General features: G+C 72.1%; 49 protein-coding genes and 2 tRNA genes (2 of these 51 cut by a window edge). 24 read left to right on the top strand and 27 right to left on the bottom strand.

Annotated features, from left to right (window positions below; genetic code table 11):
- Positions 1–21: the 3' portion of a TraR/DksA family transcriptional regulator gene (locus tag WMF26_RS22565; RefSeq protein WP_020736477.1), read on the top strand. 342 nt of this gene lie to the left of the window's left edge; the window shows 21 of its 363 coding nt (coding positions 343–363); the start codon falls outside the window, past its left edge; its stop codon occupies positions 19–21.
- Positions 22–137: 116 nt separating this feature from the next.
- Here the strand turns inward: WMF26_RS22565 and uvrA are convergent, their stop codons facing one another.
- Complete coding sequence (gene uvrA / locus WMF26_RS22560; protein ID WP_438001994.1) at positions 138–3107, bottom strand: excinuclease ABC subunit UvrA; 2970 nt, start codon at positions 3105–3107, stop codon at positions 138–140.
- Positions 3108–3402: 295 nt separating this feature from the next.
- Here uvrA and WMF26_RS22555 point away from each other — a divergent pair, with 295 nt between their 5' ends.
- The 10 genes from WMF26_RS22555 (at position 3403) to WMF26_RS22510 (ending at position 13419) form a co-directional block, all read left to right on the top strand.
- Complete coding sequence (locus WMF26_RS22555; protein ID WP_438001993.1) at positions 3403–4464, top strand: formylglycine-generating enzyme family protein; 1062 nt, start codon at positions 3403–3405, stop codon at positions 4462–4464.
- 1 nt (position 4465) lies between these two features.
- Positions 4466–5455, top strand: a complete 990-nt coding sequence (locus WMF26_RS22550; protein ID WP_438001992.1) for a formylglycine-generating enzyme family protein — start codon at positions 4466–4468, stop codon at positions 5453–5455.
- 187 nt (positions 5456–5642) lie between these two features.
- Positions 5643–5716, top strand: a tRNA-Ile gene (locus WMF26_RS22545).
- 35 nt (positions 5717–5751) lie between these two features.
- Positions 5752–6507, top strand: a complete 756-nt coding sequence (locus tag WMF26_RS22540) for a zinc ribbon domain-containing protein (protein ID WP_438001991.1) — start codon at positions 5752–5754, stop codon at positions 6505–6507.
- Between the two features lie 13 nt (positions 6508–6520).
- A complete protein-coding gene (locus WMF26_RS22535) occupies positions 6521–7816 on the top strand; it encodes a serine/threonine-protein kinase (protein WP_438001990.1) in 1296 nt (431 codons plus the stop codon).
- Between the two features lie 215 nt (positions 7817–8031).
- Positions 8032–8508: a hypothetical protein gene (locus WMF26_RS22530; protein WP_020736473.1), complete on the top strand. Its 477-nt coding sequence runs from the start codon at positions 8032–8034 to the stop codon at positions 8506–8508.
- A 24-nt stretch (positions 8509–8532) separates the two neighbouring features.
- Positions 8533–10935, top strand: a complete 2403-nt coding sequence (locus tag WMF26_RS22525; protein WP_438001989.1) for a PrkA family serine protein kinase — start codon at positions 8533–8535, stop codon at positions 10933–10935.
- Between the two features lie 8 nt (positions 10936–10943).
- Complete coding sequence (locus WMF26_RS22520) at positions 10944–11747, top strand: TatD family hydrolase (protein ID WP_438001988.1); 804 nt, start codon at positions 10944–10946, stop codon at positions 11745–11747.
- A gap of 94 nt (positions 11748–11841) precedes the next feature.
- The gene (locus WMF26_RS22515) at positions 11842–13239 is read left to right on the top strand and encodes an energy transducer TonB family protein (protein WP_438001987.1); all 1398 of its coding nucleotides are present in this window, start codon (positions 11842–11844) and stop codon (positions 13237–13239) included.
- Positions 13240–13342: 103 nt separating this feature from the next.
- A tRNA-Met gene (locus tag WMF26_RS22510) sits at positions 13343–13419 on the top strand.
- A 62-nt stretch (positions 13420–13481) separates the two neighbouring features.
- Here the strand turns inward: WMF26_RS22510 and WMF26_RS22505 are convergent.
- On the bottom strand, positions 13482–15173 hold the full coding sequence (locus tag WMF26_RS22505; RefSeq protein ID WP_438001986.1) for a L,D-transpeptidase: 1692 nt from the start codon (positions 15171–15173) through the stop codon (positions 13482–13484).
- A 126-nt stretch (positions 15174–15299) separates the two neighbouring features.
- On the opposite strand from WMF26_RS22505, the gene WMF26_RS22500 reads away from it, so the two are divergent.
- Positions 15300–15896 (top strand): protein-tyrosine phosphatase family protein, encoded by a 597-nt coding sequence (locus WMF26_RS22500; RefSeq protein ID WP_438001985.1) that lies wholly within the window; start codon positions 15300–15302, stop codon positions 15894–15896.
- Here WMF26_RS22500 and murJ read toward each other — a convergent pair.
- Both murJ and WMF26_RS22490 read right to left on the bottom strand, forming a co-directional pair.
- Positions 15865–17514 (bottom strand): murein biosynthesis integral membrane protein MurJ, encoded by a 1650-nt coding sequence (murJ, locus tag WMF26_RS22495; RefSeq protein WP_438001984.1) that lies wholly within the window; start codon positions 17512–17514, stop codon positions 15865–15867. The genes WMF26_RS22500 and murJ overlap by 32 nt on opposite strands.
- Positions 17515–17574: 60 nt before the next feature.
- On the bottom strand, positions 17575–19131 hold the full coding sequence (locus WMF26_RS22490; protein ID WP_438001983.1) for an alkaline phosphatase family protein: 1557 nt from the start codon (positions 19129–19131) through the stop codon (positions 17575–17577).
- A 320-nt stretch (positions 19132–19451) separates the two neighbouring features.
- Here WMF26_RS22490 and WMF26_RS22485 point away from each other — a divergent pair, with 320 nt between their 5' ends.
- Positions 19452–20387: a hypothetical protein gene (locus WMF26_RS22485; RefSeq protein WP_438001982.1), complete on the top strand. Its 936-nt coding sequence runs from the start codon at positions 19452–19454 to the stop codon at positions 20385–20387.
- A gap of 255 nt (positions 20388–20642) precedes the next feature.
- Positions 20643–22343, top strand: a complete 1701-nt coding sequence (locus WMF26_RS22480) for a sigma 54-interacting transcriptional regulator (RefSeq protein ID WP_438001981.1) — start codon at positions 20643–20645, stop codon at positions 22341–22343.
- A gap of 27 nt (positions 22344–22370) precedes the next feature.
- Here the strand turns inward: WMF26_RS22480 and WMF26_RS22475 are convergent, their stop codons facing one another.
- Together WMF26_RS22475 and WMF26_RS22470 are read right to left on the bottom strand one after the other, a co-directional pair.
- Entirely contained in the window at positions 22371–23885 is a 1515-nt protein-coding gene (locus WMF26_RS22475; RefSeq protein ID WP_438001980.1) for a phytoene desaturase family protein, read from the bottom strand.
- A gap of 16 nt (positions 23886–23901) precedes the next feature.
- Complete coding sequence (locus WMF26_RS22470; protein WP_061622125.1) at positions 23902–24798, bottom strand: isoaspartyl peptidase/L-asparaginase; 897 nt, start codon at positions 24796–24798, stop codon at positions 23902–23904.
- A gap of 272 nt (positions 24799–25070) precedes the next feature.
- On the opposite strand from WMF26_RS22470, the gene proS reads away from it, so the two are divergent.
- On the top strand, positions 25071–26627 hold the full coding sequence (gene proS / locus WMF26_RS22465) for a proline--tRNA ligase (protein WP_438001979.1): 1557 nt from the start codon (positions 25071–25073) through the stop codon (positions 26625–26627).
- Between the two features lie 97 nt (positions 26628–26724).
- On the opposite strand, the gene WMF26_RS22460 is transcribed toward proS, so the two are convergent.
- The 10 genes from WMF26_RS22460 to WMF26_RS22415 form a co-directional block, all read right to left on the bottom strand.
- Positions 26725–27759 carry a hypothetical protein gene (locus WMF26_RS22460; protein WP_438001978.1) on the bottom strand — a complete coding sequence of 345 codons (1035 nt, stop codon included), beginning with the start codon at positions 27757–27759 and terminating at the stop codon, positions 26725–26727.
- Positions 27756–29432, bottom strand: coding sequence for a serine/threonine protein kinase (locus WMF26_RS22455; RefSeq protein ID WP_438001977.1), 1677 nt, complete (start codon positions 29430–29432; stop codon positions 27756–27758). Before WMF26_RS22455 ends, WMF26_RS22460 begins: the two co-directional genes overlap by 4 nt.
- A 141-nt stretch (positions 29433–29573) precedes the next feature.
- Positions 29574–30236 (bottom strand): hypothetical protein, encoded by a 663-nt coding sequence (locus WMF26_RS22450; protein ID WP_437948193.1) that lies wholly within the window; start codon positions 30234–30236, stop codon positions 29574–29576.
- A gap of 79 nt (positions 30237–30315) precedes the next feature.
- Positions 30316–31242 (bottom strand): PfkB family carbohydrate kinase, encoded by a 927-nt coding sequence (locus WMF26_RS22445; RefSeq protein ID WP_061623735.1) that lies wholly within the window; start codon positions 31240–31242, stop codon positions 30316–30318.
- A gap of 148 nt (positions 31243–31390) precedes the next feature.
- Positions 31391–32278, bottom strand: coding sequence for an S-methyl-5'-thioadenosine phosphorylase (mtnP, locus tag WMF26_RS22440; protein WP_061623736.1), 888 nt, complete (start codon positions 32276–32278; stop codon positions 31391–31393).
- Positions 32275–32913: a guanylate kinase gene (gene gmk, locus WMF26_RS22435; RefSeq protein WP_020736457.1), complete on the bottom strand. Its 639-nt coding sequence runs from the start codon at positions 32911–32913 to the stop codon at positions 32275–32277. The genes mtnP and gmk overlap by 4 nt, the downstream gene beginning before the upstream one ends.
- Before the next feature lie 9 nt (positions 32914–32922).
- Positions 32923–33792 carry a YicC/YloC family endoribonuclease gene (locus WMF26_RS22430; RefSeq protein WP_236644790.1) on the bottom strand — a complete coding sequence of 290 codons (870 nt, stop codon included), beginning with the start codon at positions 33790–33792 and terminating at the stop codon, positions 32923–32925.
- 26 nt (positions 33793–33818) lie between these two features.
- Entirely contained in the window at positions 33819–34865 is a 1047-nt protein-coding gene (locus WMF26_RS22425) for an SDR family oxidoreductase (RefSeq protein WP_437948192.1), read from the bottom strand.
- A 23-nt stretch (positions 34866–34888) separates the two neighbouring features.
- Complete coding sequence (locus WMF26_RS22420; RefSeq protein WP_044988583.1) at positions 34889–35206, bottom strand: hypothetical protein; 318 nt, start codon at positions 35204–35206, stop codon at positions 34889–34891.
- A 202-nt stretch (positions 35207–35408) separates the two neighbouring features.
- Positions 35409–35921 (bottom strand): DUF507 family protein, encoded by a 513-nt coding sequence (locus WMF26_RS22415; RefSeq protein WP_061623739.1) that lies wholly within the window; start codon positions 35919–35921, stop codon positions 35409–35411.
- Between the two features lie 233 nt (positions 35922–36154).
- Between WMF26_RS22415 and WMF26_RS22410 the strand changes: the two genes are divergently transcribed.
- Positions 36155–36895 carry a Crp/Fnr family transcriptional regulator gene (locus tag WMF26_RS22410; protein WP_236644713.1) on the top strand — a complete coding sequence of 247 codons (741 nt, stop codon included), beginning with the start codon at positions 36155–36157 and terminating at the stop codon, positions 36893–36895.
- Between the two features lie 382 nt (positions 36896–37277).
- Here the strand turns inward: WMF26_RS22410 and WMF26_RS22405 are convergent, their stop codons facing one another.
- The 6 genes from WMF26_RS22405 to WMF26_RS22380 all read right to left on the bottom strand — a co-directional run bounded on the left by WMF26_RS22405 (position 37278) and on the right by WMF26_RS22380 (position 42558).
- Positions 37278–38369, bottom strand: a complete 1092-nt coding sequence (locus tag WMF26_RS22405) for a TIGR04552 family protein (protein WP_020736451.1) — start codon at positions 38367–38369, stop codon at positions 37278–37280.
- Positions 38370–38462: 93 nt separating this feature from the next.
- Entirely contained in the window at positions 38463–38642 is a 180-nt protein-coding gene (locus WMF26_RS22400; RefSeq protein WP_020736450.1) for a hypothetical protein, read from the bottom strand.
- A 614-nt stretch (positions 38643–39256) separates the two neighbouring features.
- Positions 39257–39700, bottom strand: coding sequence for a hypothetical protein (locus WMF26_RS22395; RefSeq protein ID WP_061623741.1), 444 nt, complete (start codon positions 39698–39700; stop codon positions 39257–39259).
- Positions 39697–40188: a c-type cytochrome gene (locus WMF26_RS22390; protein WP_437339057.1), complete on the bottom strand. Its 492-nt coding sequence runs from the start codon at positions 40186–40188 to the stop codon at positions 39697–39699. Before WMF26_RS22390 ends, WMF26_RS22395 begins: the two co-directional genes overlap by 4 nt.
- A gap of 206 nt (positions 40189–40394) precedes the next feature.
- Positions 40395–41021 (bottom strand): OmpA family protein, encoded by a 627-nt coding sequence (locus WMF26_RS22385; protein WP_061623743.1) that lies wholly within the window; start codon positions 41019–41021, stop codon positions 40395–40397.
- A gap of 457 nt (positions 41022–41478) precedes the next feature.
- Positions 41479–42558: a hypothetical protein gene (locus WMF26_RS22380; RefSeq protein ID WP_438001976.1), complete on the bottom strand. Its 1080-nt coding sequence runs from the start codon at positions 42556–42558 to the stop codon at positions 41479–41481.
- A 233-nt stretch (positions 42559–42791) separates the two neighbouring features.
- On the opposite strand from WMF26_RS22380, the gene dnaE reads away from it, so the two are divergent.
- Positions 42792–46430 (top strand): DNA polymerase III subunit alpha, encoded by a 3639-nt coding sequence (gene dnaE / locus WMF26_RS22375; RefSeq protein ID WP_438001975.1) that lies wholly within the window; start codon positions 42792–42794, stop codon positions 46428–46430.
- Here the strand turns inward: dnaE and WMF26_RS22370 are convergent.
- Positions 46423–47424 (bottom strand): AAA family ATPase, encoded by a 1002-nt coding sequence (locus WMF26_RS22370; RefSeq protein ID WP_438001974.1) that lies wholly within the window; start codon positions 47422–47424, stop codon positions 46423–46425. The genes dnaE and WMF26_RS22370 overlap by 8 nt on opposite strands.
- A gap of 125 nt (positions 47425–47549) precedes the next feature.
- On the opposite strand from WMF26_RS22370, the gene WMF26_RS22365 reads away from it, so the two are divergent.
- Complete coding sequence (locus WMF26_RS22365) at positions 47550–48836, top strand: DUF4388 domain-containing protein (RefSeq protein WP_438001973.1); 1287 nt, start codon at positions 47550–47552, stop codon at positions 48834–48836.
- Between the two features lie 11 nt (positions 48837–48847).
- On the opposite strand, the gene WMF26_RS22360 is transcribed toward WMF26_RS22365, so the two are convergent.
- The 4 genes from WMF26_RS22360 to WMF26_RS22345 form a co-directional block, all read right to left on the bottom strand.
- Entirely contained in the window at positions 48848–49459 is a 612-nt protein-coding gene (locus WMF26_RS22360; protein ID WP_020736442.1) for a D-glycero-alpha-D-manno-heptose-1,7-bisphosphate 7-phosphatase, read from the bottom strand.
- Positions 49460–49466: 7 nt separating this feature from the next.
- Positions 49467–50087, bottom strand: coding sequence for a D-sedoheptulose-7-phosphate isomerase (locus WMF26_RS22355; protein WP_061621903.1), 621 nt, complete (start codon positions 50085–50087; stop codon positions 49467–49469).
- Between the two features lie 61 nt (positions 50088–50148).
- Entirely contained in the window at positions 50149–51144 is a 996-nt protein-coding gene (locus WMF26_RS22350) for a GHMP family kinase ATP-binding protein (protein WP_061621902.1), read from the bottom strand.
- Positions 51141–51857: a nucleotidyltransferase family protein gene (locus tag WMF26_RS22345; RefSeq protein ID WP_438002435.1), complete on the bottom strand. Its 717-nt coding sequence runs from the start codon at positions 51855–51857 to the stop codon at positions 51141–51143. The genes WMF26_RS22350 and WMF26_RS22345 overlap by 4 nt, the downstream gene beginning before the upstream one ends.
- 152 nt (positions 51858–52009) lie before the next feature.
- Between WMF26_RS22345 and WMF26_RS22340 the strand changes: the two genes are divergently transcribed.
- The 6 genes from WMF26_RS22340 to WMF26_RS22315 all read left to right on the top strand — a co-directional run.
- Positions 52010–52282 carry a hypothetical protein gene (locus tag WMF26_RS22340; protein ID WP_437339050.1) on the top strand — a complete coding sequence of 91 codons (273 nt, stop codon included), beginning with the start codon at positions 52010–52012 and terminating at the stop codon, positions 52280–52282.
- A 302-nt stretch (positions 52283–52584) separates the two neighbouring features.
- Complete coding sequence (locus WMF26_RS22335) at positions 52585–53235, top strand: hypothetical protein (RefSeq protein WP_437948184.1); 651 nt, start codon at positions 52585–52587, stop codon at positions 53233–53235.
- A gap of 239 nt (positions 53236–53474) precedes the next feature.
- Complete coding sequence (locus WMF26_RS22330; protein WP_020736437.1) at positions 53475–54104, top strand: ATP-binding protein; 630 nt, start codon at positions 53475–53477, stop codon at positions 54102–54104.
- The gene (locus WMF26_RS22325; RefSeq protein WP_020736436.1) at positions 54101–54667 is read left to right on the top strand and encodes a SpoIIE family protein phosphatase; all 567 of its coding nucleotides are present in this window, start codon (positions 54101–54103) and stop codon (positions 54665–54667) included. The genes WMF26_RS22330 and WMF26_RS22325 overlap by 4 nt, the downstream gene beginning before the upstream one ends.
- Positions 54668–54674: 7 nt before the next feature.
- Complete coding sequence (locus WMF26_RS22320; protein ID WP_437321358.1) at positions 54675–55238, top strand: STAS domain-containing protein; 564 nt, start codon at positions 54675–54677, stop codon at positions 55236–55238.
- A 164-nt stretch (positions 55239–55402) separates the two neighbouring features.
- Positions 55403–56806: the 5' portion of an HAD-IG family 5'-nucleotidase gene (locus tag WMF26_RS22315; RefSeq protein ID WP_437563852.1), read on the top strand. The gene runs 102 nt beyond the window's last position; 1404 of the gene's 1506 nt are visible here — the first part of the coding sequence; its start codon is at positions 55403–55405; its stop codon lies off the right edge, out of view.

The raw sequence follows: 56806 nt of genomic DNA, 5'->3' as shown, positions 1-56806 counted from the left end.
GTCGAGAAGGACTACGGCTGAACGCCGCGCGCGGAGGTCCGCCTCGGCGGCCTCCGCGGTGGTGCCGCCGCGCCGTCGGGCGTGCGCTCCGCCTCCGGTCCACCTCGCGAGGACCGGGCGGGGCCACGCCCGCTCTTTTATTTGCGGGCCGCCGCCTTGCCGCGCGGCGCCTGCGGGCCGCGGCGCTTGGACGCCGCGAGCACCTCGCGCAGGTACGCGCCGGTGAACGACGCCTCCTCCTGGGCGACGTCCTCCGGGGTGCCCGCCGCGACGATCGTCCCGCCGCGCTCGCCGCCCTCGGGGCCGAGATCGATCACCCAGTCGCTGCACGCGATGACGTCGAGGTTGTGCTCGATGACGAGGACGGTGTTCCCGGCGTCGCGCAGGCTCATGAGGCTCGCGGTGAGCACCTCGATGTCCGAGAAGTGCAGGCCCGTGGTCGGCTCGTCGAGCACGTAGAGCGTGCGGCCGGTGGCCTTGCGCGCGAGCTCGCGCGCGAGCTTCACGCGCTGCGCCTCGCCGCCCGAGAGCGTCGTCGCGGGCTGGCCCAGCGTGATGTAGCCGAGGCCGACCCGCGCGAGCGCGGCGAGCCGCTCGCGGACGCGGGGGAGCGCCTCGAACTGCTCGATCGCCTGCTCGACCGTGAGGTCGAGCGCGTCCGCGATCGACATCCCGCGGTAGAGCACCTCGAGCGTCTCGCGGTTGTACCGGCGGCCCCCGCACGTCTCGCACGTGACGAAGATGTCGGGCAAGAAGTGCATCTCGATCCGGAGCACGCCGTCGCCCTGGCACGCCTCGCAGCGGCCGCCCTTCACGTTGAACGAGAAGCGTCCCGCCTTGTACCCGCGCGTCCTCGCCTCCGGGAGGCCCGCGTACAGCTCGCGGAGCAGCCCGAAGACCCCCGTGTACGTCGCCGGGTTGGAGCGCGGCGTGCGGCCGATGGGCGCCTGATCGATCGAGATCACCTTGTCGATGTGCGAGAGGCCCTCGATGCCGTCGCACGCGCCGATCGGGGCGGAGCTCCGGTACAGCTCGTTCTTCGCGGCCGGCAGGAGCGTGTCGACGATGAGGCTCGACTTGCCGGAGCCGGACACGCCCGTGACCGTGCAGAACAGGCCGACCGGGATCTCGGCCGTCACGTTGCGGAGGTTGTGCGCCCGCGCGCCGGCCACGCGGATGAAGCGCCCGTCGGGGCGCCGGCGCTTCGTGGGGATCGCCAGCTGCTTCTTGCCGCTGAGGTAGGGGCCCGTGATCGACGCGGGATCGGCGCTCAGCTCCTCGGGCGTGCCCTGCGCCACGACGTTGCCGCCGTGCACGCCCGCGCCCGGGCCCATGTCCACGACGTGGTCGGCCGCGAGGATGGCGTCGCGGTCGTGCTCGACGACGACGACGGTGTTGCCGAGATCCACGAGCCGCCGGAGCGCCTCGAGCAGGCGCGTGTTGTCGCGCGCGTGCAGGCCCACCGAGGGCTCGTCGAGCACGTAGAGCACGCCGACGAGCGCGGCCCCGATCTGCGTCGCCAGGCGGATGCGCTGCCCCTCGCCGCCGGAGAGGGTCTGCGCGGAGCGATCCAGCGTGAGGTAGTCGAGCCCGACGTCGATGAGGAAGCCGAGGCGGGCGATCACCGCGCGGAGCAGCGGCTCGGCGATCGCGCGCTCGCGCGGCGCGAGCCCGCCGTCGACCGACGGCTCGCCCGCGGCGTCGCCGCCGCCGGTGGGCCGCGGCGCCCCGTCCTTGGGCGGCATGAGCCCCTCGAGGAAGGTGCGCAGCGTGCGCAGCGGCAGGGTGCCGACGTCCGCGATGTTGCGATCGCCGAGGCGGACGGCGAGCGCCTCGGGGCGCAGGCGCCTGCCGTCGCAGGCGTCGCACACCCGCGTGATGACGAAGCGGCCGATCTCGTCGGAGAGCGCGGCGCTGTCCTCGTCGGGATCGGCGTCCTCCTCGTCGGCGAGGGCGGGCTCGCCGCTGCTCAGGAGCCGCTCGAGCCGCGGGATGATCCCCTCGTAGGCCGCCTTCTTCTTCCCCCGGCCGCCGGCGCCCGAGGCGTCGCTCCCCTCGAGGATGGCCTGCCGCACGGCCGCCGGCAGCTTCGCCCACGGCACGTCCGGATCGCAGCCGAGCGCGCTCACGGCCCGCTCCGTCTCGGTGGCGAGCGAGAGCGAGCCGCGGCGCCCCCACGCCACCACGGCGCCCTCGCGGAGCGTGCGCCGCGGATCGGGCACCACGCGGTCCGGATCGATGCGCGTCCTCGCGCCGATGCCGTCGCACGCGGGGCAGGCGCCGTGCGGGCCGTTGAAGGAGAACATCCGCGGCTCGATCGGCGGCAGGGAGATGCCGCAGTCGATGCACGCGAAGCGCTCGCTCATCCAGAGCGGCTCGATCTTCATGCCGTCGCTGGAGATGTCGACGAGCAGCCGGCCTTCGCCCAGCTTGAGGGCGAGCTCGACCGAGTCGGTGAGCCGGCCCTTGATGCCCTCCTTGACCACGATCCGGTCCACGACCACGTCGAGGTCGTGGGCGCGCGTGCGGTCGAGGACGATCTCGTCGCCGAGGTCGACGATCTCGCCGTCGATGCGCGCGCGCACGAACCCCTCGCGCCGCAGCCGCTCGATGTCGAGCTTCAGCTCGCCGCGGCGGCCCCGGGCGATCGGCGCCATGATCGTGACCCGCGTCTTGTCCCCGAAATCGAGGATGCGGTCGACGATCTGCTGCACGGTCTGGGCCTCGATCCGCTTGCCGCACGCGGGACAGTGGGGGGTGCCGACCCGCGCGAAGAGCAGGCGGAGGTAGTCCGAGATCTCGGTCACCGTGCCGACGGTCGAGCGCGGGCTCTTGGCCAGCGCGCGCTGCTCGATCGCGATCGCGGGCGAGAGGCCCTCGATCGACTCCACGTCGGGCTTGGACAGCTGCTCGAGGAACTGCCGCGCGTACGCGGAGAGCGACTCGACGTAGCGGCGCTGCCCCTCCGCGTAGATGGTGTCGAACGCCAGGGACGATTTGCCCGAGCCGCTCGGGCCGGTGATCACCACCAGGCGGTCGCGCGGAAGCGACACGCTGACGTTCTTGAGGTTGTGCTGCCGAGCGCCTCGAACGACCAGTCGATCCATAGGGGGAACCGGAGAGCTATCACACACGGCAGCGGGCGGGGCGCGCTCCTGCGCGCGCGCCGCTCTCCCGCTGCCTTCTCCGCCGTGCATGCCCGCATTCCCGGTGGGCGCGGCGCGTTTCCCGCTTGCTCGATGCGCGGCGCGTCTTCCCGTTCTTCCGGCGCGCAGCGCGTCGAGACGCGCCGCGCCGGACATGGTGTTCCGGAGGTCCTGCAATTCTTCTCACGTCGCTGCGCCGCGAGCTGGACTATGAGGGGGCGCGCGGGGTGACGTGGAAGCGCAACCTAGGAGCATCATGATGGCGGTCGGCGCCGGCGCTGCGCTCGGAGCGGTCGCGCTCCTCGCGCGGTACGCCCCCGAGCTCGAAGCGCTGCTGCTCATGCCGCCCCCTCCGCCCGGGCGCTCCGCGGTCCTGCCCGCCGCGCCGCGCTCCGCGGACGCCGCCGCGCCGGCCTCCCCGCCGCTAGCGTCAGGCACGCCCGGCGCGCCCGTTCGCTCGGTGGAGCCGGCGGCGTCGGCAGAAGGCTCGCCGCCCGCGCCGGCGCCGGTCCCGCGGGGCGCGCCGGCCTCCGCGGCCCCGCCGGTCGACCGCTTCGCGGACGATCCGGCGGCGCGCGCCGCGTGTCCGGCCGACATGACCCTCGTGGAGGGCGATTTCTGCCCGTCCCTCCCGTATGTCTGCGCCCGCGCCGGCGACGGGATCGGCCACGGCTGCGCCGAGTACGCGCGCGGCGCGCGCTGCCGGGCGGCCGTGGACCCCCGGCGCTTCTGCATCGACCGCCACGAGTGGCCGAACCGGGTCGGCGAGCTGCCGCGCGTCTACGTCGACTGGCACGAGGCGCGGTCGCTCTGCGCCTCGATCGGCAAGCGGCTCTGCCGGCGCTCCGAGTGGATCCTCGCTTGCGAAGGACCGAAGCGCCTGCCTTATCCTTGGGGATTCGTGCGCACGCCGAGCCCCTGCAACATCGATCGCGCCGCGATCGCGTTCGACATCGACGCGATGGTCGACGAGGAGACCCGCGAGGGCGAGATCGCCCGGCTGTGGCAGGCCGATCCGATCGGATCGCACCCGAACTGCATCAGCGCCTACGGGGCGTACGATCTCGCCGGCAACGTCGACGAGTGGACCGACAACCTGGCCGACGATCCGGGCACGTCGCGCCCGGCCACGCTCAACGGCGGCTACTGGGGTCCGGTGCGGAACACCTGCCGCCTCACGACGGGGGGGCACGGGCCGACCTTCAGGTTCTACCAGGCCGGCTTCCGCTGCTGCGCGGACACGGTCGACGGCGTCGTCACGCCGCCGCCGCGGCCGTTCATCGAGCGCGACCGCGAGAAGGACGGCGTGTACGACTGACATGCGCGAGCGCCTCGCCTTCATCGCCGCCCTCGCCGTCGCCGCCTTGGTGAGCGCGCTCCTCTTCGCCCCGCGCTTCCAGCGGCGGCCGGAGCCGCTCGACCTGTCGAGCGCGGCGCCGCCGGCGAGCGTCCCGCCGCCGGAGCCCGCGCCGCCCGCGCCGGCGTTCGCGCCCCCTCCGCCCCCGCCGCTGCCCGCGTACGTGCGCGTCAACCCGGCGAGCGCCACGGCGTGCCTCGGCGGGATGGTGCTCGTGGACGGCATCTACTGCCCCTACGTCGGCCACCACTGCGCCTCCTACATCGACGAGAAAAAGGACATCTGCGCGCGGTTCGAGCCCGAGGTCCTCTGCGAGGGGCGCCTCCAGCACCGGCGCTTCTGCATCGACGTCTTCGAGTACCCGAACATCGAGGGCGTCCGCCCTGCCGTGATGGTCAACTGGCTCGAGGCGAAGCGCGCCTGCGAGACCGAGGGCAAGCGGCTCTGCTCTGGCGAGGAGTGGGAGTTCGCGTGCGAGGGCCCGCAGATGTGGCCCTATCCCTATGGAATCGCTCGCGATCCCGAGGCCTGCAACATCGACAGGAAGATCGCGATGCCCGTGCTCGAGGTGTTCGGCGACCCCTGGAAGATCTCGGCGGAGGTCGAGCGGCTCGACCGCCGCGTCGCGTCCGGGGAGATGCACCGGTGCGTGAGCCCCTTCGGCGTGCGCGACATGACCGGCAACGTCGACGAGTGGGTCAACAACGAGCTCGGCCACCTGGACGAGCAGCCGTTTCGATCGACGCTGAAGGGCGGGTACTGGGGGCCGATCCGCTCGCGATGCCGCCCGGTGACCTCGACGCACAACCGGTGGTTCCGCTTCTATCAGGTCGGGTTCCGCTGCTGCGCCGACGCGCTCGACGGGGGCAAGGCCGTGTCCCCCGCCGCGAAGACGGCCCGCATCCCGCACCGCAGCCCGATGGCCGATCCGGCCGGGCGGCAGGGTCCGTGAGCGATCGCTGCCCGAGCGGACCCTCGTCGGCGGCGCGGCGCCGCCCGCGAAGGCCCGCCGGCGCCGCGGAGCCGCCGCCGCGAACCTGGGCGGCCGAAGCGCTCCCCTTCCAACTGCGCGCCGCTTGGACTACGTTGTCGGCCGGTGCGAAAGTGGGCGGACCCGAAGGGGCTTCGCTCATGCGCCAGGGCCTATAGCTCAATCGGTCAGAGCCCCCGGCTCATAACCGGGCTGTTCCTGGTTCGAGTCCAGGTGGGCCCACGAAAGCCACGAAACAGAAGGAGACAAGGAAGCACGTGAGCATCCGCGAGCAGATCGCATTCCTCGAAGAGCTGTCGGCCATCGACAGCGACATCCGCCGCATCGATGAGCAGCTCGACAAGCAGCGCGGCAGCCTGGAAGGGATGCGGTCCGAGCTGAAGCGGCTAGAGGAGCGGCTGAAGGCCGATCGGGAGACCCTGGCGGCCATGGAGAAGACGCGCTCCGAGCTCGTCGTCGAGCTCCGTCAGATGTCGACCCAGATCGAGCGATCGCGGGAGAAGCTGCAGCGCTCCCGCAACGAGCGCGAGTCGAACGCGGCGCAGCGCGAGATCGAGGAGCTGCGCAAGCTGCACCGCGATCGCGAGGAAGAGATCGAGCGCCTGAACGCCGCCTCCGAGGGCGCGCGCGGGGCGATCGATCAGGCCGAGGCGAAGCGCGTCGACCTCGCGGGGGCGATCGACGGCAGCGCGCCGGGGACGCAGGCGTCGCTGGCGGCGCTCGAGGCCGAGCGCGCCCAGCGGGCCGAGGCGCGCCAGCAGGTGGTCGGCAAGCTGCCGGTCGTGCTGTACCGTCGCTACGAGTCGATCCGCACGCGCAGGCCCGTCGCGATCGCCCGCACCTACGACGGCACGTGCCTCGGCTGCCACCTGTCCGTGCCGCCGATGATGTTCCAGAAGATGCGCCGCCAGGAGGAGTTCGAGCGGTGCCCGAACTGCAACCGGATCCTCTACTACATGCCGCCAGAGCCCGCGCCGGGCAGCTCGCCTGCCGCGGACCCCTCCCGCGCCTGACCCCGGGGGCGGCTTGAAGACCTGCTCCGCCTGCTTCAGGCTCTTCTCTCAGGACAGCGGCTTCTGCCCGATCGACGGGCAGCGCCTCATCCCGGTCGCGCAGGCCTCGCCGCCGCGGCACCCGGACGACCGGCGCGTCGGCGCGACGCTCTGCGGCGGGCGCTATCAGGTCTGGCGCATCGTCGCGGACGGGGGCATGGGGCGCGTCTACCAGGCGCTCGATCTCCGGGCTGGCCGCAGCGTCGCCCTGAAGATCCTCCACCCCGAGGTCGCGCTCGACGAGGTGAGCGTCGAGCGCTTCCACCGCGAGTTCGAGGTCAGCGCGTCGCTGCCCCACGAGCACATCGTCGAGGTGCTCGCCTTCGAGAAGACCGAGGACGACAGCTTCGCGCTCGTGATGGAGTACCTCGAGGGCGAGGAGCTGCGGACGGTCCTGAAGCGCGACAAGGTGCTGCCCCCCGAGCGCCTCGTGCGGATGCTGTCGCAGGTGGCGCTGGGCCTCGTGGAGGCCCACGAGCGCAAGGTCGTGCACCGCGATCTCAAGCCGGACAACATCTTCCTCGTCGGCACGCACGACGGCGACCGGGTGAAGATCCTCGACTTCGGCAGCGTGCGCGACAACAGCGAGGGCGCGAAGAAGCTGACCGTCGTCGGCACGACGATCGGCTCGCCCTTCTACATGTCGCCCGAGCAGGCGCAGGGGCTGCTCGCGCTCGACCACCGCGCCGACGTCTGGTCGGTCGCGGCGATCGTGTTCGAGTGCGTCACGGGGCGGGTCCCGTTCCACGCGCCGACCGGCCCGATGATCCTCGTCGCCATCATGGGCAGCAACCCGGTGCCCCCGAGCGAGGCGGGCAAGGCGTACGGGGTGCCCGCGTCGCTCGATCCGGTGATGGAGGCGGCGTTCATGAAGAGCCCGGAGGCGCGCCTCCCGTCGGTCGGCCTGCTGGCCGATCGCGTCGGTCAGGCGTACGGCCTCGCGGGGTCTCACCGCGACTGGGCGTACATGCCGCAGAAGGAGCTCGCGGCCCGGATCCGCGCCGCGATGCCGGCCGTGCTGGCCCGCCACCAGCAAGGCGCCGCGGGCGGCGGCGGCGACGGGCGATCGCGCGTCGGCGCGGCCGCCGCCGGCGCCGAGCGAGCGCCCGGCGCCGCCGCGGTCGCCGCGCCGTCGACGGGCGCCGCCGACGCGTTCGCCGAGGATATCGTCATGGGGGTGCCCCAGCGCATGCCGCGGTGGGTCGTCCCCGCGGTGGCCAGCGCGGCCGTGCTGCTCTGTGCGCTCGTCGCCCTGCTGATCTCGCGCTGAAACGCGGCTGGAGACGCGCCCGACCGCGCGCCCGTCAGGCGCCGCGGCGCGTGAGGCCGTCGCGGCGCCGCGGCGCGTGAGGCCGTCGCCGCGCCTGCGCCCGTCCTCACGGGCGCCGGGGGCCCCCTGTTCGCGCGGAAGCCGCCGCTGTGTTATTTGTGTTGACCATGAGCACTCATCCTTCAACTCGGACCCGCAAGCCTCTCCCCGCCGCGATGTGCCTGATCGCTCTCTCCGGGCTCACCGTCGTCGGCTCGGGGTGTAGCCAGAGCGAAGCGGCGACCTCCCGCAGCGTCGCGGATGTGCCTGCGGCGTCACCCCAGGGCGGAAAATCGAAGGTCGAGGATGCGGTCTACACCCTCGAGATGAAGCCGACGGGGACGTACAAGGCCGGCCAGGAGGGGGCCGTCGAGGTCTCGCTCCTGTCGAAGGGCGACTACCACATCAACGACAAATACCCCATCAAGTTCAAGGTCACTGAGCCGGCCGCCGAGGGCGTCACCTACCCGAAGCCCTTGCTCAAGCGAGAAGACGGCGCGTTCGAGGAGAAAAAGGGCGTCCTCAAGATCCCGTTCGTCGCGGCCAAGAAGGGCAAGGCCAAGGTGGCGGGCGTGCTCTCCTTCAGCATCTGTAGCGCCGCGAACTGCCTGATGCAGAAGCAGGAGCTCGAGGCGGTCATCGACGTGCAGTAGGCACAACGGTAAACTCGGCCTCACGTGAATAACGACACCTCCGGTAGCCGGGGGGGCCAGCCCAGCGCGGTCGGCCCCAGCCAGACAGTTCAAGGCAGCGCGGCGGAGCGGGCTCGAAAGGCCCTCTCCGAGCTCGACGCCATCGCCACATCGATGGCGCGGCGCTTCAACGAAGAGCAGCGGGTCCTCTCCTTCCAGCAGTACCTGGAGCTGTTCGCCTCGAACCCGGTCCGCTTCGGTCGCGACGCGGCTCGCTACGTCCGCGACATGTTCGACCATTTCGGCACGCGGACGATCAAGAAGCCCTGGGGGGAGCTGACCCGCTTCCAGCTGTTCGATCTTCCGTGGGAGCTCCCTGCGGCCGAGGCGGCGCAGCAGGGCGTGACGCCGTCGGCCGCGTATCACGGGCGGGATTTCGCGCTGATCGGCCACGAGGAGCTCCAGGCCGAGGTCTACCGGGTGCTCTGCAACTTCGTGCGCGAGGGCAGGGCCAACCGGCTCGTCCTGATGCACGGGCCGAACGGCTCGGCGAAGAGCACGCTCGCCGCCTGCATCCTGCGGGCGCTGGAGCACTACTCGACCCTCGACGAGGGCGCGCTGTACCGCTTCCACTGGGTCTTCCCGAGCCGCAAGACGACGCGCGGCTCGATCGGCTTCGGCGGCGACGTGAAGGCGAGCGCCGCGGACGGCGCGAGCTACGCCCACCTCGAGGACGATCAGATCGACGCGCGGCTCGTGATCGAGCTCCGGGACCACCCGCTGTTCCTGCTCCCGGTGCGCGAGCGGCGCGCGCTCATCCTGAAGCTCTACGAGGACGCCGGCGCGACGGAGCCGCCGCCCGAGTGGCTGATGAGCGGCAAGCTGTCCCACAAGAACCAGCAGGTCTTCGAGGCGCTCCTCGTGGCGAGCAACGGCTCGCTCGCCGAGACGCTGCGGCACGTCCAGGTCGAGCGGTACTTCATCTCGCGCCGCTACCGCGTCGGCGCCGTCACGATCGGCCCGGAGCTCTCGGTCGACGCCGGCGAGCGGCAGATCACGGCGGATCGCTCGCTCGCCTCGCTGCCGACCTCCCTCCAGGCGACGACGCTCTTCGAGGCGCACGGCGAGCTCATCGAGGCGGCCGGCGGCGTGCTCGAGTTCAGCGATCTGCTGAAGCGCCCGCTCGACGCGTTCCGCTACCTCCAGCTCACGCTGGAGACCGGCGAGGTCAGCCTGCCGCAGCAGACGGTGCAGACGAACGTCGTCATGATCGGCAGCGCCAACGACGTGCACCTCAACGCGTTCCGGGAGCACCCGGAGTTCCCGAGCTTCCGCGGGCGCTTCGAGCTCCTGCGCGCGCCCTACCTCCGGAGCTACCTCGACGAGCAGACGATCTACGACGCGCAGATCGTCCCGTTCGTGACCCGCCACGTCGCCCCGCACGCGACGCGCGTCGCCGCGCAGTTCGCCGTGCTCACCCGCATGCGCCAGCCGGAGGCGAAGCGGTACCCCGACGCGCTCGCGCCGCTCGTATCGAGCCTCACCGCGGTCGAGAAGATGGAGCTGTTCGCGACGGGCACGGCGCCGGAGCGGTTCGACGCCGAGGCGCAGAAGGTGCTGCGCGCGGGCATCGAGGCCATCTATCACGAGAGCGACGCGTCGGTGGACTTCGAGGGGCGGCTCGGCGTCTCGCCGCGCGAGGTGCGGACGCTCCTGCTCGACGCGGCGCAGAGCCCGGACCACGCGTGCCTCTCGCCGTTCGCCGTGCTCTTGGAGCTCGACGCGCTCTGCAAGCGGCAGGCGGAGTACGACTGGCTCAAGGAGAAGCAGCTCGCGGGCGGCTACCACGACCACCGGCTCTTCCGCGAGGTCGTGCGCACGCGCCTGCTCGACACGATCGAGGAGGAGATGCGATCGGCCAGCGGCCTCGTCGACGAGACCCGCTACGCCGAGCTGTTCGATCGGTACATCTCCCACGTCGGCGTCTGGGTGAAGGGCGAGAAGATCCGCAACCCGCACACGGGCGACTTCGAGAACCCGGACGAGCGCATGATGCGCGAGGTGGAGGCGCTGCTCGGCGTCCGCACGAAGCACGACGACCACCGGCGCGGCCTGATCTCGGCGATCGCCGCGTGGGCCATCGACCACCCGGGCCAGAAGATCGTGAACGCGGTCGTGTTCCCGCAGCAGATCCGCAAGCTGCGGGAGGCGGTGTTCACGGAGCGGCGCAAGGGCGTGGCGCTGCTCGTGCGCGACCTCGTCGCGCTCCTCCGAGACGCGCAGGGCGACGGCAAGTCCGAGAAGGGATGGGGCGAGCTGCGCGAGGAGGAGCGCAGGAACGCGACGCGCGCGCTGGAGCGGCTGCACGGGATGGGCTACTGCGATCGCTGCGCGCTCGACGCCGCGAGCGCGCTGCTCCGCGCGCGCTTCGCGGAGCTCGTCACCTGAGCCGAAGCATGCTCATCGACTCGCACTGCCACGTCGACCCGCACCATTTCCGCGAGGGCGCGGACGCTGTCCTCGACCGCGCGCGCGCCGCCGGCGTCGACGCGTTCGTGGTCGTCGGCGTCGACGCGGATCTGTCCGCGGCGCGCTTCGCCGCGGAGCTGGCGGCGCGGCGCGCCGACGTGCACGCCGCGGTCGGCGTCCACCCGCACGACGCCTCCGCCCTGGATGACAGGATGCTCGCGGAGCTCGAGGCGCTGGCGCGCCGCCCCGAGGTCGTGGCCGTCGGCGAGATCGGCCTCGACTACCACTACATGCACTCGCCGAAGGACACACAGCAGCGCGTCTTCGCTGACCTCGTCGCCCTCGCGCGGCGGGTGCGGAAGCCGATCGTCATCCACACGCGCGAGGCGCCGGAGGACACGCTCGCCATCCTGGAGCGCGCAGGCGCGAGCGACGTGGGCGGCATCATCCACTGCTTCTCCGAGGATCGCGCGTTCGCCGAGAGGGCGCTCGCGCTCGACTTCGATCTCTCGTTCTCGGGCATCGTCACCTTCAAGAGCGCGCGCGCGATCCAGGAGGTCGCCGCGTGGGCGCCCGGGGACCGGATCCTGGTCGAGACCGACAGCCCCTACCTCGCGCCCGTGCCGTTCCGCGGGAAGCGGTGCGAGCCGGGGCACGTGCTGCACACGGCCCGCTTCGTCGCGGAGCTCCGGGGCGAGCCGTTCGAGGCGCTCGCCGCGCGCACCGCGGAGAACACCCGCCGGCGGCTGCGGCTGGCGAAGGGCGACGCGCCCGCCGCGCCCGCCGTCTGACACGCGCACGACGTCGGACACGAGCGCCACGCTCCTCCGGCGGTGCCGCCTGCGGGCTCGCCTCGTGTTCGTTTCGAGGCATAGTGACAGGACGATGCAGAGATCACGCGACGGCCGCCGGATCGCGTCCGCGTGGGCGCTCTCCGTCGCTGCCCACGCCGGGCTCGTCGGGGCAGGCGCGGCGATCGTCGCGGGCTCGCTCTCGACGCAGGAGGTGACGCTCGCGCGCACCGCCGGCGCGCCGGCCGCGCCGAGCGCGCCGATCGAGATCGAGCTTCCGGTGGTCTCGGACGGCACGCTCGACAGCGCGCCGGCGATCGCGCCCGAGCTGCCGGCGAGCCTCCCGCGCGGCGGAGGCGAAGCCGCGGCGCGGCCGGACACGGGCACGCGCGGCCGCGGCGGCACGGACGCGACCGCGCTGCCCGCGCTGAACCTCGCGGACAGGGACGACGCGACCTTCCTGTCGCCCGAGGTCCGCTCGCGGCTCGACAGGAGCCAGATCCAGCGCATCCGCTCGTCGTCGCGCCGCGCGTCGCGCGAGGACTGGCGCGCCAGCCGGGAGCCCACGGAGCTCACGTTCCTCGCGGGCGGCCGCGTCGGCAGCCGGCCCGAGCGACGGTCCGCGGCCGAGCGCGATCCGTCGGTCGGGGCGCGCGACAGCGGCGCGCCCGAGCGTCGGGGCGGCCCGCTCGGCGCCGCGGCGCGGCCCGCGGGCGCCGAGGGCGCGGCCGACGCGTCAGGCGCGCCCGGCGCGACGCTGTCGCTCGGAGCGACGCCGCGCGCGGTCGGCGGGGCCGTGGAGGGGGGCGAGCGCTCGTCCGCGGGGCTCGGCGTGCGCGACGGGCGGCCCGGCGCGGATCATCGCGACAGCGCGGCGGTCCCGCTGGCGCGGCCGATGGTCGCCGCGGGCACGCCCTCGGTCCCCGCGAACGTCGCGGGGCGCCCGAACGACACGGTCGACAGCGAGCAGGAGGTGGCGACGGCGATCCAGTCGCTCGTTCATGCGAGCTCGGCGGGCGGCGCGCGCGGGCTCGGTCCGGGCGGAGCGGCGGGGCCGGGCGCGACCGGCTCGGGCGGCGTGGCGGGCAGCGGCGCGCGCTCCAGCGCGCTCGGCTCCGGGCGCGGCCGGCTGCTCGACAACGATCCGCTCGATCGCCGCCGCAGCCTCTACATGCGGCAGGTCATGGCCAAGCTGCACCCGCTCTGGGCCGACGCGTTCCCCAAGTGGGCCGCGGGCGAGGGGCTCCAGGGGACCGTGATCGTGACCTTTGTGATCCGGGCGGACGGGACCGTGAGCAGCGCAGCGGTGACGCGGCCGAGCGGCATCCCGGAGTTCGACGAGAATTGCCGGCGCGCGGTGCTGCGCGGCGCGCCGTACCCACCGGTGCCCCCCGAGCTCGGCGAGAGCTTCCGGTGGTCGATGCCCTTCGAGGCGAGGAACCCGGCCGTCCTGCCGAAGCTCCCCGCGCGAACGATGAACGATGAACGATGAACGCCGCCTGAGCGCGCCACCCGAGCGCGTGGACAGCGTCGCAGCGCGCAAGACATCGCTTGACAGGGTCGGGACAGGGCGGTACTAGTCCGCCCTCGCTTCTGCCGAAGTAGCTCAGCTGGCTAGAGCAGGCGTTTCATACGCGCCGGGTCGGGGGTTCGATTCCCTCCTTCGGCACCAGAAATGGTGACAGTCGGCCGCTGGTCTCCCTGAATCGGGGGCCAGCGCTCGCGACTTGTTCCTCAGGGTCGGACGTGGACGAGGGTTCCTTCCTCGCCGCCGCTGTGCACCGCGTGCCAGCCGTCGGGGAGCTCAGGCTCGGTCCACAGGAAGATGCGCCGCGCGTCGACCGGCGTCAGCGCGATGTCGTGGAAGCCTTGCGCTTCGCCGACCCCGGCGCCCCAGTACATGCCGGTGATCGCGTGGCCCGGCGCGAAGTCCATCACCCACGGGGCGTCGGCGACGTCGAAGCTGTCGGCGACCTCGCGCGGATCGATGTTGCGCGTCACGTGCTTGCTCCGCACGCGGAAGGTGCCGCGCGCCGTCGACGCGCTCGACTCCGGATCGCGGAGCTGATCGCGGCCAGAGGAGATCAGCGTGGCGTAGATCGGCTTCTGCCCCTCGTAGGCCGTCAGCGTCTGGTTGGCCAGGCTGACGTCGAGCCAGCGCTGTGAGCCTTTCGCGAAGTCGGGGAACTTCGAGCGCCGCACGATGACGACGAGGTCCTGCGCGCGCAGCCAGAAGCCGTCGCGCGCCTCCTCGAAGCGCGTGCCGTCCACCGTCCTGAACTTGCCCGTGAGCGGCACGCCCGTGCGCCGCTCGAGCTCCTCGTCGTTGGGCGTCGCCTTGCCGCGACCGATCGACCACGTGGTGACGTCGTGGCGATGCACGAACGCCACGGGCAGCCCGACCTTCTCGACGTCGAGGCCGTGCCACGGCGAGCCGAGCGCGGCCTGCAGCCGATCGGTCGGGACGAGGCGGCCGTCCGGCGTCATGCCGAGCCTGCGGCCGTCGGCCTCGCCCGCGGTGAAGGTGCGGGTGATCGCGACCCCGCTGCCCTTGCGCAGCGCCGCCGTCTTCATCGCGGCGCGCAGGTCGACGGGCGCGCCGTCCTTCGCGCCCAGCTCGATCCCGAGCGCGGCGAGGGGCGGGAGCGGCGCGACCGCGTCGGCGAGCGGAAACACGAAGTAGCCCGACTCGGTCCTCCGCCCGTCCTCGCCGACGCCGTGCTGCTGCGGCAGCAGCACCGGCGGCCCGGTGGCGACGCCGCGCTCGTCGAGCGGGACGTCGTTGGCCGACGCGCCGAGCTGCGCGTCGCTGCGCTGCACGCGCTCGAGGTGGCGCTCGAGATCCGGCTCGGCGTGCCGCAGCTCCTCGCGGCTCGGCACCCCGGAGTACGCCGGGGTGCCCTGCGTCCTCGCGCGCCCATAGCGGTAGGGCAGGGGCCGCGACAGGTCGGGGGGCGCCGGCAGCACCGCGACCGCGTCGGTGTGCAGCGTCGCGCCTTCGCCCACGCAGACGAAGCCGCGGGGGCGGATCGCGTACCACCCTCCGCTGCACCCGGCGCGCCCGTACGGCTCCGACGACCGCACCACGGCGGCGCCAGGATAGAGCTCGCCGATCGTGCGCGCGCCGGCCTGCGGGCGCGCGAGCACGGGCGTCCCCGCGCGCAGGGCGACCAGCTTGGGCCCGTCCGCGGGCAGCGCGACGACCTCGGGCTCGCCGCCGCCTGCTTCGTCCTTCGATAGCTCCACCGACGCGGCCTTCGCCGTGCAGCCGGACAGGGCCAGCACGACGACCACGCCCGCGAGGCCGTCGAGGCGACGCGGCCGTGGGCCGCACGCGGAGCGTCGCGGCGCGCAGGGCGGCGGCGCCCCGAGGTCCGGAGGCGGCACCGGCCGGGAGGGCTCCGTCGGCATGGAAGCGAGCGGCATCGGCCGACGCATGCCCGACCTGCGCGCCCCGGGCCAAGTTCCAGGGCGCGGCGCGCCGCCCGGCCGCTGGCGCGGCGCGCCGCCCGGCCGCTGGCGCCGCGCCCGCGTCGACGCCATGAGTTGCGCGTGCGCCTCCGCCCCGCGCTGGTGTTCCTCCTGCTCGCGCCCTATGCCCTGGTTTTCTATGCATTCCTGGCGCTGCGCCGCGCCGCCGCGTCGTTCCGACCGCGGCACCCGTGGCGCACGTGGGTGAGCCCGAACCTCCTGATCGGCGGGTTCCTCCTCCCCGGCGACGTCGCCGAGCTCCGGCGCCTCGACGTTCGCGCCGTGATCAACGTGTCGCGCGAGCTCTACGACCCGGTGCTCGCGCTGCGCGCGGCGGGCGTCGAGTACCTCCGCGTCCCGTGCTGGGACATGTGCGCCCCCACGCTCGAGCAGGCCGCGCGCGGCGTGGCGTTCCTCGAGCGCCACCTCGGCGCTGGCCACCGCGTCCACGTCCACTGCGCGAGCGGCGTCGGGCGGAGCGTCACGATCGCGCTCTGCTACCTCACCACCCGCGGCGGCCTCGAGGTCGGCGAGGCGATCGCCCTGCTCGAGCGGCAGCGGCCGCGCGTCGCGCTGAGCCGCGCGCAGCGCGCGTTCGTCGAGCGCTACGTCGCCTGGCACCGCGAGCGCGCGGCGCCGCGCGCGCTCACCTCCTGCGCAGGAGCGATCTCAGGCTGAAGAGCCCGAGCGCGGGGGCCGCGACCGCGAAGGCCCCGCCGCACCCCGCGAGGATGAGCGCGGCGCCCCAGGGCGTGGCGGCCATCGCCGCCGGCAGCGCCGCCCGGAGCGCCGCGCCGCAGCCGACCGAGACCGCCGTGAGCGCGGCGACGCGGCCGATCCGGATTTGATCCAGCCCGAGCCCGCCGATCTCGCGCCGCACGCGGAGGGCGAGGGCGATCGCCTCGACCCACCCGGCGATCACGGCGCCGAGCACCACGCCGAGCACGTCGAGCTGCCGCATCAGGAGGAGCGCGACGGCGGTGCTGACGAGCACGCGGTAGAGCGCGTAGCGCGCCGGCGTCCTCGTGTCCCCCAGCGCGAACGAGGCGGTGATCAGCACGCGCCCCGCGGCGTTCCCGAGCAGCGCGAGCCCGTAGGCGCCCACGAGCGGCTCGACCCGCGCCGTCGACGCCCGATCGAACGTCCCGGTCTGCAGCAGCAGCGTGATGAGCTCCCGCCCGAGCACCAGGAACACGGCCGTCGCCGGCACGGTCAGCACCGTGATCCGCGCGAGCGAGGCGCCGAGGCGGCGCGACAGCGCCTCGTTGCGCCGCGCGACGTCCGCCTCGGCCGTGTCGCGCGCCATCTCGGGCAGGGCCACCGCGGCCTCCCCCGTGCCGAGGATGCTCATCGGCAGGAGGTAGATCGTCTGCGCGTAGTTGAAGGCCGCGTTCGCGCCGGCGCCGAGGAAGCTCACGAGGAGCGTGTCGACGAGCCCGGAGACCTGGATGATCCCGCGGCCGAGCAGCGCGGCGGGCAGCTTCCCGGCCGCCTCACGGACGCTCGGGTCGCGCGCGTCGAGGCGCGGCGCGAGCCCGCCGAGCAGCGCGCGCGCCGCGGGGAGCAGCAGCGCGAGCTGCAGCGCGGCGCCGGCGAACGCGCTCCACGCGAGCGCCTCGGCGAGCGGCTCCCCGCGCATGCCGAGCCACGCCCCGCAGGCGAGCAGCCCCGCGATCTGGGCGGCGCTCCACGCGACGGGCGCGGCGTAGGGGAGGAAGAACCGCCGGTGCGCGTTCAGGACGCCGAGCCCCCACGCCGAGAGCACGAGGAGGCCGGTCATCGGGAAGATGATCCGGACGACGCGCGTCGTGCTCGCGAGCTTGTCCTCGTCGAAGCCCGCGGCGACCAGGAAGGACAGCCACGGCGCCGCGAGCACGCCGAGGAGCGACGCCGCCGCGGCGGCGACGAGCAGGAGCCCGAGGGCGGACAGCGCGAAGTGCGCCGCGCGCCGCGCGTCGCCCGCCGCGCGGAGGCGCGCGTAGACGGGGATGAAGGTCGCGGAGAGCGTCCCCTCGCCGAGGAGGTTCTGGGTGATGTTCCCCGCGCGGAACGCCGCCGCGATCACGTCGGCGAGCTCGGAGGTGCCGAAGAAGTGCGCCGTCACCCGCTGGCGGATCAGCCCGACGAGCCGCGAGAGGATGATCCCCGCGGTGACCATCGCCGACGATCGCGCCGCGCTGGGGGCCGCCTCGCGTCCGGCGGCCGGCCGGCTCGCGCCGGCCGGCGCGGCGGCGGCGGCGCTCGCCGGCGTGGTCCCTGCCTGCGTGGCGGCGGGCGGATCGGGGTCGGGCGGCACGGCGCCGCTTCTATCAGACCTCCCGCCCCCGGGCGACCTCGGCGCCGGCCGGCCGGCGGCTCAGTCCCGGAGCCTCGCGGCGCCGAGCCGCTCCGCGTGCGCCAGCACCCGCCGCGCGACGTCCGGCCCCTCGCGCCGGCGGTCCAGGTGCCGCGGGATGACCCCGCGCTCCGCGGCGTCCCACAGCTCCGGCTGGGAGATCCCGGTCTCGGTCCGCGCGCGCAGCTGCGAGAGGGAGACCTCGACCGTGGGGAGGGCGATCGGCGCCTGGGGATCGCGGAGGAGCGCCGGATCGATGCAGCACGACAGGTCGTTCGCCCCGCCGGAGCGCGCGTTCAGCCTGGGGATCTCGAAGCGCGCCTCGAGCGTGCGGATGACCGACGCGTGGTCGAGCACGGTGCTCACCGCGCAGCCCCTCCGGACGAACGGGCCCGCGACGATCGACGGCACCCGGAACCCGAGCTGCGAGAACAGCGGATCGTCGTCGGTGGTCGTGGGCGGCGGCACGTGGTCGAAGAAGCCTCCGTGCTCGTCGTAGGTGATCACGAGCAGGCACCGGCCCCACTGCGGGCTCTTCGCGAGCGCGTTGTAGACGCTGGCCATGAGCACCTGCCCGAGCTGCACGTCGTGGTCGGGGTGATCGTCGTTCGCGGTGGCGCCGAAGAACTGGGGATCGATGACGGAGAACGCGGGGAGGAGCCCCGCGGCCGCGTCGTCGAAGAAGCGCTCGATGCCGGAGACGCCCTTGAACTTGAAGTACGCCCCCGAGCACCACGGCACGTCGTGGTAGTAGTTCCTGCTCGAGATCCCCGCGTCGCTCAGCAGCTCGAAGACGCTCGTGAAGCCGGTGACCGGCACGTTCCTGGAGACGCCCCTCGACGTGGCGCCGTGCAGGAAGAACCGGTTGGGCCAGGTCGGGCCGAGCACCGAGCTGAACCAGCGCTCGCAGATCGCCGACGCGTCGGCGAGCGCGTAGAGGATCGGCAGGTGCTCGCGCACGTGATAGCCCATCACGTCGCGCTGATCCGGCCCCGCGTGAGCGGCGACGAACCCGTCGTTCCTCCCTTGATTCCACTGCGCGTGGGCCGCGTCCCAGCTGTGCGGCGGGTCGACGGGCGTGAAGTTGTCGAGCTGGAAGGGGGAGACCAGCGCGCCGTCCGGCGCCCGGTTCGACTCGTTGCCTGTCAGGCCGTCGATCTGCCTGCCCTCCTTCAGCCGCAGCGAGCCGAGGTAGTGGTCGAACGACCGGTTCTCCATACACAGGACGACGATGGTGCTGATCGGCGCGAGCAGCTCTGCAGGGCTCAGGCCTCCCGTGTCGATGCAGCCATCCGCAGGCGCGCCGCCGGCGCCGTCAGCTCCCGCCTGTCCCGAGCCGCCCGCTCCCGCAGCGCCGCCCGCACCTCCAGCGCTGCCCGCACCTCCAGCGCCGCCGCCCGCTCCGCCGGCTCCGTCGTTCCCACCCGAGCTGCCCGAGCTCGAGCCGGCGTCCTCGAGCAGCGTCGCGCCCTCCGTGGCGCTGCATCCGAAGGTCGCGGCGCCGAGCGCCGCGCCGAGCCCCGTCAGCACATGCCGCCGGGTCAGGGGATCACGCGGCGGTCCATTCCGTTTTTTCATCACACACAGGATCCTCAGGAACGCGGGGCCGAGAAAGGACTTTTGATGTCCCCTCGACTCGACGTAACCGCCGAGTAACCCACGTGACCCTCTGCGAACACCGGCGCGACTTCCGGCGTGCGACCGGCGTAACCGAGAAAACCTTTCTTTTCGCGAGGTCTGCCGGGTGATATGGGTAGAAATCGCGGGGGCCTACGTTTGCACTCTGCCACCTTCCGATGAGCTCGAATCCGCTCCCACCTACGCCAGCAGGGATAGATACCGTCGAGAACGGCCGGTCGATCGGGCCGCTGAGGCCGCTACGGCTGTGCATCGTGGACATGAACAATGGCCACGTGAATCAGGCGATGCGCTGCCTGCGCGGGCTCACCGCAGCTTTCTTCGAACGTGTCCAGAAGCACAATCCGGGCGTATCTTGCGAGGTCGCCGAGGTGTCCCCCCGGGACACCAACGCACCGATCCCCGCGGACTGTGATCTGTACCTCTCGTCGGGCGGCCCCGGCTCTCCGTTCGACGGCGAGGGCGAGCCGTGGACGGTCGACTACGCGCGCCTCCTCGACGGCGTGGTCGAGTCGGCGATCCAGGGGGGCGCGGACCGGCGGGCGCTCTTCGCGATCTGCTACTCGTTCGAGCTCGTCGTCCACCATTACCGGCTGGCCGATGTGGTCCCGCGCGCCGACCGCAAGTTCGGCGTCATGCCCATCTACACGACCCCGGTCGGCCAGCAGCACCCGCTGCTGTCTCCGTTCGGCGACCGCCTCTTCGCCTTCGAGCACCGCAACTGGGAGGCGGTGAACCTCGACGAGCGCCGCCTCCACGGCCTCGGGGGCCAGCTCCTCGCCCGCGAGAGCCGCGACGGCATCTCCAAGGGCCGGGCGATCCTCGGGCTGCAGGTCGCGCCGGGGGTCGAGGCGGTCCAGTTCCATCCGGAGGCGGATCGCGCCGGCGTCATGAGCTGGCTCGCGCGGCCCGAGCAGGCGGCCGCCTTCAAGGCGACCTACGGCGAGGTCACCTACCACGCGATGCTGCGCACCCTGGACGATCCCAGGCGGCTCGCGCGCACCTACGCGCTCGTGATTCCAGGTTGGCTCGGCCGCTGCTTCAACGAGATCGCCGGCCCCCGCGGCTACGCGGAGCTCCCGCCGATCGAGGACGCCCCGTGCCCGCGCTTCGCCGCCCACTGCCGCGCCGAGGATCCGCCCACGCCCTCCGCGCGCACGCCCATCCCCGGCGAGCAGGTCGCGCGCGGCGCCTGAGCCGCGCGCGGCGCGGCACCTGAGCCGCGCGTGCTCCGAGGGGCCGCGCCGTCGAGGGACCCGCGGAGAGCTGCTCGGGGAGCTGCGCGGGGAACTGCGCGGGGAACGGCAACCAGCGCCGACGATCGGCTGCTCGCGCCTTGCGCGCCGGCCTACCTGCGGCTTATGGTCATGGGATAAAGGATGATCGCGAGCAGGGCTCGCGGGCCAGCATCCGGCGCCGGGGGTTGCTCTGGCACCCATGAGAGAGAACGCATGAATCACTCGCGTCCGGCCGCTCCGAGGAGTCTACCGTCGCCGGACGTCCGCGAGCCGGGCGCGTCCGAGGAGGGGTACCGCGGCGACGCGTCGCCGGCCGAGGCCTCGGCCGTCCAGCCCTCGACGCCGGCCGAAGACCTCGACGCGCAGGAGGCTCAGCTCGATTCGCAGCTGGGCGTGACGGATCCGATCGCCATGTCGCAGGTCCGTGACGCGTTGAACCAGCTGAGCCGCGAGCGCGGGACGCAGCCGCACGTGCTGCTCATCATCTATCACCGGCACGGCGCCGAGACGGTGCGGCTGAACGAGGGGGTCGGGGTCGTCGTGGGCCGCGATCCGAGCGCGGACGTCGCGATCCCCGAGCGCAGCCTGTCGCGGCGCCACGCGCGCTTCACGTTCCAGCGCGGCGACGTGCTCATCGAGGACCTCGGCTCGACGAACGGCACCTTCCTGAGCGGCCACCGCGTGGAGCAGGGCATCCTGAAGCCCGGCGACGAGGTGGTGCTCGGGGAGATCACGGCCTCGCTGCGCGTCATCGCGAGCGCGGAGCTGCCGGTGCTCCACCTCGACGCGCTGGACGCGCGCCGCGCCGCCCTGGACCCGCGGCGCCTGCCGAGCGCCGACAACCTGATGGGCGGGCCGACGCCCGTGGGCGGCGTGCGCGCGGTCAGCGACGAGGGGCTCGTGATGCGCAGCCCCGCGATGCGGCCGGTGCTCGAGACGGCCATGCGCCTCGCGCGCTCGTCGGCGCCCGTGCTGCTCCAGGGCGAGACGGGGACCGGCAAGGACGTGCTCGCGCGGCTCATCCACGAGGCCGGCCCGCGCCACAAGAAGCAGATGGTCCACGTCGGGTGCAGCGGCGTACCCGCGCAGCTCCTGGAGAGCACGCTCTTCGGCCACGAGGCCGACGCGCTCCCGGGCGCCGCAGAGGCGCAGGAGGGCGTCTTCGAGGCGTGCGCGGGCGGCACCGTGGTGCTCGACGAGGTGGGCGATCTCCCGCCTTCCTCCCAGGCCGCGCTGCTGCGCCTCCTCGACACCGGCCGCATCGCCCGGCTCGGGTCGACCCGGGAGATCGAGGTCGACGTGCGGATCGTCGCGACCACGTACCGCGATCTCGAGGCGATGTGCGAGGCGGGCGCGTTCCGCTCGGACCTGCTCTACCGGCTCAACGCGGTGCCGCTGCGCATCCCGCCGCTCTGCGAGCGGCGCGAGGATATCGGGCCGCTGGCCCAGCGCTTCCTCCGGCAGGCGAACGAGGCGCATCGCCGCAACGTGCGCTCGATCGATCCCGAGACGCTCGCGCTCCTGGAGCAATACCCCTGGCCCGGCAACGTGCGCGAGCTGCGCAGCGCCATCGAGCGGGCCGTCGTCATCGCGCGGGGCAGCGTCATCACCCCGCTCGACCTGCCGGAGAGCATCAACGCCCTCGCGGCGCGCCGGCGCTCCACGCCGCCGCCGCCGGACCGGCCGCTCGTGGAGATCGCGCCGACCAGCACGGGGCCGATGATCGGGCTCAAGGCGCAGATGGACCGCCTGGAGACCGAGATCATCCTCGAGGCCCTCCGCGCGACGAACGGCAACCTGGCGATGGCGGCGCGGCGGCTCAGGATGCCGCTGCGCACGCTCCAGGAGAAGATCACCAGCCACGGGCTGAAGCGCTCCGATTACCGGGACGGCCCACCGTCGCGATCGAAGTAGCGCGCGGGCGCGCGGGGCCCCGGCGGCTCAGCCTTCGTCCTCCAGCACCGCCAGCGCCGCGTTGTGCCCGCACGCGCCGTGGACCCCGGCGCCGGGGTGCGCGTACGACGAGCCCAGGTAGAGGCCGCGGACTGGCGTCCGGTAGCGGAAGTAGGGGAACACCGGCCGGAAGATGAGCTGGTTCCGGATGTCGGCCGAGCCTCCGCCGAGATCGCCGCCGATGAGGTTCGCGTCCATCGCCTCGAGGTCGTCGGGCGCCCAGATCTTCCGCGCGAGGATCCGCTGCCGGAAGCCGGGGGCGAGCTCCTCGATCCGCGCCTCGACGCGGTCGGCGAAGCGCTCGCGCGAGGCCGTCCAGCCCCCGCCGATGGAGGAGGGGACGCGCGAGTACGCATACAGGGTGTGGCGACCGGCCGGCGCGCGGGTCGGATCGACCAGCGATTGCTGCCCGATGACGAGGTAGGGGTGCTCGGGGAGCGCGCCGGCGCGCACTTGGCGCGTGAACTCGGCGAGATCCTCGAGGCTGTCGCCCGCGTGCACGACCGCGGCGCGCGCGGCGTCCTCGTGGGACCACGGCGCCGGGCCGTCGAGCGCCCAGTCCATCTTGAAGGTGCCGAACCCCTGGCGGAACCGGCGCATGGCGCGCTGGATCCGGCCGGGGACGAGCTCGGGCGCGAGCAGGCGGAGGTAGAGCGTCGGCGCCGCGACGTCGGCGACGATGGCGCGGCGGGCGCTGATCTCCTCGCCGTCCGCGAGCCGCACCGCGGCCGCCCGGCCCTGCCTGGCGATGATCTGCTCGACCCGGGCGCCGCAGCGGAGGCTGCCGCCGCGCTCCTCGATGCGCCGGAGCAAGGCGCGCGTGACGGAGCCGGCGCCGCCCTCGGGCACCGCGAAGCCGCCGCTCGAGGCGAGCAGGGTGAGCATGAAGCCGACGATGGCGCCGCAGGGGTCCTCGGGGCCCACGTCGGTGTGGAGGGCGAGGCCGGGGACGACGCGCCGGGCCGCCTCGGTCCGGAAGGTGCGCGTCGAGAAGCCGCGGCCGCTCGAGAGGGCCACCTGCGCGAGGCGGAGCAGGTTGAGGGGCCCGAAGCGGAGCAGCGCCCCGAGGGCGGGCGGCGTGGACAGGAGCGCCTTGAGCAGCCGCTCGACCGTGGCGGCGTGCCAGCCCGCGATCCGGCGCCACGTGGGGCCGTCCTCGCCGAGCGACCTCGCCGTCGCCTCGACGTCCCGCGCGATCGCGGCGCAGGTCCCGTCGGGCGCCGGGTGGGCGCTGTCGACCGGCGCGTGCCGCCAGACGAGGCCGGCCCCCGGCAGGTCGAGCGGCAGCAGCGCGGGGCTCGTCTGCCCGAAGGGGAAGAACGCCGCGCCGAGGTCGTGGCGGAACCCCGGGAGCGTCACCTCGCGCGTGCGCACGGCGCCGCCCGGCTCCTGCTCGGCCTCGAGCACGAGCACCGACAGGCCCGCGCGGGCGAGGTACGCCGCCGCGGTGAGGCCGTTCGGTCCCGAGCCCACCACGATCACATCAGGGTCTCCGCTCTGCATCGTCGTCTGCGGCTCCTCAGCCCACGAGCTGCGCGCTCGGCATGGTGCGGTTCGAGGCGATCGCCTGGCCGCTCCGCCCCACCACGAGCAGGCCGACGGCGATCACGTCCGGGAACATCGCGACGCCGCGCTGCGCGGCGCGGGCGGGCGCGACGCCGTCGGCGAGCCAGTCGTAGACCGTCCGCGCGAGGAGGCGGCGCGCGATCTCCTCGCCGACCCCGGTCGCCGCCACCGCCCCGTGCGGGCCGGCGTAGATCCCCGCGCCCATCAGCGGCACGTCCCCGACGCGGCCGCGGAGCGAGAAGGTCGACCCGCCCGTCGACGCCGCGGCGGCGAAGCGGCCGTGCGCGTCGCGGACGACGGCCCCGACCGTGTCGCACTCGATCGGCTCGGCGTCGAAGTTCCAGAACCGCTTCGCCGTGAGCGCGTGGAACCGCGCCGCGTCGTTCGTGGAGTCGCCGTCGCCCCCCTCGCCGCGCAGCGCCGCGAGGGCGCGGCCGTGCCGCTCGCGCGCCGCCTCGGTGGCCGGATCGTGGTCGGCGAACCCGAGCCGGCGCGCGAACGCGGTCGCGCCCGCGCCGGCGAGGATCAGGTGGGGCGTCTCCATCACCTTCGCCGCGACGAGGACGGGGTTCTTCACCCGCTCGACGCACGCGACGGCGCCGAACCGCCCGTCGCTGGCCATCGCGGCCGCGTCCATCTCGATTGTGCGCCCGTCGAGGCGGAGGTTCGAGCCCGTCCCGGCGTTGAAGCGCGGGTCGTCCTCCAGGCGCGCGGTCGCCGCGATGGCCGCCGCGAGCGCCTCTCCGCCCGCGTCGAGCGCGCCGAGCGCCTCGTCGGCGGCCCTGGCGCAGCTGTCCGCGCCGTCTTGCGGCGCGGACACCCCGCCGTGCGTGAGGATGGCGTATCTCACGTCGTCCTCACGCGCGTACCACGGCAGCGCGCCGCCGCGAAGCCGGCCGGGCCCGCGGCCGCCGGGGGGGCGGGCGCGGGGCCGCCGACCGGGGAGGCCGCTCGGCTCCGGGGCAGGACCGCTGCGCTCGACACCCTGCCGCGCTCCTGATACGTCGCGCGCTCAGCCCGGAGCGCGGCAGGCGCCAGCCGACCGCCAGCTGCGGGACGAGCGCGGCCAGGTCCAAGGCCGCCGCGAAGCCGCCCATCGAGGAATCGAGGAGAGCAGAGACCGTGGCTAAGAACGAAGCGCCGAAGACCGCCATCACGCCCACGCGCAACGAGGATTACCCCGAGTGGTACCAGCAGGTCGTGCGCGCGGCCGACCTCGCGGAGAGCTCCCCGGTCCGCGGCTGCATGGTCATCAAGCCGTGGGGCTACGCGATCTGGGAGAACATCCAGCGCGAGCTCGACAGCATGTTCAAGGCGACCGGGCACAAGAACGCCTACTTCCCGCTGTTCATCCCGAAGTCGTTCCTCGAGAAGGAGGCGGAGCACGTCGAGGGGTTCGCGAAGGAGTGCGCGGTGGTCACCCACCACCGGCTCGTGCCCGGCCCCGGCGGCGGGCTCATCCCCGACCCCCAGGCCCGGCTGGAGGAGCCGCTCATCGTGCGCCCCACGTCCGAGACGATCATCGGCGCGGCGTTCGCGAGCTGGGTCCAGAGCTACCGGGATCTGCCGCTGCTGATCAACCAATGGGCGAACGTCGTGCGGTGGGAGCTGCGGACGCGCCTGTTCCTGCGGACGGCGGAGTTCCTGTGGCAGGAGGGGCACACCGCGCACGCGAGCGAGGCCGAGGCGCGCGAGGAGACGCTGCGCATGCTCGGCGTCTACGCCACGTTCGCGCGCGACTTCATGGCCATGCCCGTCCTCGAGGGCCCGAAGACGGCGAGCGAGCGCTTCCCCGGCGCGGTCGACACCTACGCCATCGAGGCGATGATGCAGGATCGCAAGGCCCTGCAGGCCGGGACGAGCCACTTCCTGGGCCAGAACTTCGCCAAGGCGAGCGGCATCAAGTTCCAGACCAAGGAGGAGACCGAGGAGTACGCCTGGACCACGTCTTGGGGCGTGTCGACGCGCCTCGTCGGCGGCCTGATCATGACCCACAGCGACGACGACGGCCTGGTGCTCCCGCCGCGGCTCGCGCCTGCGCACGTCGTGATCCTGCCGGTGTACCGGGGCGACGACACGCGCGCCAAGATCGACGAGTACATCGACGGGCTCGCGAACGAGCTCAGGGCGCAGCGCTTCGGCGAGCGGCGCGTCGAGGTCGAGATCGATCGGCGCGACATCCGCGGCGGCGAGAAGCAGTGGGAGTGGGTGAAGAAGGGCGTCCCGCTGCGGATCGAGATCGGGCCGCGCGACGTCGACGGCGGCGTGGCCATGGTCATGCGCAGGGACCGCTCGCCGAAGGACAAGGCGAGCATGGCGCGCGCGGAGCTCACGGGGCGCATCACGGAGATCCTCGCCGACATCCAGGCGACGCTCTACGCGCGCGCGCTCGCGATGCGCGACGCGAACACGCACGTGATCGACAGCCGCGCTGATTTCGACGCGTTCTTCGGGTCGAAGGGGGGCAAGGAGGCGCCGGGCGGCTTCGCGCTGGCGCACTGGTCCGGCGATCCGGAGGTCGAGGCGGCGGTGAAGGACGCGCACAAGGTGACCATCCGCTGCATCCCGACCGGCGGGTTCGAAGGGGCGCCGTGGGCCGACGCGGTGACCGGCGAGGGGACGTGCATCTTCACGGGCAAGCCCAGCCCGCGGCGCGTGGTGTTCGCGAGGTCGTACTGAGCGGCGGCAGCCGCCGGCTCACCGGGCGCGCGCGGCGTCGTCGGCGCGCCCGCCGCCGCGGGGAGGGCCCCGCGCGCGTCGCCGGAGCGGCGGCGCCTCAACGGCCGAGCGCGGGCAGCACGTGCTCCGCCAGGATCGCGGGGAGCAGCCGCAGCTGCGCGCAGTGTTCGCCGGGGCCCGAGCCGGCGTAGCCGCGCACGTAGAGGCTGCCCCCGTCGTACATCCGGGTGAGCCGCAGCGCCTCTCCCGCGCCCTCGGCGCCGAGGCCGGGCGCTCCAGGCGGCGCGCCGTCGCCGGTGGACGTCACCGCGATCGGGCTCGCGCCGAGCTCGCTCAGCAGGAAGGTGGCCACCTCTTTCGTCGACGCGTAGCCGCTCGTCGGGATCTCGGTGTGCGTCAGGTAGAAGACCGGCGCGCCGCGCGCGGCGGCGTTCGCGAGGGCGACGTACGGCGCGAGCTGACCCTGCACGAGCGACGTCTGGCCCGGCATGTAAGAGGCATAGAGCGAGTCGAGCAGGATCAAGGCGTCCACGTGGCTGCTCCCGCGCTCGACGATCCTCCCGATCGCGCCCGATCCGGCGCTCCAGGACGACAGCATGAGGCGGCGCGCGCGCGCGCCCGCGATCCCGGTCGCGGCGCCGACCTCGCGGTCGATCGCCTGGAGCAGCGCGTCCCAGCCGCCGACCTCGAGGGCGCGCGCGTAGTCGCTGGAGCGGGTCCCCAGGTCGATCCCGGCGATGACCAGCTCCAGGTCCCTGGGAGCCAGCACCTTTCGGATGGCCTCTGCGCCGTGGAAGTGGACGAGCAGATCGTAGCCGCCGTCCGCCGAGATCGCGCGCGCCGGCGGGACGAGGAGCCTGCCCAGCGGCAGGGGGCGCCAGCGCTCGTAGCCGCCGAAGCCGTGGTCGGCGAAGTCGCAGCCCGCCTGCGCTTCGCGCTCCTCGAGCGCGATCCGCTCGGGCTCGCCGCCCCTGGGCAGCGGCGACGGCGCTGCGGGCGCGCTCGCCGGAGCCGGGACCGGCGACGCGCTGGGCTCCCGGCTCCGGCGAAGCAGCAGCACGCCGCCCATGACGCAAACGCTCGCCGCCAGGACGAGCGCGTCGCGGAGCTGACGCGTCCTTCGGCCGCTCAAAACCCGGGATCGGTGACGGTCGGCACCCACCGCGTCGAAGGAGGCTTGGTCGGGATGGCTTTGCGCGCGCTCGCGGCGCTCGATGCTGCGGCCGCCGCGCTCGGCGCCGGGGGGCCAGCGGCCGCCGCGCTCGGCGTCGCCGCGCTCGGCGCCGCGGCGCCCGGCGCGCCTTTGGCCGCCTGGCTCGGAGCACCGGTCCCGCGCTCCTCGGGACCGGCGGCGGCGATCGGGTCGCGGGCCGGCACGGCGCCGGTCTCGTTGCCGTCGGCCTGGATCACGGCGGCGCTGGCCGACGCCGGAGCGGCTGCCGCCGTGGCGGCCGCGCTGCGGTCGACCTCCGCGGCGTGCTCGGGCGCGATCGGCTGCGGTGCGGACCGCTGCCGGAGCCACACCACGCCAGCGCCGAGCGCCGTGACGAGCGCGAGCGCCGCGGCTGCCGCGAGTGTTCCCGAGCGACTCCGCGCCGCGGGGACCTCGATCGGGCTGAGCGGCGTCTCCTGGCCTGGCGAGCTCTGCGGCAGCGCCTCGGGCAGCAGCGCCGGCTGCGAGAGCGAGGGAGCGCTCGCGCGGATCGTGGGGAGCTGTGCGTTCGGATGGCCAGGGGGGAGCTGCGTGAAGAAGAACTCGCTGATGCTGTCGCGAACGAGCATCACCTCGGGTGGGTGCGACGCGCGCTCGTCGAGCGTGCGGACCGTGTCGCGCAGCGCGGCGCGCCGGCGCTGATTGCGCTCCCCGAGGAGCCCGCGCACGAACGCCCCGACGTCGTGGTCCGTCACCGTCGGCTCCTTCGCCAGCACGGCCTCGAGCGCGCCCTCCAGCTCGAGCATCGTCTGGTAGCGCTTGTCCGGGTCCTTCTGGAGGCACGTCATCAGCACGTGCTCCAGGTCGGCGGGGAAATCCGGGTTCTTCAGGCGGGGCGACAGCGCAGGCCGCGAGGTGATGTGCTGCAGCGTGAGGAGATCGTTCTCCGCGGTGAACGGATGATCCCCGGTCGTGAGCTTGTAGAGCACGATGCCCATCGCGAAGATGTCGGTGCGCCGATCGATCCGCTCGCCCCGCGCCTGCTCCGGGGACATGTACGGGACCTTGCCCTTGATCTGGCCCGCGGTCGTGTCGTTGCCGGAGCGGTTGGTCGCCTTGGCGACGCCGAAGTCCACGAGCTTCACGTGGCCGTCGTACGTCACGAGGATGTTCTGGGGCGACACGTCGCGGTGCACGAGCCCGAGCAGCTGATCGTCGTTCTGCGGGTCGCGGAGCTCGTGCGCGGCGTGCAGGCCGAGGCAAGCGCGGCTCAGGACGCGGAGCGCGATGCGCAGCGGGATCGCCGCCCCGCTCTTGTTGGCCGCCCGCGCGATGACCGACAGCGCCTCACCGTCGACCCACTCCATCACGATGTAGAGGACGTCGCCCTGCTCCCCGAGGTCGAGGATCTCGGCGACGTTCGGGTGGTGGATCCCCGAGGCGAGCCTCGCCTCCTCGAGGAACATCGACTCGAACTGGGCGTCCTCCGAGAGCGACGGCAGCATCGTCTTGATGGCGACCGTTTTCTGGAACCCGCGATGCCCCTTGCGGCGCGCGGCCCACACCGTGGCCATCCCCCCCTGCGCGATCGGCAGGAGGAGCTCGTAATGCCCGAGCTCCTTTCCCGGCAACAGCTGGGGTTGGGGGATCATGACGTCGTGCGGCGCGCTCCGGACCGAAATGCAGGGAGCCCGGAAAGCTTGAGCAAGTCTAGCATCCGGGCCCGGCAGGCACGTTATGTGATGTTGGTCACAGAAACGCGGCACGGAGGAGCGCTCCGCCGCGTCGGGAGATCACGCGCCGGGCGGGACCGCCTGTCCCCACAGCTGCTGGTAGATCTCGCTGAGCTTCTGGTGGGTCTCCTGCGAGAAGCCGTTGACCGCGTAGGGCCAGCGGAAGCCGTCTCCCATCGCCTGGTTGCACGAGAACGAGACGAGCAGATCGACCGGCGTGGGGTTGTTCGGCCGGATGATGGAGATGCCCAGGCCCGGGTAGAAGCAGTTGCCGCGGTCCGCCGTGAAGCTGTCCTCGTCGCCGAAGACGTCGAGGATCTGATCCTTGAGCTCCTCGTCGGCGTCGCTGGTCGTGAGCTGGCGCTGCTGGAGGATGACGAAGTTCTTGAAGCGGGGCTGGGCCGGCAGCGCCGGCGCGGCCGCGGTCTGCCCCGGGATGAGGTTGGGCGGGATGAGGCCGGGGAGCGCCTGCTGCAGCCCCTGGAGAGCGGCCTGCCCCATCTGCTGGAGCTCGGGCGGGATCCCCGGGATGAGGGTGGGGGCCGTGGTCGCCGTCGGCGTCGGGGCCAGCTCCTGCCCCTGGAGGCGGAGCACGGTGATCTGCGCCTTGTCCATCTCGTCGAACGGCGCCGTGCGTGCCGCGCAGCCGGTGACAAGGGGTGCCAGCAAGGCGATGCCTGCGAGTGTACGGGTGGTGAGGTTCATGTTCACTTTGACGGTCATCTAGCACGGCTATGCGCCGGAAGGTGAACAGCGACCGCACACGGCAGGCCCTCGACCCCGGCCCGCCCCGGGGCGGGCTTCACATCGTGCTCGCGCCGAACTCGTAGAGCGCCCGGATCTCGGTGAGGCGCGCCGTGATGTCGGCGCGCGTGACCTTCGCGATCCGCTGCGTGCCCACCGCCTCGACGCAGAACGAGGCCGTCGCCGTCGCGTGGAGCATGCCGCGCCGGAGCGCGAGCGGCGTGACCTCCGGCTGGCCCGCGAGGTAACCGATGAGCCCGCCGGCGAAGGCGTCGCCGGCGCCCGTCGGATCGACGACGTCCTCGAGCGGGAAGCCGGGCGCCGCGAACACGCCCTCCTCGTCGAAGAGCAGCGCGCCGTGCTCGCCGCGCTTGATGATCAGCCGGCGCGGCCCGCGGGACAGGATCTCCTTCGCGGCGCGGCGGATGTTGTACTTGCCCGAGAGCTGGCGCGCCTCCTCGTCGTTGACGACGAGCGTGTCGATGCGGCGCAGCATCGCCGCGACCGCCTTCGGCTCCCCCTCGATCCAGAAGTTCATCGTGTCCGCGAGGACGAAGCGCGGCGAGCGGACCTGCTCGAGCACGTCGAGCTGGAGCGCGGGGTGGATGTTGCCGAGCAGGAGGAAGGGCGTGTCGCGGTACGCCTCCGGCAGCTTCGGCGCGAACGACGCGAACACGTTGAGCTGCGTGTCGAGCGTCGTGCGGTGGATGAGATCGACGTCGTAGCGACCGGCCCAGCGGAACGTCTTGCCCGGCGCGCGCTCGATGCCCTCGACGGCGATGCCGCGGGCGCGCATCGCCGCGAGCGTCTCCTCGGGGAAGTCGTCGCCGACCACGGCCACCGTGCGCACCGGAGCGAAGCACGAGGCAGCGAACGCCGAGTACGTGGCCGAGCCACCCACGACGTTCTTGGCGCTGCCGGAGGGGAGCTCGAGGTCGTCGAAGGCCATCGAGCCGATGATGAGGATCGCGGAGGAGGTCGTCACAGAAGCCTCTTATTCGGGTTTGCGCGCAGCCGCTAGCCGCGCGTTTCGTTTCAGCGGCGCCGTCGCCGCGCCCGCGTGGCCGGGCGAGACGGCGCCCGCCCGCGGCTCGCGGCCGCAGCGCGGCGACAGCCCTCGCCGGGGGGCACGCTCAGCCCGCCTTCTGCCGGGGGCCGATGAGCCACTCGAGCCGCGCCTGCGCGTCGGGCGAGGTCGCGCTGGCCGAGGTCATGATGGAGCTCCGCAGCGCGTGGCGCGCCGGGCTCTGCGACACGTCCGGGAGGCCGTGGGCGAGGGCCTTCGCGACGTTCCGCGCGTGCACGATGTTGCGGTTCAGCACGGCGATGACCGCCTCGACGCTCACCGCCTCCTCGGTCACGTGCCAGCAGTCGAAGTCGGTCGTGAGCGCGAGCGTGGCGTAGGGGAGCTCCGCCTCGCGCGCGAGCTTGGCCTCGGGCAGGTTGGTCATCCCGATGACATCCGCGCCGAGGGACCGGAACATGTGGCTCTCGGCCCGCGTCGAGAACTGCGGGCCCTCGATGCAGACGTACGTGCCGCCGCGGTGGACGCGCGCGGCGGTGGCGCGCGCGGCCTCGTAGACGGCGCTCGCCATGAACGGGCACACCGGATCGGCGAACGGCACGTGGGCGACCACGCCGTCGTCGAAGAACGTGGAGATCCGGCGCTTCGTGAAATCGAGGAACTGGTCGACGACGACGAGGTCGCCGGGCTCGATCTGCTCGCGCAGGGAGCCCACGGCGCTCACGCTGAGCACGTGCGTCGCGCCGAGCATCTTCAGCGCGCAGATGTTCGCGCGGTAGTTGATCGCCGACGGGGAGAAGCGGTGCCCGCGGCCGTGGCGCGGCAGGAAGAGCACGGTCGCGTCGCCGCCCTTGACCTGCCCGCGGAGCACCACGTCGCTCGGCAGCCCGAAGGGCGTGGACACCGAGACCTCCTCGACGTCCTCCAGCCACCCCATCTCGTAGAGCCCGCTGCCGCCGATGATGGCGAGCACGTCGCGCGTCGCGCCTTCGCTCATCGCTCGAACCTCCGCTCGGAGAGCAGCCGCTCGCAGAGCGCCGCGCGCCGCTGCCGGCGGCACCGCTCGGCGAAGACGAGCGACCTCAGCTGCTCGTACGCGCGGTTGATCTCGTCGTTCACGATCACGTAGTCGAAGAAGCCGTAGTGCTCGATCTCCCCCTTCGCGTTGCGGAGGCGCCGGAGCGTCGTCGGCTCGTCCTCGGTGCCGCGGCCGCGCAGGCGCCGCTCGAGCTCGGCGAGCGACGGGGGCAGGATGAACACGGCGACCGCCTCGGGCAGGCTCGCCTTGATCTGCCTCGCGCCCTGGTGATCGATGTCGAAGAGGACGCCGCGCGCCGTGGCCCGGGCGATCTCGATCTCCTTCAGGCTCGTGCCGTAGAGGTGATCGTGCACGCGGGCCCACTCGGCGAACGCGCCGATGCGGATCATCTGCTCGAACGTGCTCGGATCGACGAAGTGGTACTCGCGCCCGTCGACCTCGTTCGGGCGCGGGCGCCGCGTCGTGTGAGAGACCGAGAAGCGCAGGTCGGGGAACTCGCTGCGCAGCCTCCCGCAGAGCGTCGTCTTCCCCGCGCCGGACGGGGACGACACGATGAGGAGGAGGAAGTCGTCACTGAGTGCTTCGGTCGACATGCTCTCCTGTCACTCGATGTTCTGGACCTGCTCCCGCAGGCGTTCGAGCTCCACCTTCATCGCCACGACGTGTTGGGAGATGGCGGCGTCCTGCGCCTTGGAGCCCAGCGTGTTCGCCTCGCGTACCATCTCCTGGAGCAGGAAGTCGAGCCTCCTTCCGCAGGGGTCGCCGCCCGGCGCCGCGAGCGCGCCGCCGAACTGGTCGAGGTGGCTCCGGAGGCGGGTGACCTCCTCGGTGATGTCGCTGCGTTCGGCCAGCAGCATCACCTCCGCCTCGATCCGCGCCGCCTCGAAGCCGCTCTCGATCCCCTGGAGCAGGCGCTCGACGCGCTCGCGCAGGCGGCGCCGGAGCGCCTCGCGCGCGTCGTCGGCGCGCGCCACCACCTCGGAGGCGAGCGCGCGGAGCGTCGCCACGCGGCCGCGCATGTCGCTGGCGAGCGCCTCGCCCTCGCGGTGGCACATGCCCTCCATCGCGTCGATCGCGCGCTCGATCGCGAGCTTGAGCGCGGCGCGGACGGCGGCGATCTCGTGGCCGCCCGCGGGGGCGAAGAGATCCGGCACCGCGCAGAGCAGCGAGAGCGGCACGTCGGCGCCCGGCGCGAGCTCGTCGCGGAGCTCGGCGAGCGCGCGGAACGCCGCGCGCGCCTTCGCCTTGTCGAGCGTGCTCGGGGCCAGCACCGCCCCCTCGGTGCGCACGATGATCTCGATGCGCCCCCGGCGCAGGCGCTCGCGCGCCACCTGCTCGGCGAACATCGTCAGATCGACGAGCTCGCGCGGGAGCCGCGCGCGCACGTCGAGGAAGCGCTGGTTCACCGAGCGGATCTCGGCGACGACGCGCCCTTCGGTGAGCGAAGCGTCACCGAGCCCGAAGCCGGTCATGCTCCGCACGAGCCGCTCCGCTCTACCTAGCTCGCCTGGTGCCCGGTGTCCGTGGCCGCTTGGGCCTTGGGCAGCGGAACCTTGCCACAGGTGACCGTGGCCGACGCGGCCGCGGGGCCCTTCTCGCGGAGCGTCCGCAGGTACGTGACCGTGGGGGCGATGCCGTCCTCCCATCGCACGCGGGGCTCGTACCCGATGAGCTCGGCCGCGCGCGAGATGTCGGCGAGCGAGTGGCGGATGTCCCCCGCGCGGGGCGGGAGGTGCTCGATCGCGACGTCGCGCCCGAGGACCCGCGAGATCTCCCTGCAGAGCTCGTTCAGCCCGATCCTGCGGCCGCCGGCGATGTTGATGATCTCGCCCTTGAACTTCTTCGGCGACGTGGCGCCGAGCAGGTTCGCGAGGACGGTGTTCTCGATGAAGCAGAAGTCGCGCGTCTGCTCCCCGTCGCCGTAGATCGGGATCGGCCGGTTCTGCAGGGCGGCGTCGATGAACCGCGGGATCGCCGCGGCGTAGGCGCCGTCCGGCGTCTGGTTCGGCCCGAAGACGTTGAAGTAGCGCAGGCTCAGGGTCTCGATGCCGTAGATGCCCGCGAAGACCTTCATGTAATGCTCGCAGGCGAGCTTCGTGACGGCGTAGGGCGAGAGCGGCATCGGCTCCATGGCCTCGTGCTTCGGGAGGACGGGCGTCTCGCCGTACGCGCTGGAGGACGCGGCGAAGATCACGCGGCGTACGCCCTGCCGGCGCGCCACGTCGAGCACCGTGACGGTGCCGCCGACGTTGACGGCGTTCGACTCGACCGGCGTCTCGACGCTGCGCGGGACCGAGCCGAGCGCGGCCTGGTGGAGGATGACCTCGACCCCCTTCGCCGCCGCCGCGACCGCCGCCGCGTCCCGGATGTCCCCGGTGATGCGCTCGATCAACGACTGGTGCGGGAGCCCGTCGAGGTTCTCCCACCGGCCCGTCGCGAGGTTATCGAGGACGCGGACCCGCTCCCCGGCCGCGGTCAGCGCCGCGACGAGGTTGCTTCCGATGAATCCGGCACCGCCGGTGACCAAGTAGCGAGGCGTGGACATGTGCGTGCTCCCCCAGCGGGCGCCTACTTCTTCTTGAAAAGGTTGTCGAGCTTGGAGCGCGAATCCGCGATGCGCTTCGAGTTATCTTCCGGTACGCCGTTCTTGAACGTGAAGAAAGTACAATAGTTCGCCCTTTCCCGGTCCGGGATGTACTCGGCAATGTGCTCTTTGCACTGGTTGTGCGCGGCCGGGTCCCAGTTCTCGCAGTTCTTGCAGCAGTGGAGGTCGACACCGCAGTGGGGGCAGGTGTCCGCGCGCTGGAGCTTCACCTCGAAGATGAGCTCGTTCTTGCATTTATGACAGAAGTGCCGCTTCGCCTCGACCTTGGGAATCCAGCTCATGATGTCCTCCGGTACCACGACGGAGACCGCTCTGGCAGGCGGAACGTTCCACGAGGGGAATGGTCGTAGATAGTGTGCCATTCTCCCACATGGTGCCCCCGTGCCGAGGCGCGGTGCGGTTCGGGTGAGGTCTCGCTGAACGGGCGGACGTCACGGGCGGCCCGCTCGCTTTGCGACGAGCTCGCCCGCATGGCACCGCCGGCTACAGCAGGCCCTTGCGGCGCTGGATCTCGCCCATGACCCGCTGGTACTCGATCTCCCAGGTGCGGGAGCCTTCCTGGACGTGGCGGAGCTTGCCGCGGACCTCGTTCTCGAGGGCCTCGTCCATTTCCAGGTATTTCCGGAGGATCGGCCTTACCCGGCGCCGCAGGTCGTGGTCCTCGACGAACACCTCCTCGACGTTGTTCGAGTGCATCAGCATCTCGAGCAGCTGGTCGAGGAGATAATCCATCGTTTCGTCGCCGATCTTGATCCCCTTCTGCTCCGCGGCCAGGCGCTTGACCCGGTTGAACTCGCCCTGGGGCAGCCCGCGAGCCTGGAGGATCTCTTTCGCCCGCTCGGTCGCTTCCCGGTCGGCTTGCAGGTAGCTCGTGAACACCGACTCGATGTCGAGCCCGACCTCCTTTTTCGACGTGCACTCGATATCGCGATTGTCCACGAGCGCGCGGACGATTTCTTCTGTGAGAGGAGTAATTTTGCCGCTAAAGAGGCGCATCCAACGTCCGTAGCTGGAGGAGCGGTCGAACTGGCTCCCCCGTGCAGGGGTTCATTCACGGGGCGTGCCCGGCTCAAACCGAAAGGTACGGGCCGCGTCTCCGAGATGTCAACGCAAGTGGGAGGTCCCGGCACAAGTCGGAGCCCCCCGGCCGGCGGGGCCCTCCCGGAAACAGCAGGACCGCGACACCGCAAACCGCAGGAGCAGCCGCGATGATGATGGGTAAGGATGCGATGGCACGGAGCGTCAGGGTTCAGCCTGGCGCGCTCGGGAACGACGGTGGACTCGACCTAGACTCGCGCAAACGACGGGTCGTCCGGCGCGGGGCGATCGGCAATGCGGCATCCCCGGCCACGCAGGCGGCGCTGGCCGACGGGGGCACGATCCAACGCGTCGCGAAAGGGCGTCACCTCGTGACGCAGGGCGACGCGGCGACCGCCCTCGCGATGCTCAGCCTCGGCCGGGTCCGCCTGGTGCGGGGGATGAGCGACGGGCGCAGCCTGTCGCTCGGTTACAGGGGGGCCGGCGACGTGCTCGGCGAGGCCGCGCTCGGCGGCGTCACGGCCCACCGGGAGAGCGCGATCGCCACCGAGGACGTCGAGGCGCTCATCGTCCCGCTGGCGACGGTGCGCAACCTGATGGCGAGCGACGCCAACTTCGCCGCCGCGATCGTGACCACGCTGGTCGAGCGCCACACGGACACCGAGGAGCGCCTGGCCTCGATGCTCTTCCGCAACGTGGAGGCCCGCCTCTGTGAGTTCCTGCTCAAGGCCGCGACGCGCTGGGGCATCCCCGATCCGCGCGGGGTGCTCATCTCCGCGCCGTTCACCCATCAGGAGATGGCGAGCATGATCGGCTCCACGCGCGAGACCGTCACGCTCACGCTCGGCGATCTCCGCCGCAAGGGGGTGATCGAGATCGATCGCCGCCGGATCGTGGTGCTCGATCGCGACGCGCTGAAGAGCCGCATCTGAGCTCGCTCGTCCGGCGGCGTCGCTGAGGAGACCGCGGTCTCTTCCGAGCGCCGCCCGTCGCCGCCCAGGCTGCTCGCTCGGCGGCCTCCGCTCCGACAGCCCGACTGCTCCCGGCCTCGCAGCGGCGTCCGCCTCCCTGCTCCAAGCGCTGCTTCCTCCAAGCGACCCCGGGTCCAGAGATCCTGCGGACCTCTCTGCCTGCTCCCCGCTGGGCTGCTCCATCCCACGCCGCGTACCACGGCCACGCACGCGTGGAGGGGCCGCGCGCTCGGCGCCTCGCGCGAACGGCGCGCCGCCGCGCACAGCTCACCGCGCACGGCGCACAGCGCGGCGATGACCCCATCGCTCCGGAGCGCGATCCACGCTGCGGCGCGCGCCGTCCCTAGCGATCGCGCTTGGGGCCGCCGCTCACCGGGTCGCGGGTGGAGCGAACGCCGAGCTTGAGCCTGCGCATGACCGCCTGCTTCTGCCGCTCCTTGTACCTGGCGTGGCTCGCCTCGCCGACCTCGTTCGCCGCCTCGGTCTCGCGGTCGATCAGCTGGAACTCGCAGAGGACGAAGATGATCGGCCCGAGCGCCCACGCCGCGGGCGGCGCCATGTCGAGGATCTCCGCGGGGAGGCGCACCGGCAGATCGACGACGAAGTGGATCACGCGGTAGCTCCGATCGCTGAAGCTGTTGTCGCCCGCCGTCAGGCCGTCGTCGACGTCCGTCTGCAGCGCCTCGAGCATCGGCTGGAGGAACGGCCGCGTCTCGCAGTAGCTCCGGAACCGCAGGATCGTGTTCGTGCTCTCGCCGGGCACGACGTAGTTGAACGGGAACAGGCGCTCCGAGAGGTAGAGGAGGACGGGCAGCAGGTCGTCCACCGTGCGGCAGACGATGCGGAAGCGGAGCTTGTCGTAGATGGCCGCCGCGGTCGTGTCCGTCTTCGACAGGAGCTTCGTGTAGAGCGAGTCCTTGTTCTTCCGCCCGCCGATGAACTCGGTGATGGGGAAGCCCGCCGCGAGCATGCCGCCGATCACCCGGTACACCTTCTCCTCGACGAGGTGGAAGACGTCCTGGTCCGACATCGGGATCGAGAAGAGCAGCTCGCGCCCGGCCAGGTGATGGATGATGTGCATCGCCTTGAGGATCGTGCAGGCGCAGAGCTGGCGATGGCCCTTGCCGGAGGCGAGCATCAGGATCTCCTCGACCGACGCGCGCGCGACAGGGCTCGGGATCGGGAACTCGAAGTGGCGACGCAGGTACGCGATCGCCTCGTTCTTGACGCTCTCGAGGTGGGCGCGATCCCCAGGCTCGTCGGGGCGGAACTCCTGCGCGAGCAGGAGATCGCGCGCGTCCTGCTCGCTCTGGAGGTTGAGCCGTCGCCAGTCGATGACCGATTCGCCGCGCAGGATGAGGTGCACGGACTCCAGGTCCATGAGCGAGAACTCTTCGAGCCGCTTGAGCCGGCCGACGGAGGCGTCGTGCGTCATGACCTCACGCCCCCCGAGCGTAGGCGCCGGCGCTGTCGAGCGCTCGGGAAAGCGTCGCGGCGGCGTGCAGCGGGCGGCAGCTGGGCGAGAAAATCAGGAGACAGGGGCGTTCGGCGGGGCAGGGCGAGAGCTCGGAGTACGGCCGAGCGACAGGGTCCCGAGGAAGATGCCGATCGTCAACGCCACGACCGCGGCGTGGCCGAGGTACGCTCCACTGCAACCAATGGCGGCGAACGGGGCAAGCGCAGCCAGATACCACGGGGTGATCCTCATCGGTTCTCCTTACTCCGCCTCCAGCGACACTGTACAGGTCGCATGGTCGCTCCCTCCGGGGGGGCACCACGATGCTTCACGGTTGTCCCGGTCAGAGCGTGTAAGTTGTTGTAGGATAAGGTGCCACGCCCTGCTGCTGCGGGCCAAGAAGTAGCGGTTCCGGGGTGAACGCATCAAGGGAATTCGTTCTCATATTCCATTCCCATCCGAACCGCGGCCCCTGCTTATACGAAACACTGAACAAAAACAACGGTTTGTCGCCGAAGTTGAAACTCTTGCATCACGGGCCGCGCGCGGCTCGCCGGACGCGAGGTGGTGCCTCAAGGACACGCTTCCAACTCACGGCACTGCCTCGCTTGTCGGTTTCCGGGAGTCAACGGTCTCGTGCGCCGACCGACCGCGAGGAGGGAAGGGCGCGTATCGGCGCGTATCGCCGGTCCGGGACGCCGGTCACCCATCTCGGCGAGGCCGTCGCGCAGGCCTGCGCGACGGCGCATCCGGGGCGCTGCGATGCGCCGTCCCGACGAGCGGAAGCGGAGGCGAGCGATCCGGCGACGCATCGCGTGCGTCCGGGAAGGAATCCTTCGAGATCGCGCGGCAATCGCGCGCGCCGTTCAGCGCACGAACAGCGTGATCCGGGAGGAGTCTCCCAGCGTGACGGTCCGGCTCATGACGTCGTGCCCGCGCTTCCGGTCGACCGCGATCTCGACATGGTAGAGGCCGTCCGGGAGCGACACCTTGGTGAGGACCGTCCTCGGCGCCGTCCCCTCGGCGAAGTGCCACGAGCTGTCGATGACCGGCGCGGCCTCGGTCGCGCGCTGGCCCGAGGAAGGATCCGTCCAGGTCACGTCGAGGCGCACGACCGTCGCCGCGTCGTCCAGCTTCAGCTCGACCTCGCGCTCCTCGGGCATGTTTTTGAAGAGGACGCTCCCCGCGAGCAGCGCGCCCGCGACGAGGATCACCGGCGCGAGCCGTCGGGCCCAGGGGGGGCGACCATCCGGCGCGGCCGGCCGTTCTTCCGGCGCCTGGTCGAGCTCCTCCTGCTGGGTCGAGCTCATCGGGGCTCAGCGCGCTGCGCCGGTGCGGCGCCTGCAGGTGCGGACCCGCTTGCTTTGCTGGTGCGGATTCGCTTCACGAGGCCATCGATCACCTGCTGCGGCAGATCGAAGGCGGGCATCTTGTTCCTGCCCTTCCGGATCACCTCGGCGAGCTGGGCGTCGGTCACCCGCTCCTGCCAGGCGGCGTCGGTGAGATCCGGGGCGCGGACCATCGGACCCTGCGGGCCGTCGCCGCGACCGGCCCTGCCGTGACAGCTGGAGCAGTTCCGCTGCCAGGCGAGCTCGATCAGCCCCGGGTCGGTCTCGTTCGAGGCGACCGGCCGCGCGGCGACCTTACCGCCCTGCCCCTCGTTGGGGCTCGGCGGATCGTGATCGGCCGGCGTCCACTCGCGAACGTCGCCGGGCCCGGGGTCGCAGCCGAAGAGGCCAAGCGAGAGGACGGCCGTGAAGAGGAGGCGGCCCAGGGGGCTGTCGTGGCGTCGCCGCATGGGGTGGAGGAGTACGGATAGTGAAGATGATGGGGGAGGCAAGCGAAGAAGGACAACAAGACGACGTCCGCCGCCGGCGCGCGCGGAGTGGCGCGGCGCGGCGGCGGGCGAGGCTGCGTCGGCGCACGGTCAGGCCGCCGGGCGCGCCGCGGACGCGCCGCGAGGATCGCGGCGCGTCCGGAGGGGCGCGGCCAGGCGGAGCGCCGTCACTTGCAGGAGTCGCCGGCGACCTTGCCGCCGCCGTCCACGGGCTGCTTGTCGACCGCCTTGCCGTCGATGGCCGCGATGAAGAACCCGGTGCGGCGGTTCTGGGCCTTGCCGTCGGGCGTGTTGTTGTCGGCGATCGGCTTGCTCTCGCCGAAGCCGACGGCGATGAAGCGCTTGCAGTCGTGGCCCTTCGCGACGAGCCAGCGAGCGACCGACATCGCGCGCTTCTCGGACAGCACCTGGTTCGCGGCGTCCTCGCCGTCGGAGTCGGTGTGGCCCTCGACGCGGAGCAGGGTTACGTCCTTCCGCTGCTTCAGGAAGTCGTCGACGATGTTGAGGACCTCGTCGCTCTCCGGCAGGAGCTTGTCGCTGTTCGTCTCGAAGACCACCGGGCCGGGCAGCTCGACCTGGTTGCCCTTCAGCTTGAAGGTGAGCTTGAAGCGCGGGCGAGGCTTCTTCTCCTCCTTCGGCTCCTCCTGCTTCGGCTCCGGCGGGGGCGGGGGCGGCGGCGCGGCCGCCGGCTCCTTGCCGGTGTTGAACGAGGCGCTGGCCGTGCAACCCGCCGTCGCGGCGGCAGCGCCAACCATCATCACGGCGCACAGAACGGAAGCGACGTATCTACGCATGGACGTTGTTCTCCTCTGAGGGCACGAGCCAGAGCTCGCGTCGGCAACCCGCCGGGCTGACGCCCTGGGACGGCAGCTCGCCATGAATCTTCACTGCCATCGGGTATTTGCGTGGTGGACGCTCGAAGCGATGCCGCCTTCTAGCGAAAAGTTCGGACAAACGAAACCAGGAAGAGGGCGCCTCACGGACCCCCACGAGCGGGCGGACCGAGAGAGCACGCCGCCAAGGCCTCCCTCGCTGGAGCGCGTACCCTGGACGGGCGGGGTCGATTCCTGAGACGCTCGCGGGGCGCGCGACGGCTCAACGGAGAGCACGATCTTCGCGCGGAGCGCGGGCGGGCTGAGCAGGTCGCAGGCTGTGGGGAGCTCTGGCGAGGGGGCACCCGGGAAGTGCCCGCGGAGCCCTCGACGAGGGCTCCGCCGGGATCGCCGCTGCTGGATGGGAGTCGCGCGGCGCTCAGCCCTCGTCCGGGGGCGCTTCCCCGCACGGCACGCCGCTCGTCTCGGCAGGGGGCGCGATCTCGCCCAGCTGCACCTGTCGCGCCGTGAACCCGATGCCGATGGAGATGGCGTTGCAGTCCTGGCCCGGGTCCTGGCTGCCGTCCTTCAGGATGTCCGAGGCGCGACGGACCTGGTCGAGGGTCGTCTCCAGCCCCGCGCCCTCGCAGAACGTCGGCTGGATGGCGCCGATGACGCTGCCCAGCTCCTCGACGAGGACGGCCGTCTCGAGCACGCCCGCGATGGTGCCGTTGACGACCGACTTGCGATCGGGATCGAGGTCCATCGCGATCCTCACGTTGCGGATCGTGAGGCCGATGGTGGTCCCCGAGATCGTCAGGTTCAGCTTGAAGGTGACCTGCGACTCCGGGCCAGAAACCCACGTGTTGTCGACGACGTAGCTGGCCGGGAACACGACCTTGGCGCTCTCGATGTCCTGCGCGTCCTCGAGCAGCTCCGGGACGACGGGCCACTTGTCGCTGCCGTTCCAGACGGGCGCCGAGCCCAGGGTGGCGCCGCCATAGAGCTTCGCGGTGAGCGGGTTGTAGGACGACTGCGCGCCGAGCCCGTCGACCTTCAGGATCACCGTGAAATCGCCGTTGGCGATGGCGTCGCTGACCTTGGTCGACGGCTCGGGCAGGAGAGTCGCAATGAGGGGGACGAGCTTGTTTCCGAAGGAGTTGTCGATGCCGTCGGCGCCGTCCGGATAGATGTCCGAAGGGGCGGCGCCGTCGACCGGCTTGCACAGGTCCTCCGAGATGGTGCTGGACACCTTGCCGTCGATGTTGAAGCCGTACTGCTTCCAGCTTCCGGGCACCTTGTCCCCGTTGCGATCCGTGTCGCCGAGGAAGAGGCGGTCGATCGCGAACGCGACCCCCGCGCCGTCACCGGCCTGCTCCGGCCCCGGCCCGGGCGGCTGGCCGAGGTCGACGTCTTGTTCAGCGGGCGGCGGCGCGGCCTCTTCGGAACCACAGCCGGCGACGGACAGGAGCGCCGTCGCCAAATAAACCGCGACGGCGATACGGGAATGGCGCATCATCGACCTCACTTTCTGGAAACCCCACCCCAAATCAGGCAAGTGCTCTCAAACGGGCGCACATGCTAGCGCCGGCTCGCGCGCCTCATCAAGGACGATCCCCGCTGCGCAATGCGCTATATGTGAGCTCGCAGGCACGTGACGGTCGGTTGTCCAAACGCCTTCCGATTTCGTTCTCCCTGATTACCGGTCTTTCCCGATTCGCACGACGATGAGAAGCCACCTGGAAGCCCGCTGTGACCGCTGAGTTCATCCACCTCCACGTGCATTCGCAGTACTCGCTCCTCGACGGCGCGCTGCGCGTCAAGGACCTCGCCGCGCGCGCCAAGTCGCTCGGTATGCGCGCGGTCGCCCTGACGGACCATGGGAACATGTTCGGGGCGATTCAGCACTACAAGGCCTGCAAGGACCAGGGCATCGGCGCGATCATCGGCTGCGAGGTGAACGTGGCGCGCAGCTGGGGCGCGTCCGCGGGGCAGGTGTCGCGCTCGGGCGTGGACGAGACGCCCGTCGATCACCTGGTGCTGCTCGCGACGTCCGAGGAGGGCTACAAGAACCTCGTCCGCATCGTCTCGCTGGGGCACGTCGAGCCCGCGAGCGGGCTCGCGCCGAGCGTGCGGCTCGACATGGTGGCGCAGCACAGCGCGGGGCTCATCGGCCTGACCGGCTGCATGGGCGGCGTGGTCGCCCAGCGCATCCTGGAGCAGGGCGAGGACGAGGGGCGCGAGGCGCTCAGCCGGCTCCGGGACTGCTTCGAGCCGGGGAGCCTCTACGTCGAGCTCCAGGACCACGGGCTCGTCGAGCAGTCGGTGCTCAACGGCATCCTCGCGCGCGCGGCGGGCGATCTGGGGCTGCCGCTCGTCGCGACGAACGACGCGCACTTCGGCGCGCGCGAGGACGGCGAGGGGCAGCTCTACCTGTCGTGCATCGCGGCGAACCGCACGTTCGCCGAGGCCAGCGAGGCGCACCACGGCAGCTTCGAGATGTTCCTCAAGCCCGCCGACGAGATGGCGCACCTCTTCCGCGACCACCCGCAGGCGGTCCGCTCGACGCTCGAGATCGCCGAGCGGTGCGCGGGGCTCAAGCTCAAGCTCGGCAAGCCGATGCTCCCGCGGTTCCCGCTGCCGAGCGGGTTCGACGACCCGGGGAGCTACTTCCGGCACGTGGCGCACGAGGGGCTCACGAAGCGCCTCGCCCAGATCGCCCGGACGGGCCGGAAGGTGGACGAGGCGGTCTACCGGGCGCGCCTCGACGTCGAGCTGAACGTCATCGTCCAGATGGACTTCCCGGGCTACTTCCTCATCGTCTGGGACTTCATCAAGTACGCGAAGGACCACGGCATCCCGGTCGGGCCGGGCCGCGGCTCGGGCGCCGGTTCGCTCGTGGCCTACGCGATGGAGATCACCGATCTCGATCCGCTCCCGTACAACCTGCTGTTCGAGCGCTTCCTGAACCCGGAGCGCATCAGCATGCCCGACTTCGACGTCGACTTCTGCATGGACCGGCGCGACGAGGTCATCTCGTACGTCACCAAGAAGTACAGCAAGGAGGCCGACAAACCCTCCGTCGGGCAGATCGCGACGTTCCATGAGCTCAAGGCGCGGAGCGTCATCAAGGACGTCGCCCGGGCGATGGCGTTCCCCGCCAACGAGGCGCAGAAGATCGCGAGCCTCATCCCGCAGAAGGGGCCGGGGATCACGTACACGATCCCCGAGGCGCTCGACATCGAGCCGAAGCTCAAGGCGCTCAAGGAGAGCGACCCCACGGTCGCGGAGCTCCTGAAGCAGGCGCAGAAGCTCGAGGGGCTGACGCGGCACGCCGGCATGCACGCCGCCGGCGTCGTGATCAGCGAGGGGCCGCTCTGGGATCACGTCCCGTGCTTCAAGAACGGCGAGCAGGTCGTCACGCAGTACTACAAGGACGACGTCGAGCTGGCCGGGCTCGTGAAGTTCGACTTCCTCGGGCTGAAGACGCTCACCGTCATCGACATCGCGGTGCGGCTCGTGAACGCGCGCCCGGACCGCGCGGGCAAGGAGGGCGCGCGGTTCGACGTGAACACGGTGCCGATCGACGACCCCGCCACCTACGCGCTCCTCCAGTCGGGCGAGACCACCGGGGTGTTCCAGCTCGAGTCGAGCGGCATGCAGCAGCTCTTCAAGGACCTGAAGCCCGACGCCTTCGAGGACATCGTCGCCGCCGTGGCGCTCTACCGGCCCGGGCCGCTCGGCACCGGCATGGTGAAGGACTTCGTCGACTGCAAGCACGGACGCAAGCCGATCGAGAAGATGCACCCCCTCGTCGACGAGCTCCTCCAGCCGACGTACGGCGTCATCGTCTACCAGGAGCAGGTCATGCAGATCGCGCAGCGGCTCGCGGGCTACACGCTCGGCGGCGCCGACCTGCTCCGGCGCGCCATGGGCAAGAAGAAGCCCGAGGAGATGGCGAAGCAGAAGGCGACGTTCGTCGACGGCTCGCTCAAGAACGGGGTGAAGGCGGAGGACGCCGAGCGCATCTTCGGGCTCCTCGAGTACTTCGCGGGCTACGGCTTCAACAAGAGCCACTCGGCCGCGTACGCGCTGCTCACCTACCAGACGGCCTACCTCAAGGCGCACTACCCGGTCGAGTTCCTGTGCGCCCTGATGACGGCCGACCGCGACAAGATCGAGAAGGTCGTGCGGATCATCGCGGAGGGGCGCGCGTGGGGGGTCGAGATCCTGCCGCCCGAGATCAACGAGTCCAAGACGGACTTCACCGTCGTCTACAGCGCGACGCCGGTGACGAACGGCAAGCGCGTGACCGGCACCCGGCGCGGCGGCTCGCGGGCGAGGGATCCGTACGACCCGAAGATCCGCTTCGGCATGGGGGCGATCCGCGGCGTCGGCGAGTCGGCGCTCGAGGCGGTCCTCGAGGCGCGGGAGGCGGGGGGCGCGTTCGGGGATCTCTTCGACTTCGCCGAGCGCGTCGATCCGCGGCGGGTCAACAAGGGGGTGTTCGAGGCGCTCGTGCAGTGCGGCGCCTTCGACGCGAGCCTCCGGGCGCGGGGCATCTCGCGGTCGCGGGCGTTCGCGGCCATCGACAGGGCGCTCGATCGCTCGCGCTCCGCGAGCAAGGAGCGGAACAGCGCGCAGATCGGCCTGTTCGCGGCCGTCGCGTCCAAGAACGAGGTGCGGCTCGACGACTACCCGATGGTCGAGGACTGGGATCTGCGGGAGACGCTCTCGCGGGAGAAGCAGTCGCTCGGGTTCTACGTCTCGGGGCACCCGCTCGATCGGTACGGCGTGGATCTGAACCGCTTCGACGTGACCGCGGTGAGCGCGCTGGCCGGCCTGGACGCCTGGGCCAGGGTGCGCGTCGGCGGGATGGTCGAGGGCTACCGCGAGCGCATCTTCAAGGGCGGCGGCGGCAAGATCGCGTTCTTCGTGCTCGAGGACACGTCCGGCCGGGTCGAGGTCAAGGTGCGCGAGAAGCAGATCGAGGCCTACGGCGAGCTCCTGAACCGGGGAGAGCCGGTCTTGATCTCGGGCAAGGTCAGCTTCCCCATGGTGGACGAGGGCGCCGAGGAGGCCGAGTCCGCGCCGCGCGAGCCGACCCTCCTGCTCGACGAGGTGCAGCCGCTCTCCGACGCGATCCTGGCGCAGACGCGGAGCGTGGCGATCACGCTGAAGTCGCGCAGCGCCAGGCGCGAGCACATCGATCGGCTCGGCGCGCTCCTGCGGGCGAGCCCGGGGGTGTGCCCGGTGCAGCTCGTGATCCAGCTCGACGACGGGGCGGAGGCGGTGCTGGCGCTGGGGCGCGATCTCCGCGTCGAGCCGAACGACGCGATGCTGGGGCGGCTCGAGAAGCTGTTCGGCGAGAAGGTGGCCGAGCTCAGGTAGGCGGCTCGGCCGCGCCCGCGCTCTCGGCGGCCCGCGCCAGGGCGCCGAGCTTCGCCTCGGCGTCGGCGCGGTCGCCCTGGTGCTTGAGCAGGACGCCGAGCGTGTCGCGGGCGAGCTCCGGGGTGATCGCGCGCTTGCCGAGCAGGAGCAGCGCGCGCGCCCAGTCGATCGTCTCGCTGATGGCGGGGGATTTCCGCAGATCCATGGCCCTCAGGCCGGCGACGAACGCGACGATCTGCGCGGCGAGGCGGGGCTCGATCCCCGGGAGGGCGACCCTCAGGATGGCGATCTCGCGCGACGGCGGCGGGTAGTCCAGGAACGCGTGCAGGCAACGGCGGCGCAGCGCTTCGGTCATCTCGCGCGTCGCGTTCGTGGTGAGCAGGACGAGCGGCGGGTGCGCGGCGCGCATCGTGCCGAGCTCGGGGATCGTGACCTGCATGTCGGCGAGCACCTCCAGCAGGAACGCCTCGAACTCCGGGTCGGCGCGATCGACCTCGTCGATGAGGAGGACGACAGGAGCGGCGCTGCGCAGCGCCGCGAGGAGCGGGCGCGCGATCAAGAAATGCTCGCTGAAGAACGACGCCTCGCTCCCCGCGATCGCGCGCGCGGCGGCGGCGAGGCTCGCGGCGCCGGCGATCTCCTTCGCGACCGCGTCGCGCAGGAGCTGCGTGTAGAGCATCTGCTTCGCGTAGTCCCACTCGTACAGCGCCTTCGCCTCGTCGAGGCCCTCGTAGCACTGGAGCCGGATGAGCCCGCGACCGAGCGCCTCGGCCGCGGCGCGGGCGAGCTCGGTCTTGCCGACGCCGGCCGGCCCTTCGAGCAGGAGCGGCCGCTCCATGCGGAGGGCGAGCCACAGCGCGAGCGAGGTCGCCGGATCGGCGATGTAGCGGGCCGCCGCGAGGCGCGCCTCGAGCTCGTCCGCGGTGGCGGGGGTGTTATCGCGGGCGCTCCGATCGCCGGGCGCGCCGCCGTCGTGATCCGGGGGGGGCGTCACGGCGGGACGGTAGCACGCCGCGCGCGGTCGCCCGGGCGGCGGCGCGGGCGCGGCGCGCGCGAGGCCGGCCGTGGCCGCCGGCCGGCCGTGGCCGCCCTCTCCGCGCTGGGTTAGAGATCGCGGCGATGACCGAAGAGCACCGCTCGCTCGTGCGCATCGACGCGACTGGCACGGCGCACCCCGTCGACCTGGACGCCAGCAAGCGCCTGCGCGCGCGGCAGGGGGTGTTCCAGCTGCTGCCCGCGCCCGGCCACCTCGTCGTGATGCGCCACGTGGGGAAGGAGGCGCCGGCCGACGCGCCGGCGGCCCCGCCGCTCCGGCTCGCCGGGCAGATCGTGGGGCCGGGCGCGCTCTGCGACGTCGTCTCGCTCATCGGGCAGGCGGGGTGGTCCGGCGAGCTCGCCGTGATCGACGGCGCGGAGAGCCGGTCGCTGTTCTTCGAGCCGGGCCACGCCATCGCCGCGCGCTCGAGCGCCCCGGGCGAGCGCATCGGCGAGGTGCTCTACCGCTACGGCGCGCTCTCGCGGCCGCAGGTCGAGGCGACGCTCGCCGCCGCGGCGCCGGACGTGCGCTTCGGCGAGACCGCGGTGAAGCTCGGCTTCGTGCCGCGCGAGCGGCTCTACCAGCTGCTCAGCGCGCAGGCGGAGGAGATCGCCTACCGGATGCTCCTCGCGGGCGAGGGGATGTTCTACTTCCTCGCGGGCTTCGAGGAGGAGCAGATCCCGACGCGCCACGACCTCCCGGTCCACGCGCTGCTCCTCGAGGCGGTGCGCCGCATGGACGAGCTGCGCTATTTCCGGGAGCGGATCCCGTCGGATCAGCACGTGCCCGCGCGGGTGCCGGATCGCGGCCCGCCGCCGGAGGAGCTCCGCGCGGTGTACGACGCCGTCGACGGGCAGCGATCGGTGGCGGAGGTGGCGCGCGCGCTCGGGCAGGGGGAGTTCGAGACCACGCGGGCGCTCTTCCAGCTGGCGCAGTCCGGGCGGGTCGTGGTGCGCGCGCCGGGGCCGACGGGCGCCGCCGCCGGCATCGCGCTCTTCAACGAGGCGATCGCGTCGATCCTCTCCGCCATCGACGGGGCCCAGCGGGGCGACGAGGTGCGCTGGCAGCTCGCCGCGTTCGCCGCGGGCGCCGGCATCTACGATGCCCTCTTCCGCGGGGCGGGGCCCGCGCCGGACGGGACGTTCGAGCCGGCGAGGCTGCTCGACAACGCCACGCTCATCGCCGGCGCCGAGCAGGCCGAGGCGATGCTCTCGCAGTGGCTGCGCGAGTACGTCTCGTTCGCCATGTTCGTCGCGGAGCCGTGCCTGCGCCTGTCGCCCGAGGGCATCCCGCTCTCGCGGCGCAGCGACAACCAGCCGCCGCTGTCGAAGCGCGTCGCCGCGCTCGTGGGCCCGCTCGCGCCCAGGTAGCCGTCGCCGAGCTAGCCGCGCGGCTCGGCGAGGATCTCCGCGGCCAGGAGATCGAGCCGCGGCGCCGCGCGATCGGGGCAGGGGAGGTCGGCCTCGCCCCGCAGCGGGCACAGCTCGCAGCGGCGTCGATCCAGGAGCAGGCCCGCCCGCATGCCCGCGGCGCGCGCGGCCGCCACGTCGCTCGGCGCGTCGCCGATCATCCAGCTCGCGGCGACGTCGAGATCGAGATCGCGCGCGAGCCCCGTGAGCATCCCCGGCTTCGGCTTCCTGCAGTCGCACGGGCCGATCAGCGCCGGATCGCCGCCGGGCCCGCCCTCGGGGTGGTGCGGGCACGCCGCGAGCGCCGCGATCTCGACGCCGGCCGCGCGCAGCCCGTCGACGAGCGCGCGGTTCGTGCGCTCGATCGCCCACCAGGGGACCTGGCCCTTCGCCGCCCCCGGCTGGTTGGTCGCGATCGCCAGCAAGAACCCCGCGTCCGCGAGCCGCCGCAGGCCCTCGAGCGCGCCCGGCAGGAGCCGGATCTGATCCGGGTGGAACGCCGTCACGACCACGCCGAGCTCGGGATCGCGCACCACGTCGATGAGGGTGCCGTCGCGGTCGAGGACGATCCCGCGCCTCGCCACGCGGCGCTCAGCTCTCGGCCACGAGCTGCAGGAGCCGCTCGCAGATCAGGTGGTGGTAGACCTCGTGGAAGCCCTCGACGTGCGGCGTCGACGTGTAGCCGGCGCGCGTCCTCGGCACGATCACGCTGGCGTCGGCCATCTGGCGCAGCGCGCCGCCGTCGTAGCCGACGAGCGCGACCACCTTGGCCCCCGCCTTCCTCGCGAAGTCCGCGGCGGCCACCAGGTTCTGCGACCACGGGCCGGCCCGATCGGCGCCCGAGCCGCCGTGCACGCTCAGGCACACGAGCACGTCGCCGGCGACGATGCGGCCGTCGAGCTGCTCGAGGAAGATCCGGTTGAAGCCGACGTCGTTGGTCAGGGCGCTGAGGAGGGCCGCGTTGTCGCAGAGCGAGGTGCACTTGAAGCGGCGCTTGCCTTCGACCCACGTGAACTTGGCGATGTCGCAGGCGAGGTGGCTCGCGTTGGCCGCCGAGCCGCCGTTGCCGCACGTGTAGATGGTGCGATCGTTCCGGTACGCCTCGAAGAGGATCTCGATGACCCGCGCCATGTCGTCCGGGCTCGTCGCGAGGGCGATCTCGGCCGTCTCGCGAAGGTACTTTTCCACGAAGTCGTGCGTGCTCTGCGGCATGGTCGATCTATAGCCAGAATCCCCGCGAGATGCCCAGCGAGCGGCGCGCCGGCGCGCAAGCTCACGATCGGTGCAGGTTCGCGACGATGCGCGCGCCGTCGAGATCGAAGCGGAAGCGCAGCACGCGCAGGCCCTTCGCGGCGAGCGCCTCCAGCACCCGGCGCTTCTCCGCCGGGCGGACGTAGAACATGAAGAACCCGCCGCCCCCGGCCCCCATCAGCTTGCCGCCGAGCGCCCCGGCGCCCCGGGCGATCTCGTAGATCTCGTCGAGGACCTCGTCGGTCATCTTGGAGGCGAGCTTACGCTTCTGGGTCCAGTGGGCGTGCAGGAGCTCGCCGTAATCGTCGAGCCTGCCGGAGACGAGGATCCGGTGCACGTCGCGGCCGATCTCCTTGATGCGGTGCATCCGCTCGACCACCGCGGGCTCGAGATCGTGCAGCCGCCGCCCCTGCTCGGAGAGCACGACCCTGGCCGGTCGCTCGATGCCGCTCCACACGATGAGCAGGTTGCTCTCGAGCTCGTCCAGCACCTCGTCGCGGACCGGCACGGGCTCGACGTGCACCGAGCCGTCCGGCGAGAACGTGAACGCGGTGACGTTACCGTAGGCGGCGATGTACTGATCCTGCTTGCCGATCGGCTCCCCGAGGCGCTCGATCTCGATGGCGCACGCCTCCCGCGCGAGCTGCTCGGACGACACGAAGTCGCGCTTGTAGGCGTGCAGGGCGTTGAGGAGCGCGACCGTGAACGAGCTCGACGAGCCGAGCCCCGAGTTCGCGGGGAGATCCGCGACGCTCGTGAGCTCGATCGAGTGCTCGATTCCCATCATCCGGAGCGCCTCCCGGAAAATGGGGTGCTCGATCCGGTCGACCGAGGGGACGATCTCGGTCTTCGAGTAGGCGAGGCGGATGTCGCGGTGGAAGCGCTTGTTGGCCGTGACGTAGATGTACTTGTCGATGGCGGCCGACACGAGGTAGCCGCCGAAGCGGTCGGAGTAGGCGGGCAGATCGGTCCCGCCGCCGCCGAGGGAGAAGCGGACCGGGGCGCGGGAGACGATCATCCCCGCTCCTCCGCCGCGGCCGGGGCCCCGAGCGCGGCCTCGAGATCGCGGAGGCCCCGCTCGGAGCCGATCTCGTAGAAGCGCGCCGCGACCGGGAGCGCCCGCAGGCGGCCGCGCGCCGCGAGGTCCCGCTGCACCGCATCGAAGCCGAGCGGCGTGTCCGCCGGCAGCGCCTCGACGACCTCGCGGCGGAGCGCGGTCGCGCCGTAATCGATGTGATCGAGGGCAGGGTCGGGCGGGGCGCCCGCGCGGCGCTTCTCGTAACGCGCCACGAGGTCGCCCGAGACGGCCGTGTTCGAGGCGTCCAGCCGACCCTCGTTCCGGTACACGGCCATCGTGCCGAGCGCGCCCGGGTGCGCGTGGAGGTCCCGGAGCGGGGCCAGGTAATCGAAGGGGAGATAGGAGTCGCCGTAGGTCATGAGGAACACAGGGGCCAGCTGGGGCAGCGCGCGCCGCAGCGCGCCGGCCGTGCCCAGGAGCTCGGGGCCGTCGTCGGCATAACGGAGGGGCAGCCCCGCGAACCGCTCGCCCATCGCCGCACGTACGGCCTCGCCCAGGTGACCCACGCAGAGGACCACCTCGCCGAAGCCCGCGGCGGCGAGCCGATCGAGGAGCCACGCCCCGAACGGCCTGCCGGCCACCGGCAAGAGGAACTTCGGCGTGCGCTCCGTCCGCGGGCGCATCCGGGTGCCGAGCCCGCCGGCGAGGATCACGGCTTGGGGGGAAAGGGCGTCGGGGCGCACCAGCGGGACGTACCACAGCCGACGGCCACCTTCGGCGCGCCTCGGGCGCTCCCGCCGGCGGCCCGAAGAAATCGTCGCCACAAACTGTACGACCGTTCAGCTACTGAACTAGGGTCGGCGCCATGACCGACAAGGACCTCGTTCCGCATCTTCTCCGGACGCTGCTCTCCCTCCAGAGCGAGGGCAAGACGGTGACCCTCGAAACATTGACCACGGCCCTCGCGGTGCGCCGGACGGACGTCCGCCGGGCGATCACCGCCCTCCACCGCGAGGGCTACCTCGATGCCCTGCGGATGCGGCTGACGTTCCGCGGGCTCGCGCTCGGCGCGGCCTTCGCGGCGGCGCCGCTCCGCCCCCTGCGCCGCCCGTCGCTCCGTGCGGTCAAGGCGGCTTGATCGACCGCCCCCGCGCCCCGCCGCGCCGGGGTCGCCGTGAGCAGCGAGTCGACCTCTGCCCACCGGCCTGGCCCGCGCCCGCGCCGGCGGAGGGTCGACATGGATTGTCGATGAGTTTCGGATCTTGCCGCATTTCATTTGGTAGAGCGGCAAATTCACACTGGACAGGCGCCCGAGCCACCGATCGAGCGCCGGGACGGGGGCGGCGGCCGGCGCGAGATCGTCCGGGTTTCTCCGGTCTCTGCGCGTCACTCCGCGCGGAAGACGTTGACATTCCGGGGGATTCGTGAGACGGCGGCTGCGTGATATCCGATGTCGAGATCGAGAATGAGATTCGTGCTTTGGTGGCCGCGTTCCTGGAGGGCATGAGAGCGCTGGCCCGTAAGGACGTTCTCCAGAACGCAGCGCGGTACCTGGAAGTCGACATCAAGGCCGCAGGGATATCCGGGCCGGTCGCGACTCCCATGAAGCCGGCCCCCAAGGCCGAGCGCGCTCCGGCGCCGCGCCGCCCGGCCGCGCCGGTCCGCAGCGCGCCGTCGCGCAAGGCCCCCGCCCCCGCCCCGAAGCGCGCTGCGCCGCGCAAGAAGGCGGCCACGCCGCGGGCCACCGCGGGCGCCGCGCGTTCGGCGGCCGCCCCGGCCAAGGCGGCCAAGGCGCGCGGCGCGAGCGCCGCCTCCGCCCCGACGGCGCCCGCCGTCGGGGCGGGCGCGAAAGACGCCGAGCAGACCCGCCCGGCGAGCCCGGAGAACGCGCCGTCCGGGATCCCCGGGGACGAGATCGCCGAGGCGCTGCTCGCCCATGTGGAAATCGAGCCGGGTCAGGGCATCGACGATCTTGCGCTGGCGATGGGCACCCCTGCAGCCGAGCTCCAGGAGCCGATCAAGAAGCTTCTCGAGGAAAACAAGATCACCGAGGAGCTGAACCAGGGTCAGACGTCGTACTACCCGGCCTGAGCGACATCGGCGCCCCGGCGATCCGGGCATGAGCGTTGCCTGAGCGGGCCGCCGGCGCAGGCCGGCGCCGCCGTGGCCTCACGCAACGCGCCGCCGGCGACGCGCCGGGCGAGCCCTGCGGCGACGGCCGGCCCGAGGCCGCGCTCTCGTGTGTTGGCTGACGTACCCGGCGAGGCCGTCGCCGCGCACTCGACGCGGACGCGGGGCCCCGGTAACCTGCCCTTCCAGGCTCTTCCCGGATGACTCCCGCGCACGAACAGATTCTCAACGTCCTGCTCGGCTATCTCTCGGCGATGAACGCAGAGGGAGTCCTGCTCCGGGCCATGCGGGAGGCGGAGATCCAGCCCGAGAGGTTCTCGCTCGACGACCTCCCGGACATCATTCCGAGCATCGAGCGCCGGGCTCGCCTTTATGTCGATCCGGCGCGGCTCGGTCGGCTCAAGTCGGAAATTTCGGCGATCGGCGGCGATCGGCCTTCGCGGCGCTCGAAGGTCATGGCCATCAACGTGGAGGCGGACATCAGCGAGGCGCGCCTGAGCGCGAAGGCCGTTTGCGACGCGGCCGGCGCAAAGAGCTTCACCTCGCACAAGGTCGCGACCATCGTCAGCGAGCTCGCCCGGAACATCGTCCATTATACTCCAGGCGGGACGATCGAGATCGCCGTGCAGCGCGACAGCCCGGTCCGCTTCCTCATCGTCGCGGTGGACGAGGGCGCCGGCATCCAGAACCTGCAGGAGATCCTCGCCGGTCGCTACAAGAGCAAGACCGGCATGGGCCGCGGCCTCATCGGGGTCAAGCGGCTGGCCGATCGCTTCCAGATCGACTCGGGGCCGAAGGGGACGCGGGTGGAGATCGAGGTCCACCTGTGAAGCTGGCCGTGGAGTACGCCGTTCTTCCGAAGGATGGAGAGCGCGTCAGCGGCGACGCCGCCTACGTGCGGGCCGTCGAGGATGGGGTCGTCTTCGCGGTCATCGACGCGCTGGGTCACGGCGAGCACGCGGCGGCCGCGGCGGACGTCGCGCTCAAGGCGCTCGCCGACGCGCCGAGCGGCGACGACGTCCGCGCCCTCATCGACCGCCTCCACGTCCGGCTCCGCGGGACCCGGGGCGCCGCCGGCATGGTCTGCCGCTTCCGGGAGGGGCGGCTCCAGGGCTGCGGCGTCGGGAACGTCGAGCTGATGTCCCACGGCACGCGCGTGCAGTGGCTCCAGAGCCCGGGCATCCTCGGCGCGTCGCTCGGCAAGGCCCGGATCTTCGACGCGCAGCTCGCGCCGGGCGACCGACTCGTCCTCTTCTCCGACGGGATCTCGCCCCGCTTCGACCTCTCGCTGTTTCGTGGGATGAAGGCCGCGGAGGCCTGCCGCGTCCTCATGAGCCGACACCGGCGCTCGCACGACGACTCAACGGTCTTGATCGCCGACATCGAACCTTAGGATGACCATGGAGCTCAAGCGCCTTCCGATCATCAACCTGTGGGACCGGATCCTGGTGCCCATCCAGGGGGACGTGACCGACGACCTCGCGGAGCAGCTGAACACCGAGGTGCTGCGGGCCATCCACGAGAGCGGCGCGAAGGGGCTGGTCATCGATCTCACGGCCGTATGGATCATGGATAGCCACCTGTGCGCCGTGCTGTCGAACCTGGCGTCGGCCGCGCGGCTCATGGGCACGCCCACGATCCTGTCCGGGCTGAGCCCCGAGATCGCGATGACGCTGCAGGCCATGGGGGTCGAGCTCGAGGCGGTGAAGACGGCGCTGACGCTCGAGCAGGCGCTCACCATGCTCGGGCTCGAGGTGCGCCGCGCCGAGGCGCGCGACGAGGACGACGAGGACGACGACGACGACCTCTTCGACGACGAGGACGACGAGGACGACGACGACGGATGGGAGGCGGACGATCGCGGCGACTCGAGGCGCGCGCCCCAGGCCGCGCGCTCGCCGCGTCCCGCCGCGAGCGCCGACCGGCGCCAAGGCGGCGGCAAGAGCCGGCTCAGACGCCGCTGAGCCCGCGCGAGCGCGGCCCGCAACGACATCGCGCCATCCACGCGCCATCCACGGCTCGACGCGCCGGACGCGCCCTCCTGACGGTCGGGTGACGGCGATGGTCCGGGTGGGCAACGCCGCGGGTCCCTGGTATGCCTCACGACCGCTCTCCGGGCGATCTCACCATGGACAAGCTGGATTGCCTCTCCGCTCCGCCGCCCAAGCAGCGGGGGATCTTCTGCAACCGGACGCTGAACCTCCGTTCGATCAAGGCGATCGGGTACGACATGGATTACACGCTGATCCACTACCGCGTGGAGGCGTGGGAGCGTCGGGCCTATGAGCACCTCCGGCACCTCCTGGAGAGCGAGGGCTGGCCGGTCGGAGACCTGACGTTCGAGCCGGACCTCGTGATCCGGGGGCTCATCCTGGACACCGAGCTCGGCAACCTGCTCAAGGTGAATCGGTTCGGGTACGTGAAGCGGGCGTACCACGGCACGAAGCCGATCGACTTCGAGACCCAGCGCGCGACGTACGCGCGGACCATCGTCGACCTCGCGGACGGGCGCTACGTCTTCCTGAACACGCTCTTCTCGCTCTCGGAAGGGTGCATGTACGCGAAGCTCGTCGATCTGCTCGATCAGCGCCGGCTGCCCGAGGTGCTCGGCTACAGCGACCTCTACCGCCGCGTGAAGGATCGCCTCGACGCGACGCACATGGAGGGGCAGCTCAAGGCCGAGATCATCGCGGATCCGGACCGGTTCGTGCTGCTCGATCCGGAGACCCCGCTCACGCTGCTCGACCAGAAGGAGGCGGGCAAGAAGCTCGTCCTGATCACGAACTCCGAGTGGGTCTACACGCGCGCGATGATGAGCTACGCCTTCGATCGCTTCCTGCCGGACGGCATGACGTGGCGCGACCTGTTCGACGTGGTCATCGTGTCCGCGCGGAAGCCGGAGTTCTTCTCGAGCCGCAGCCCGCTGTTCGAGGTGGTCACGGAGGACGGCCTCCTGCGCCCGGCCGGCCGGCTGCGCGAGGGCGGGCACTACCTCGGCGGCAACGCGGGGCTCGTCGAGCACCACCTCAGGCTGTCCGGCGACGAGATCCTCTATATCGGCGATCACATCTATGGGGACGTGCACGTGTCGAAGAGCGTCCTCCGGTGGCGCACCGCGCTCATCATCCGGGAGCTCGAGGAGGAGATCGTCGCGATCGAGGAGGCGCGGGGGGCCGAGGCGCGGCTCGATCTCTGGATGCGGGAGAAGGAGGGCGCGGAGCGCCTCTACGCGAGGCTGCGCCTCGAGCTCCAGCGGATGCGCGCCGGCTACGGGCCGGTCGTCGGGGCGACGGAGGCCGAGGTCCAGGCGAAGATGAACGAGCTCAAGGTCAGCCTCGCGGCGCTCGACGCGCGGATCGCCCCGCTCGCGAAGGCGTCGGCCGAGACGATGAACCCGCGGTGGGGGCTGCTCCTCCGCACCGGGAACGACAAGAGCCACCTGGCCCGGCAGATCGAGCGCTCGGCGGACATCTACACGTCGCGCGTCTCCAACTTTCTCCTGGCGACGCCCCACGTGCTGCTCCGCTCGCAC

This window comes from Sorangium sp. So ce185 (genome assembly GCF_051526825.1).
Classification (GTDB): Bacteria; Myxococcota_A; Polyangia; order Polyangiales; family Polyangiaceae; genus Sorangium; species Sorangium cellulosum_D.
This window is presented reverse-complemented; position numbering and strand designations above follow the sequence as displayed.

Excerpts from the sequence above, each read along its gene's own strand:
- WMF26_RS22355 (WP_061621903.1), bottom strand. The coding sequence starts at position 50,087 with ATGCCGCAGAGCACGCACGACTTCGTGGAAAAGTACCTTCGCGAGACG.
- WMF26_RS22430 (WP_236644790.1), bottom strand. The coding sequence starts at position 33,792 with ATGACCGGCTTCGGGCTCGGTGACGCTTCGCTCACCGAAGGGCGCGTC.
- WMF26_RS22550 (WP_438001992.1), top strand. The coding sequence starts at position 4,466 with ATGCGCGAGCGCCTCGCCTTCATCGCCGCCCTCGCCGTCGCCGCCTTG.
- uvrA (WP_438001994.1), bottom strand. The coding sequence starts at position 3,107 with ATGGATCGACTGGTCGTTCGAGGCGCTCGGCAGCACAACCTCAAGAAC.
- WMF26_RS22530 (WP_020736473.1), top strand. The coding sequence starts at position 8,032 with ATGTGCCTGATCGCTCTCTCCGGGCTCACCGTCGTCGGCTCGGGGTGT.
- WMF26_RS22385 (WP_061623743.1), bottom strand. The coding sequence starts at position 41,021 with ATGCGTAGATACGTCGCTTCCGTTCTGTGCGCCGTGATGATGGTTGGC.
- WMF26_RS22380 (WP_438001976.1), bottom strand. The coding sequence starts at position 42,558 with ATGATGCGCCATTCCCGTATCGCCGTCGCGGTTTATTTGGCGACGGCG.
- WMF26_RS22520 (WP_438001988.1), top strand. The coding sequence starts at position 10,944 with ATGCTCATCGACTCGCACTGCCACGTCGACCCGCACCATTTCCGCGAG.
- WMF26_RS22515 (WP_438001987.1), top strand. The coding sequence starts at position 11,842 with ATGCAGAGATCACGCGACGGCCGCCGGATCGCGTCCGCGTGGGCGCTC.
- WMF26_RS22410 (WP_236644713.1), top strand. The coding sequence starts at position 36,155 with ATGGCACGGAGCGTCAGGGTTCAGCCTGGCGCGCTCGGGAACGACGGT.
- WMF26_RS22555 (WP_438001993.1), top strand. The coding sequence starts at position 3,403 with ATGATGGCGGTCGGCGCCGGCGCTGCGCTCGGAGCGGTCGCGCTCCTC.
- WMF26_RS22365 (WP_438001973.1), top strand. The coding sequence starts at position 47,550 with ATGACCGAAGAGCACCGCTCGCTCGTGCGCATCGACGCGACTGGCACG.
- WMF26_RS22330 (WP_020736437.1), top strand. The coding sequence starts at position 53,475 with ATGACTCCCGCGCACGAACAGATTCTCAACGTCCTGCTCGGCTATCTC.
- WMF26_RS22450 (WP_437948193.1), bottom strand. The coding sequence starts at position 30,236 with ATGACCGTCAAAGTGAACATGAACCTCACCACCCGTACACTCGCAGGC.
- gmk (WP_020736457.1), bottom strand. The coding sequence starts at position 32,913 with ATGTCGACCGAAGCACTCAGTGACGACTTCCTCCTCCTCATCGTGTCG.
- WMF26_RS22415 (WP_061623739.1), bottom strand. The coding sequence starts at position 35,921 with ATGCGCCTCTTTAGCGGCAAAATTACTCCTCTCACAGAAGAAATCGTC.
- WMF26_RS22475 (WP_438001980.1), bottom strand. The coding sequence starts at position 23,885 with ATGCAGAGCGGAGACCCTGATGTGATCGTGGTGGGCTCGGGACCGAAC.
- WMF26_RS22390 (WP_437339057.1), bottom strand. The coding sequence starts at position 40,188 with ATGCGGCGACGCCACGACAGCCCCCTGGGCCGCCTCCTCTTCACGGCC.
- WMF26_RS22340 (WP_437339050.1), top strand. The coding sequence starts at position 52,010 with ATGACCGACAAGGACCTCGTTCCGCATCTTCTCCGGACGCTGCTCTCC.
- WMF26_RS22420 (WP_044988583.1), bottom strand. The coding sequence starts at position 35,206 with ATGAGCTGGATTCCCAAGGTCGAGGCGAAGCGGCACTTCTGTCATAAA.
- WMF26_RS22480 (WP_438001981.1), top strand. The coding sequence starts at position 20,643 with ATGAATCACTCGCGTCCGGCCGCTCCGAGGAGTCTACCGTCGCCGGAC.
- WMF26_RS22395 (WP_061623741.1), bottom strand. The coding sequence starts at position 39,700 with ATGAGCTCGACCCAGCAGGAGGAGCTCGACCAGGCGCCGGAAGAACGG.
- WMF26_RS22485 (WP_438001982.1), top strand. The coding sequence starts at position 19,452 with ATGAACAATGGCCACGTGAATCAGGCGATGCGCTGCCTGCGCGGGCTC.
- WMF26_RS22405 (WP_020736451.1), bottom strand. The coding sequence starts at position 38,369 with ATGACGCACGACGCCTCCGTCGGCCGGCTCAAGCGGCTCGAAGAGTTC.
- WMF26_RS22425 (WP_437948192.1), bottom strand. The coding sequence starts at position 34,865 with ATGTCCACGCCTCGCTACTTGGTCACCGGCGGTGCCGGATTCATCGGA.
- WMF26_RS22505 (WP_438001986.1), bottom strand. The coding sequence starts at position 15,173 with ATGCCGCTCGCTTCCATGCCGACGGAGCCCTCCCGGCCGGTGCCGCCT.
- mtnP (WP_061623736.1), bottom strand. The coding sequence starts at position 32,278 with ATGAGCGAAGGCGCGACGCGCGACGTGCTCGCCATCATCGGCGGCAGC.
- WMF26_RS22350 (WP_061621902.1), bottom strand. The coding sequence starts at position 51,144 with ATGATCGTCTCCCGCGCCCCGGTCCGCTTCTCCCTCGGCGGCGGCGGG.
- WMF26_RS22490 (WP_438001983.1), bottom strand. The coding sequence starts at position 19,131 with ATGAAAAAACGGAATGGACCGCCGCGTGATCCCCTGACCCGGCGGCAT.
- WMF26_RS22455 (WP_438001977.1), bottom strand. The coding sequence starts at position 29,432 with ATGATCCCCCAACCCCAGCTGTTGCCGGGAAAGGAGCTCGGGCATTAC.
- WMF26_RS22320 (WP_437321358.1), top strand. The coding sequence starts at position 54,675 with ATGGAGCTCAAGCGCCTTCCGATCATCAACCTGTGGGACCGGATCCTG.
- WMF26_RS22400 (WP_020736450.1), bottom strand. The coding sequence starts at position 38,642 with ATGAGGATCACCCCGTGGTATCTGGCTGCGCTTGCCCCGTTCGCCGCC.